This window comes from Flavobacterium rarum (SeqCode), assembly GCF_965234445.1.
Taxonomy (GTDB): domain Bacteria; phylum Bacteroidota; class Bacteroidia; order Flavobacteriales; family Flavobacteriaceae; genus Flavobacterium; species Flavobacterium rarum.
The window spans coordinates 1-57,671 of record NZ_OZ248486.1 but is presented as its reverse complement, the minus strand read 5'-3'; the positions used below and the strand labels follow the sequence as shown (position 1 = coordinate 57,671).

The 57,671-nt window shown below is 32.2% G+C and carries 60 protein-coding genes (1 of these 60 running past the window's edge); 10 read left to right on the top strand and 50 right to left on the bottom strand.

The genetic code is table 11. From position 1 onward, the window contains the following. The 9 genes from AC8GF4_RS07305 to AC8GF4_RS07265 all read left to right on the top strand — a co-directional run. Positions 1-56 carry the final stretch of an SDR family oxidoreductase gene (locus AC8GF4_RS07305; protein WP_506593591.1) on the top strand. The gene continues 688 nt to the left of window position 1, outside the view, so 56 of the gene's 744 nt are visible here — the last part of the coding sequence; its start codon lies beyond the left edge, outside the window; it ends in the stop codon at positions 54-56. A gap of 73 nt (positions 57-129) precedes the next feature. After that, the gene (locus AC8GF4_RS07300; RefSeq protein WP_506593590.1) at positions 130-1,023 is read left to right on the top strand and encodes an alpha/beta fold hydrolase; all 894 of its coding nucleotides are present in this window, start codon (positions 130-132) and stop codon (positions 1,021-1,023) included. A 19-nt stretch (positions 1,024-1,042) separates the two neighbouring features. Beyond that, positions 1,043-2,134, top strand: coding sequence for an alpha/beta hydrolase (locus AC8GF4_RS07295; protein WP_506593589.1), 1,092 nt, complete (start codon positions 1,043-1,045; stop codon positions 2,132-2,134). Positions 2,135-2,157: 23 nt separating this feature from the next. Further along, positions 2,158-2,961, top strand: a complete 804-nt coding sequence (locus AC8GF4_RS07290) for an enoyl-CoA hydratase/isomerase family protein (protein ID WP_506593588.1) — start codon at positions 2,158-2,160, stop codon at positions 2,959-2,961. A gap of 10 nt (positions 2,962-2,971) precedes the next feature. After that, on the top strand, positions 2,972-3,757 hold the full coding sequence (locus AC8GF4_RS07285; RefSeq protein ID WP_506593587.1) for an alpha/beta hydrolase: 786 nt from the start codon (positions 2,972-2,974) through the stop codon (positions 3,755-3,757). 10 nt (positions 3,758-3,767) lie between these two features. Next, positions 3,768-4,181, top strand: coding sequence for an OsmC family protein (locus tag AC8GF4_RS07280; protein WP_506593586.1), 414 nt, complete (start codon positions 3,768-3,770; stop codon positions 4,179-4,181). A 38-nt stretch (positions 4,182-4,219) separates the two neighbouring features. Further along, positions 4,220-4,837 carry a cysteine hydrolase family protein gene (locus tag AC8GF4_RS07275; protein WP_506593585.1) on the top strand — a complete coding sequence of 206 codons (618 nt, stop codon included), beginning with the start codon at positions 4,220-4,222 and terminating at the stop codon, positions 4,835-4,837. A gap of 116 nt (positions 4,838-4,953) precedes the next feature. Next, positions 4,954-6,312, top strand: a complete 1,359-nt coding sequence (locus tag AC8GF4_RS07270) for an aldehyde dehydrogenase (RefSeq protein WP_506593584.1) — start codon at positions 4,954-4,956, stop codon at positions 6,310-6,312. A gap of 424 nt (positions 6,313-6,736) precedes the next feature. After that, positions 6,737-7,642: a phospholipase A gene (locus AC8GF4_RS07265; RefSeq protein WP_506593583.1), complete on the top strand. Its 906-nt coding sequence runs from the start codon at positions 6,737-6,739 to the stop codon at positions 7,640-7,642. Positions 7,643-7,767: 125 nt separating this feature from the next. On the opposite strand, the gene AC8GF4_RS07260 is transcribed toward AC8GF4_RS07265, so the two are convergent. From AC8GF4_RS07260 to AC8GF4_RS07240, 5 genes are all read right to left on the bottom strand, one after another. After that, positions 7,768-8,301, bottom strand: coding sequence for a YceI family protein (locus AC8GF4_RS07260; protein ID WP_506593582.1), 534 nt, complete (start codon positions 8,299-8,301; stop codon positions 7,768-7,770). Positions 8,302-8,335: 34 nt separating this feature from the next. Next, entirely contained in the window at positions 8,336-9,055 is a 720-nt protein-coding gene (locus AC8GF4_RS07255) for a pirin family protein (RefSeq protein WP_506593610.1), read from the bottom strand. Positions 9,056-9,389: 334 nt separating this feature from the next. Beyond that, the gene (locus AC8GF4_RS07250; RefSeq protein ID WP_506593581.1) at positions 9,390-9,968 is read right to left on the bottom strand and encodes a Crp/Fnr family transcriptional regulator; all 579 of its coding nucleotides are present in this window, start codon (positions 9,966-9,968) and stop codon (positions 9,390-9,392) included. A 25-nt stretch (positions 9,969-9,993) separates the two neighbouring features. Beyond that, positions 9,994-10,329 carry a hypothetical protein gene (locus tag AC8GF4_RS07245; protein ID WP_506593580.1) on the bottom strand — a complete coding sequence of 112 codons (336 nt, stop codon included), beginning with the start codon at positions 10,327-10,329 and terminating at the stop codon, positions 9,994-9,996. 107 nt (positions 10,330-10,436) lie between these two features. Next, positions 10,437-12,869, bottom strand: coding sequence for a histidine kinase dimerization/phosphoacceptor domain -containing protein (locus AC8GF4_RS07240; protein ID WP_506593579.1), 2,433 nt, complete (start codon positions 12,867-12,869; stop codon positions 10,437-10,439). A gap of 267 nt (positions 12,870-13,136) precedes the next feature. Between AC8GF4_RS07240 and AC8GF4_RS07235 the strand changes: the two genes are divergently transcribed. Beyond that, positions 13,137-15,086, top strand: a complete 1,950-nt coding sequence (locus AC8GF4_RS07235; protein ID WP_506593578.1) for a sigma 54-interacting transcriptional regulator — start codon at positions 13,137-13,139, stop codon at positions 15,084-15,086. Positions 15,087-15,123: 37 nt separating this feature from the next. On the opposite strand, the gene AC8GF4_RS07230 is transcribed toward AC8GF4_RS07235, so the two are convergent. The 45 genes from AC8GF4_RS07230 to AC8GF4_RS07010 form a co-directional block, all read right to left on the bottom strand. Then, positions 15,124-15,483 (bottom strand): cupin domain-containing protein, encoded by a 360-nt coding sequence (locus tag AC8GF4_RS07230; protein WP_506593577.1) that lies wholly within the window; start codon positions 15,481-15,483, stop codon positions 15,124-15,126. A 94-nt stretch (positions 15,484-15,577) separates the two neighbouring features. Then, complete coding sequence (locus AC8GF4_RS07225) at positions 15,578-16,204, bottom strand: alpha/beta hydrolase (RefSeq protein WP_506593576.1); 627 nt, start codon at positions 16,202-16,204, stop codon at positions 15,578-15,580. Positions 16,205-16,210: 6 nt separating this feature from the next. Beyond that, positions 16,211-17,149: a ring-cleaving dioxygenase gene (locus tag AC8GF4_RS07220; RefSeq protein ID WP_506593575.1), complete on the bottom strand. Its 939-nt coding sequence runs from the start codon at positions 17,147-17,149 to the stop codon at positions 16,211-16,213. A gap of 86 nt (positions 17,150-17,235) precedes the next feature. Continuing rightward, positions 17,236-17,538, bottom strand: a complete 303-nt coding sequence (locus AC8GF4_RS07215) for a hypothetical protein (protein WP_506593574.1) — start codon at positions 17,536-17,538, stop codon at positions 17,236-17,238. A gap of 24 nt (positions 17,539-17,562) precedes the next feature. After that, positions 17,563-18,933 carry an alginate export family protein gene (locus AC8GF4_RS07210; RefSeq protein WP_506593573.1) on the bottom strand — a complete coding sequence of 457 codons (1,371 nt, stop codon included), beginning with the start codon at positions 18,931-18,933 and terminating at the stop codon, positions 17,563-17,565. Between the two features lie 5 nt (positions 18,934-18,938). Beyond that, positions 18,939-19,367 carry a DoxX family protein gene (locus tag AC8GF4_RS07205; RefSeq protein ID WP_506593572.1) on the bottom strand — a complete coding sequence of 143 codons (429 nt, stop codon included), beginning with the start codon at positions 19,365-19,367 and terminating at the stop codon, positions 18,939-18,941. A gap of 4 nt (positions 19,368-19,371) precedes the next feature. Beyond that, the gene (locus AC8GF4_RS07200; RefSeq protein WP_506593571.1) at positions 19,372-21,153 is read right to left on the bottom strand and encodes an amidohydrolase; all 1,782 of its coding nucleotides are present in this window, start codon (positions 21,151-21,153) and stop codon (positions 19,372-19,374) included. A 52-nt stretch (positions 21,154-21,205) separates the two neighbouring features. Then, positions 21,206-21,895, bottom strand: a complete 690-nt coding sequence (locus tag AC8GF4_RS07195; protein ID WP_506593570.1) for a hydrolase — start codon at positions 21,893-21,895, stop codon at positions 21,206-21,208. Between the two features lie 34 nt (positions 21,896-21,929). Next, positions 21,930-22,460 carry a YceI family protein gene (locus tag AC8GF4_RS07190; protein ID WP_506593569.1) on the bottom strand — a complete coding sequence of 177 codons (531 nt, stop codon included), beginning with the start codon at positions 22,458-22,460 and terminating at the stop codon, positions 21,930-21,932. A gap of 366 nt (positions 22,461-22,826) precedes the next feature. After that, positions 22,827-24,848 carry a polyphosphate kinase 1 gene (gene ppk1, locus AC8GF4_RS07185; RefSeq protein WP_506593568.1) on the bottom strand — a complete coding sequence of 674 codons (2,022 nt, stop codon included), beginning with the start codon at positions 24,846-24,848 and terminating at the stop codon, positions 22,827-22,829. Positions 24,849-24,874: 26 nt separating this feature from the next. Beyond that, the gene (locus AC8GF4_RS07180) at positions 24,875-25,744 is read right to left on the bottom strand and encodes a YjiK family protein (RefSeq protein ID WP_506593567.1); all 870 of its coding nucleotides are present in this window, start codon (positions 25,742-25,744) and stop codon (positions 24,875-24,877) included. 11 nt (positions 25,745-25,755) lie between these two features. Further along, positions 25,756-29,424, bottom strand: a complete 3,669-nt coding sequence (locus AC8GF4_RS07175) for a metallophosphoesterase (protein WP_506593566.1) — start codon at positions 29,422-29,424, stop codon at positions 25,756-25,758. 12 nt (positions 29,425-29,436) lie between these two features. Further along, on the bottom strand, positions 29,437-30,063 hold the full coding sequence (locus tag AC8GF4_RS07170) for a Pycsar system effector family protein (RefSeq protein WP_506593565.1): 627 nt from the start codon (positions 30,061-30,063) through the stop codon (positions 29,437-29,439). 4 nt (positions 30,064-30,067) lie between these two features. After that, positions 30,068-33,007 carry an HD domain-containing protein gene (locus AC8GF4_RS07165; protein WP_506593564.1) on the bottom strand — a complete coding sequence of 980 codons (2,940 nt, stop codon included), beginning with the start codon at positions 33,005-33,007 and terminating at the stop codon, positions 30,068-30,070. 244 nt (positions 33,008-33,251) lie between these two features. Continuing rightward, a complete protein-coding gene (locus tag AC8GF4_RS07160; protein WP_506593563.1) occupies positions 33,252-34,043 on the bottom strand; it encodes an alpha/beta hydrolase in 792 nt (263 codons plus the stop codon). Positions 34,044-34,813: 770 nt separating this feature from the next. Beyond that, positions 34,814-35,734, bottom strand: a complete 921-nt coding sequence (locus AC8GF4_RS07155) for a lysophospholipid acyltransferase family protein (RefSeq protein WP_506593562.1) — start codon at positions 35,732-35,734, stop codon at positions 34,814-34,816. A gap of 265 nt (positions 35,735-35,999) precedes the next feature. Further along, positions 36,000-36,788 carry a Crp/Fnr family transcriptional regulator gene (locus tag AC8GF4_RS07150; RefSeq protein ID WP_506593561.1) on the bottom strand — a complete coding sequence of 263 codons (789 nt, stop codon included), beginning with the start codon at positions 36,786-36,788 and terminating at the stop codon, positions 36,000-36,002. Between the two features lie 161 nt (positions 36,789-36,949). After that, positions 36,950-37,342 (bottom strand): RidA family protein, encoded by a 393-nt coding sequence (locus tag AC8GF4_RS07145; RefSeq protein WP_506593609.1) that lies wholly within the window; start codon positions 37,340-37,342, stop codon positions 36,950-36,952. A 170-nt stretch (positions 37,343-37,512) separates the two neighbouring features. Then, positions 37,513-38,079 carry a Crp/Fnr family transcriptional regulator gene (locus tag AC8GF4_RS07140; RefSeq protein WP_506593560.1) on the bottom strand — a complete coding sequence of 189 codons (567 nt, stop codon included), beginning with the start codon at positions 38,077-38,079 and terminating at the stop codon, positions 37,513-37,515. A 74-nt stretch (positions 38,080-38,153) separates the two neighbouring features. Continuing rightward, on the bottom strand, positions 38,154-39,119 hold the full coding sequence (locus AC8GF4_RS07135) for a zinc-dependent alcohol dehydrogenase family protein (protein WP_506593559.1): 966 nt from the start codon (positions 39,117-39,119) through the stop codon (positions 38,154-38,156). A gap of 12 nt (positions 39,120-39,131) precedes the next feature. After that, positions 39,132-39,350 (bottom strand): (4Fe-4S)-binding protein, encoded by a 219-nt coding sequence (locus AC8GF4_RS07130; RefSeq protein WP_506593558.1) that lies wholly within the window; start codon positions 39,348-39,350, stop codon positions 39,132-39,134. A 3-nt stretch (positions 39,351-39,353) separates the two neighbouring features. Next, positions 39,354-39,890, bottom strand: coding sequence for an NADPH-dependent FMN reductase (locus AC8GF4_RS07125; RefSeq protein WP_506593557.1), 537 nt, complete (start codon positions 39,888-39,890; stop codon positions 39,354-39,356). A 19-nt stretch (positions 39,891-39,909) separates the two neighbouring features. Then, complete coding sequence (locus AC8GF4_RS07120) at positions 39,910-40,188, bottom strand: GNAT family N-acetyltransferase (RefSeq protein WP_506593556.1); 279 nt, start codon at positions 40,186-40,188, stop codon at positions 39,910-39,912. Between the two features lie 2 nt (positions 40,189-40,190). Next, positions 40,191-40,595, bottom strand: a complete 405-nt coding sequence (locus AC8GF4_RS07115) for an OsmC family protein (RefSeq protein WP_506593555.1) — start codon at positions 40,593-40,595, stop codon at positions 40,191-40,193. Positions 40,596-40,642: 47 nt separating this feature from the next. Further along, a complete protein-coding gene (locus AC8GF4_RS07110; protein ID WP_506593554.1) occupies positions 40,643-40,999 on the bottom strand; it encodes a DUF4260 domain-containing protein in 357 nt (118 codons plus the stop codon). Between the two features lie 18 nt (positions 41,000-41,017). Beyond that, positions 41,018-41,878: an alpha/beta fold hydrolase gene (locus tag AC8GF4_RS07105; RefSeq protein ID WP_506593553.1), complete on the bottom strand. Its 861-nt coding sequence runs from the start codon at positions 41,876-41,878 to the stop codon at positions 41,018-41,020. A gap of 71 nt (positions 41,879-41,949) precedes the next feature. Continuing rightward, the gene (locus tag AC8GF4_RS07100) at positions 41,950-42,480 is read right to left on the bottom strand and encodes a YceI family protein (protein ID WP_506593552.1); all 531 of its coding nucleotides are present in this window, start codon (positions 42,478-42,480) and stop codon (positions 41,950-41,952) included. Positions 42,481-42,632: 152 nt separating this feature from the next. Continuing rightward, positions 42,633-43,547, bottom strand: a complete 915-nt coding sequence (locus AC8GF4_RS07095) for an alpha/beta fold hydrolase (RefSeq protein WP_506593551.1) — start codon at positions 43,545-43,547, stop codon at positions 42,633-42,635. Positions 43,548-43,560: 13 nt separating this feature from the next. Next, entirely contained in the window at positions 43,561-43,971 is a 411-nt protein-coding gene (locus AC8GF4_RS07090) for an OsmC family peroxiredoxin (RefSeq protein ID WP_506593550.1), read from the bottom strand. A 34-nt stretch (positions 43,972-44,005) separates the two neighbouring features. Further along, entirely contained in the window at positions 44,006-44,962 is a 957-nt protein-coding gene (locus AC8GF4_RS07085; protein ID WP_506593549.1) for a hypothetical protein, read from the bottom strand. Between the two features lie 41 nt (positions 44,963-45,003). Next, positions 45,004-46,203 carry an amino acid ABC transporter substrate-binding protein gene (locus AC8GF4_RS07080; protein ID WP_506593548.1) on the bottom strand — a complete coding sequence of 400 codons (1,200 nt, stop codon included), beginning with the start codon at positions 46,201-46,203 and terminating at the stop codon, positions 45,004-45,006. A gap of 64 nt (positions 46,204-46,267) precedes the next feature. Beyond that, a complete protein-coding gene (locus AC8GF4_RS07075) occupies positions 46,268-46,588 on the bottom strand; it encodes a MoaF-related domain-containing protein (protein WP_506593547.1) in 321 nt (106 codons plus the stop codon). Next, positions 46,578-46,967, bottom strand: a complete 390-nt coding sequence (locus AC8GF4_RS07070; protein ID WP_506593546.1) for a nuclear transport factor 2 family protein — start codon at positions 46,965-46,967, stop codon at positions 46,578-46,580. The genes AC8GF4_RS07075 and AC8GF4_RS07070 overlap by 11 nt, the downstream gene beginning before the upstream one ends. A 23-nt stretch (positions 46,968-46,990) precedes the next feature. After that, positions 46,991-47,866 (bottom strand): pirin family protein, encoded by an 876-nt coding sequence (locus tag AC8GF4_RS07065; RefSeq protein WP_506593545.1) that lies wholly within the window; start codon positions 47,864-47,866, stop codon positions 46,991-46,993. 108 nt (positions 47,867-47,974) lie between these two features. Then, entirely contained in the window at positions 47,975-48,331 is a 357-nt protein-coding gene (locus AC8GF4_RS07060) for a hypothetical protein (RefSeq protein ID WP_506593544.1), read from the bottom strand. Positions 48,332-48,418: 87 nt separating this feature from the next. After that, complete coding sequence (locus AC8GF4_RS07055; protein ID WP_506593543.1) at positions 48,419-49,072, bottom strand: hydrolase; 654 nt, start codon at positions 49,070-49,072, stop codon at positions 48,419-48,421. A 111-nt stretch (positions 49,073-49,183) separates the two neighbouring features. Then, on the bottom strand, positions 49,184-49,765 hold the full coding sequence (locus AC8GF4_RS07050) for a Crp/Fnr family transcriptional regulator (protein WP_506593542.1): 582 nt from the start codon (positions 49,763-49,765) through the stop codon (positions 49,184-49,186). A 383-nt stretch (positions 49,766-50,148) separates the two neighbouring features. Next, positions 50,149-51,111: an Atu2307/SP_0267 family LLM class monooxygenase gene (locus AC8GF4_RS07045; RefSeq protein WP_506593541.1), complete on the bottom strand. Its 963-nt coding sequence runs from the start codon at positions 51,109-51,111 to the stop codon at positions 50,149-50,151. Between the two features lie 51 nt (positions 51,112-51,162). Next, the gene (locus tag AC8GF4_RS07040) at positions 51,163-51,270 is read right to left on the bottom strand and encodes a hypothetical protein (protein WP_506593540.1); all 108 of its coding nucleotides are present in this window, start codon (positions 51,268-51,270) and stop codon (positions 51,163-51,165) included. Between the two features lie 10 nt (positions 51,271-51,280). Beyond that, the gene (locus AC8GF4_RS07035) at positions 51,281-52,813 is read right to left on the bottom strand and encodes a GMC family oxidoreductase (protein ID WP_506593539.1); all 1,533 of its coding nucleotides are present in this window, start codon (positions 52,811-52,813) and stop codon (positions 51,281-51,283) included. A 47-nt stretch (positions 52,814-52,860) separates the two neighbouring features. Further along, complete coding sequence (locus AC8GF4_RS07030; RefSeq protein WP_506593538.1) at positions 52,861-53,721, bottom strand: pirin family protein; 861 nt, start codon at positions 53,719-53,721, stop codon at positions 52,861-52,863. A 65-nt stretch (positions 53,722-53,786) separates the two neighbouring features. After that, positions 53,787-54,653, bottom strand: coding sequence for an SDR family oxidoreductase (locus AC8GF4_RS07025; RefSeq protein WP_506593537.1), 867 nt, complete (start codon positions 54,651-54,653; stop codon positions 53,787-53,789). Positions 54,654-54,748: 95 nt separating this feature from the next. Next, the gene (locus tag AC8GF4_RS07020; RefSeq protein ID WP_506593536.1) at positions 54,749-55,177 is read right to left on the bottom strand and encodes a nuclear transport factor 2 family protein; all 429 of its coding nucleotides are present in this window, start codon (positions 55,175-55,177) and stop codon (positions 54,749-54,751) included. Between the two features lie 257 nt (positions 55,178-55,434). Then, positions 55,435-56,517, bottom strand: coding sequence for a SphA family protein (locus AC8GF4_RS07015; protein WP_506593535.1), 1,083 nt, complete (start codon positions 56,515-56,517; stop codon positions 55,435-55,437). Positions 56,518-56,662: 145 nt separating this feature from the next. Continuing rightward, entirely contained in the window at positions 56,663-57,313 is a 651-nt protein-coding gene (locus AC8GF4_RS07010; RefSeq protein WP_506593534.1) for an NAD(P)-dependent oxidoreductase, read from the bottom strand. Positions 57,314-57,671 lie beyond the last annotated feature (358 nt).

The window sequence follows — 57,671 nt, the reverse complement described above, 5'->3', positions numbered from 1 at the left end:
AATTGTATTTGTCATCACCAGAAAAAGCGCTGGAAATAATGAATTCCAGTAATTAATTTAATTTTTCACAGAAACTAAAAGACTCTTTGTTATCCACAGTTAAAATAAATCACATATAAATAAATTATCATGAAAAAGTTTAATTTGATATTATTCAGTTCTTTAAGTGAGGGATCTTACGGTCAGAGAGCAAATGAATCCAAAACACAATTTGCGGAGGTGGGGGATCATAAAATAGCATATCGATCCATAGGCAAAGGGGAACCAATAATTCTTTGCTCACGTTTCAGGGCTAATCTCGATGATTGGGATCCTGCCTTTTTGGATGCATTGGCAAAAAACTATCAAGTAATAACCTTTAACTATAAAGGACTGGCATCGTCCACAGGTACAACACATGTTGATGTTTTAGGCTTTGCAAAAGATGCAGTGGATTTAGCCGATGCTTTGAAAATCAAAAAATTTATTGTTGGAGGTTGGTCATTGGGAGGCTGGGTAGCTCAAATTGTGACAACGGAATTTTCGGAAAGGATTTCACATTGTATTCTCATTGGAACTAAACCACCAGGAAAAGTCGATTATCCTATTGAGGAGGTATTTATGAATACGGCTTACATACCGGATTACACAATTGAGCACGAGACAATATTGTTTTTTGATCCAAAGTCAAAAATAAGTAGTGAAGCTGCAATAGAAAGTCATGATAGGATGGCTCAAAGAAAAGAGAAAGATCCCAAAGTGAAACCTGAATTATGGGAATGTTATGGGAAATGCCATGATGATTATGAAAATGATCCTTACAATGCTCGACAAAAAATAATGAGCACAACTATTCCTATATTGGTTATTTCCGCTCATCATGAGATTTGCTTTCCTCCAGAAAACTGGTTTGAACTGAATCAAAAACTACCGACCGCACAGCTTATAACTATTCCACAGACCGGTCATGGTCCTCATCATCAATACCCCGAATTGGTAGCCAATTATATTGACAATTTCATTCAAAATATTAAATACAATTAATAAATATAAATCAAATCATATGAAAACAAAAAAAACATTTAAAAAGACCATTGGATTTTTGATTGTGGCGATAGCTATAACTGTGACATCCTGCAATAGATCGTCAAATGCCACTAACATAATAAAAAATGATATTGTGGAAACAAAAGTTCAGGATTATGCTACAGACCCCAATATAGACATGGGAACAAAGAAGTTTCTTAAAATTCTAAATTCAGGAGGAACTCCACTCGAAAAACTATCAAAAGAAGAGGCACGTAATGTTTTAGTTAATGCACAAGCTTCAATAAAAGTGGATATTTCAGGAATTGAAGAAAGTGAAAAAACGATAAATGCAGATGGTCTCACCGTCAAATTAAACATTGTGCGACCAAAAGGCAAGAGTGAAAAACTGCCTGTATTTATTTTTGTACATGGAGGTGGTTGGATTTTAGGGGATTACCCGACGCACAAAAGACTGGTACGTGATTTAGTTGTTGCATCAGGATGCGTTGCCGTTTTTGTAAACTACACTCCATCACCGGAAGCTAAATTTCCGGTAGCAACCAATGAAATTTATACTGCAACGAAATGGGTCGCAGATCATGGAGAAGAGATTAATGTTGATGGAAAAAAACTAGGTATAGTAGGTAATAGCGTGGGTGGGAATATGGCGACAGTAACAGCCATAATGGCAAAAGAAAAAAATGGGCCTAAAATAAAATTTCAAGTATTGTTATGGCCTGTAACCAATGCTGAGTTTGAAACAGCATCTTATAAAAAATATGCTACCGATCGATTTTTAACTACTTCTGTTATGAAATGGATGTTTGATCAATATACGACCGATGCAGTAGCTCGTAAAGAAAGATTTGTATCTCCTTTACAAGGCACTAAAGAGCAATTACAGGGACTTCCACCAGCATTAATACAAGTAGCTGAAAATGATATTCTTCGTGATGAAGGAGAAGCTTATGGTAGAAAATTGGATGAAGCAGGAGTTACAGTATCTACAGTTAGATATAACGGGATGATTCACGATTTTGGATTGTTGAATGCCTTAGCCAATTTGCCAACAACTCGCTCTATGATTGAGCATGCAGGATCTGAATTAAAGAAAAATTTAAAATAAAGATTTAATTTAAAAGACATCTAATGAAAACACTAAGATTAACTTGGTATACAAAATCCTATTTGCAAGTTACCCTTGACAATCCTCCTTTGAATTTATTTGATCAAAACATGATTGACGATTTTCAACAACTAGCAAATGAACTCGATCAGAATGATGCAGTGAAAGTTGTTGTATTTGAAAGTGCAGATCCTGATTTTTTCATTTCTCATTATGATATTTTGGGCGCGACAGAACCAAATGCAGCTTCAACCAAGCAAGGCTACTGGCCTGATATTGCCCTACAATTTGAAAGAGCTCCCTACATAACTGTAGGTAAACTTAGAGGTAGAGCTCGTGCAGCAGGCAGTGAAGTGTTACTTGCAATGGATGTTCGTTTTGGTAGCAGAGAAAAAACACTTATATCACAAATTGAAGTAGGATGCGGATTGATCCCAGGCGCGGGAGGTTTAGAACGATTACCTAAGCTAATTGGCAGAGCAAGAGCTATTGAAGCAATTGTAGGAGCAAGAGATTTTGATGCTGATACAGCTGCAGCTTATGGATGGATAAATCGTTCTATTCCTGATGCTGAATTGGATCAGTTTGTAACTGATTTTGCTCTTCGTGTTCAAAGTTTTGACAAAAAGGCTATTGCTCTTGCTAAAAGTATCATTAATGAAAGAACACAAACTATTGCGCCTTCAGACCTTCAATCTACTCAAGAAAAGTTTTTTGAAGCGTTAAGCTGGCCACAAACTAAAGAAAGGTTAGGTGAATTAATAGCTCAAGGTTTTCAACAGAGAGACTTTGAACTCAATCTTGCTGACCATTTATCAACTTACTAAATAAAAAAACATGAAAACTATTAATTCTAAAACAATTGTGTTTGTAACCGGTGCTTTTGTAAGCCATAATGGCTGGGACAATTGGAAAACTTATTTTGAAAGCAATGGATACACAACTTTCGCACCATCTTGGCCATTTAAGGAAGGAAGTCCAGCGGAACTAAGGAAAAAACATCCAAATGATAAAAGTTTAGCAGAATTGAGATACATAGAAGTGGTAGATAATTATGCCAATTTTATAAAACAATTACCTGAAAAACCAATTTTAGTTGGTCATTCACTTGGAGGATTGACAGTACAGTTGTTGTTGCAGCGTGGTTTAGCTGAAGCAGCAGTAGCTATACATTCCGTACCGCCACAAGGTGTTTTTTCCCTTGAATTTTCTTTTTATAAATCATTATGGAAGCCACTTGGTATTTTTGAGTCAACCAAGAAAACCTATTTAATGAGTTTCCAAGATTGGCAGTATGCCTTTACGAATGGGATGAGTTATGCAGATCAGAAAGAAGCATATGAGCATAGTACCATTCCTGAATCCAGATTAGCCTTAAGAGATCCTTTAAGCTCAGTAGGAAAAATAGATTTTAATAAACCGCACAACCCGCTGTTGTTTATTTCGGGAAGTACAGATCATATTATGCCAGCCGCTCTTAATTACAGAAATTTTAAAAAGTATAAAAATAATGGATCTATAACTAAGTATAAAGAATTTAAGGGACATAATCATTATGTTTTAGGATTACCGAGCTGGAAAGAAGAAGCAGATTACATATTAGATTTTATCAATAACAACTAAATAAATAATTATGAAACGTAAAGCAACAGCCGTTTGGAACGGTACGGGTATGGATGGAAGTGGGCATATCACTACGCAAAGCAATGTTTTAAATGAGACACAGTATTCTTTTAAAAGTCGTTTTGCAGAAGGTATCGGAACCAATCCAGAAGAATTATTAGCAGCATCTCATGCAGGTTGTTTCACTATGAAACTTACATTTTGTCTCCAAGAATTGGGATTTACAGCTGAAAAATTGGAAACAACATCATTTGTATCTCTTGATGATGGAACCATAACAGGATCTCATTTGGTTTTAAAAGCAAAAATTGCTGGGATTACTCAAGAGGTATTTGATTCAGCCGTTAAAGACGCAGAAAAAAATTGCCCTATAAGCAAAGTCTTAAATGCTACTATAACGGTTGAGGCACTTTTGGAAAACTAAATTTATTCTTTAAAATTAATAAGTAAAATTAAAATAAAATGGATGCAAGTACATATTCAAAAACAGCTTTAATACTAGTTGACCCTTTTAATGATTTTCTTTCAGATGGAGGTAAATTTTATCCTTTGACTAAAGAAACAGTAGAAGGTATTCAATTGGTTCAAAACCTTAAAAAGTTAATTGCAGGAGCTAGAGAACGAAAAATTCAAATTATTTATGCTCCACATCGTCATACAGAAAAAGGGGACTATCTAAACTGGCGGTTTCTTAATCCAGCACATCAGGGAAGTAAGAATGTAGTCTTATTTGAAAAAGGAAGTTGGGGTGCCGAGTTTCATCCTGAGCTTCAGCCAGAAGAAGGGGATTTAATTGCTCAAAATCACTGGACTGGGAGTGGTTTTGCTAATACCGATCTTGACTTTCTACTAAAGATGCATGATATAGATCGTATAGTACTTGCAGGTATGAGAGCGAATACTTGTATTGATTCGACTGCAAGATATGGTGTGGAATTAGGGTACCATGTGACTCTAATTAAAGATGGTATCGGCGCATTTAACTGGGAAGAAATTAGGGTTACAGTAGAGACTACTTTTCCAAATTATGGACATGTTATGTTAACTACCCAAGATTTTTTGAATTCTCCTAAATTATAAATAGGTGAGAACTATTTCAATAGGAGGAATACTGAAGTACTCCTCCCGTTGAAATAATAAACCTGATAGATGCGCTTTCTACTTAAAAAACTAGATTATTTTAATGAATAAATATTATGGAAAAATTAGTAAAACATCAACTGAATTATTTTAACAGTAATGCTACTAAACCAATTAGCTTTCGTATTGCTCAGTTAAAAAAACTGGAAGGTCTTATCAAATCCAATGAAGAATTACTGAATGAGGCTCTTCGTAAGGATTATGGCAAGGGGAAATTTGAAACCTTTCTGACAGAATTCTATGTGGTGTATAATGAAATTAAAGTTGCTGTCATGAATTTGGAAGAGTGGAGCAGTATTAAGCCCATCGAGACTAATCTTTTGAATGCGCCAGCAAAATGCTATATCATGCCGGAACCATTAGGGGTAAGCCTAGTGATTGGCCCTTGGAATTATCCTTATCAGCTTACTCTTGGACCGGTTGTAGCTGCACTTGCTGCAGGATGTACAGTGATTCTTAAACCTAGTGAACTTACAATTAATAGTAGTCGTTTAGTCTCAAAGCTGATAAATGAGAATTTTGACAGTGAATATTTTACCGCAGTAGAAGGAGCTATACCTGAAACAACTGCTTTACTGGAGCAAAAGTTTGATGTCATATTTTTTACGGGAAGCGTATCGGTAGGAAAGATAGTCTATCAGGCTGCAGCTAAACATTTAACACCCGTAATACTAGAATTGGGAGGGAAAAGTCCGACCATTTTTATGCAAGACAGTAATTTGGATATCACTGTAAAAAGAATGCTTTGGGCCAAGTTTCTCAATGCAGGACAAACTTGTATCGCACCAGATTATGTTTATGTTCATAAAAGCATTGAAGAAAAATTTCTTAATAAAGTTTCCGAAGTGATGTTATCTATTGATTGTAAACTGGAAAACGACAATTATGTGAATATTGTCAATGAGCGAAATACGTCCCGCATAGCCGCATTGATAGATAAGCAAAAGGTATTTATAGGCGGAAATTATGATATTGAAGAACGCTTCATTGAACCCACTATTTTAACCAATGTTACTTGGGCAGATAAAGTAATGCAGGAAGAGATATTTGGGCCTGTTCTGCCTATTTTAACATTTGATAATTTGGATGAAGTCATTGTAGAAATAAAACAAAGGCCAAAACCGCTAGCTCTTTACTTGTTTACTCAAGACGAAAACATTAAGAATAAAGTAATTAATGAGGTGTCTTTTGGAGGTGGGTCTATAAACGAGGCGGTAATGCATATTACGAATGGCGAACTTCCTTTTGGAGGGGTTGGTGATAGCGGTATAGGCAATTATCACGGTGAAGCGGGTTTTAGAGCATTTTCTCACTACAAAAGCATACTTGATAAAGAAGTTACTCCAGACACAGATGTAAAATATTCTCCATATACTGATGAAAAATTACAAATGTTGAAACAAGTTGTTGCTTAAATTTTTAAAAGCTCTATAAGGTGAAAATTAAGGATGCAGTTTTAAATGGGCCACATCAATAATATGATGTACCAATATGTAAATGTAAGTGATAGAGTTCTTGATATATTTATCCAACGACTGATAGAATTGTAAGATAAGGATTGTTTCCTTTTGATGAGCTAATTAAATTCTATGAACTTGAAGATATTTATCATGCAATGCGTGATTCTGAAAATGGTATAAACTTGAAAGTAGTTTAAGAATACCACAAGATTAATAGTAGAAAGTAGAGAAAGAATCATGCATGAAATTGATACGTAGAACTTTGTGTTTATTGTATGTATAAATGATTATTAGTTTCCATTCGATAATTAACAGATTGGATACTATTAAAATAAAGAGCTCAGAATTTAATTTAAAAGTAAATAAAAAGAAAAAAATAATGAAAAATAATTTCAAAAAAACAATACAAATACTAGTTCTTTTTTTATTTGTAACTACTACTTTAAGGGGGCAATCATCGTCGATTTTCAAGAAAATAGATACGTATCAGACGCTAACACAGATATGGGAATTAGAACCTGACACTAAAATTGAGACCTTTTTGATAACGGCCTATAAGCCAACTTACATTTTGCCATTCCGGTTTTCAAGTCATAGGCGAGAAGTCAATTTTGAAGTGGTACCAGTTGACGATGTTGCAACCGAAGAAGAAATTCAATTGGACAATGTAGAAGCGACAATGCAGTTCAGTTTTAAAACCAAATTAGCCCAAAGAATTTTTGGGAATGGTGCCTTATGGCTCTGTTACACTCAAAAATCCTATTGGCAAGTTTACAACGCAGAATTTTCAAGACCTTTTAGGGAAACGAATTATGAACCGGAAATTATTTTTAACTATCCCGTACAGTTTAATTTTTTAAAGATGAAAATGCTAGGTTTTGGATTTAATCATCAGTCAAATGGAAGAGAAGGTAATAAATTTACCCGAAGTTGGAATCGATTTAATTTGGAGGCAGGTTTTGAGGATAAGCAATGGAGTTTAGTTGTTAGGACATGGTTTGCAGCTGAAATTACGGAAAATCCAGATATAGAAGATTATATGGGTAGAGGGGATATCACTTTTAATTATAGACTAAATAAATATTTATTGACATTAAAGGCACAACATTCTTTACGATTTGGTGACGATAATCATGGTAGCGTTGAAGTGGATTGTGCCTTCCCTATATATGGAAATCTAAAAGGGTATGCTCAATTTTTTCACGGATATGGTGATGCAATGATTGATTACGATCAAATCCATACAATTGCTGGAATTGGAATTGTATTTGCGGGAACATTATAAAAAAAGTATTGATGGACTGTTTTCGATACTTCAGATAAATATTGATTGTTTTTATGATTTAAAAAAAAGCGCTGTACGTATTTGTAAAAATACTTACAGCGCTTTTGCATTGATTAATAAAGTCTTTATTGTTTGATGAATTGCAATTCAAAGTTTAATTTAATTTCTTCACCAACCAGAACTCCTCCGGTTTCTAAAGCTGAGTTCCAATTTAATCCCCAATCTTTTCGGTCAATTTTTCCTGTGATAGAAAGTCCTGCCTTGGTGTTTCCCCATGGGTCTTTTGCTAAGCCTCCAAATTCAGTATTTAACTGAATAGGTTTAGTAATGCCGTGTAGTGTTAAATCTCCAGTTAATTCAAATTCACCATCAAGTATATTTGAAAAACCAGTTGAGGTAAAACTAATTTCAGGAAAAGTAGCAGCGTCAAAGAAATCTGGGCTTAATAAATGAGTGTCTCGATCTTTGTTGCCTGTTGTAATTGAATCTATTTTTGCTTTAAAACTGAATTTTGCATTATCAAAACTATCCGATTCTGTTTCTACTGCCGCATCAAATTGTGTAAAACTTCCAGATACATTTGTAAACATCATGTGTTTTACTTTAAACCCAATTTCTGAATGTGTTGGGTCCAAAGCCCAAGTTGTTTTTGTTGACATTTTATTTGTTTTATTATTGTTGTTAATTAAGATATTACATTGACATTGGCACTTCCATCAATAGGATTTCTGTATTGTCCTCATTGGAAGTGAAGTTTATTTTTTGGGTATCCCAAACCCCGAAACCATCACGAGAATTTAATTTTTGATCAGCTATCATGACCGACCCTTTTATGATGAATACATAAACTCCATTGTTCGGTTTTTTTATTATGTATTCAGTATTAATATTTTGATCAAATGTTCCTAGATGAAACCACGCATCCTGATGAATCCAAACACCTTCATCGTCTGGGCTTGGAGAAAGAATTTGTTGAAATTTGTTTTTTCTTTCTTCAGTTTTTAAGCTGATTTGGTCGTATCGGGGCGTAACATTTTTTTTATTCGGATACACCCAGATTTGTAAAAATTTCACCAGCTGATCATCATTCTTATTGAATTCACTATGAAAAATTCCCGTTCCGGCACTCATCGTTTGAATATCACCTTTTTTGATCACAGTGGTATTTCCCATACTGTCTTTGTGTTCCAAATCGCCTTCTAATGGAATACTGATAATTTCCATATTGTCATGAGGATGTGTGCCAAAACCCTTGCCGGCATCCACACGATCATCATTTAAAACCCGTAATACTCCAAAATGCATTCGCTCCGGATTATAGTAATTGGCAAAACTAAACGTCTGATGACTTTCTAACCAACCGTGATTTGCCAGTCCTCTTGTATCAGCTTTATGCAAAATGGTGTTTTCCATTAGCAGTGATCCTGAGTTTGGAAGATGATTGAAGCCTAATATTTCAAGAGGCTGAATCTCATCAATATCATTTTGTATAATATTTCCAAATGCCGCTGTTGCTGCAAACATTCCAGTTCCAAATATTCCTTTCTTAATAAAGTCTTTTCTATCCATGGCTGCTAGTATTTATTTTACGGTACAAATTTCAGTCGGTTTCAATTTCTATACATTGAACTAGGACAAGAAATGATTTTTTTATATTTTCTAAATAAAAAAATGCTTTACAATAATTCCGATACAAAATTAGATCGGTAGTTATTGTAAAGCATTGAACTAGGACAAGAAATGAAACTTACTGTTTGGCTAGTTTCGTTCGGACTTTGCTTAAAAATTCGGCAGAAATCCCAAGATAAGAAGCGATATAATGCTGGGCTACCCGTTGAGGTATTGTTGGGTAAAGTTTTATAAATTCTAAATATTTTTCCTGTGCCGATTTGGCAATAGTATCGATGAGCCTGTTTTGCATTGCAGAAAGGTTTCTTTGTACCAGTAACCTGAAAATGCGTTCAAATTTGGGGACTTTCTGCAAAAGTATTTCTTTAGTTTCGGGAGTTAGCATCAATAATTGGCAATCTTCGAGCGTTTCTATGAATAATTGGCTTGGTTTTTTTTCATGAAAACTTGCTATATCGCTTATCCACCAATCTTCTACTGCAAATTGCACAATTACTTCAAACCCATTTTCATTGATGTAATATTTACGGATACAGCCTTTTAGGATATAGGCTTCAAAGTTGCAAATCTCACCTTCTTGCAATAAGAATGTCTTTTTTGGAACTTCTTTATACTGCAAAATGGTATTGAAATACTCGATTTCGTCAGGTGTAAATTCATTTTTTTTGCAAATATTGTTATTAATCGATTCAAACATATTGGGGAAAATTAAAAGATTAAATTTAAGCTTTATTTTCAGATAATTTTCTTTTTCTTCGTTGTTCTAAAGCTTGTAAGATTTCGTTCTGCAATAATCCGCTTCCACCACCATAGTGTTGTATAATTTCAATTTCGGGCTGTTGCGCCATAAAAAACTCCTGTATTTTTTTTTCAGATTCTGTATCAATGCCTGAACTTAACAGCACAATATCCAGAAGGTTCTGTTTAAAATATTCTTTAGCAGTTTCTTCATCACCAAAACCTATAGCATGCCAATCTTCGTTTGCATTCACAAGACGCAACAGAATTTCTAGTATAGGCTCATTTTTACCGAGTATTAAAAATTCAAGTTTTTTCATAGCTTTATAATTTAAAATGCAAAATTAGCTCCAAATTCTTTAATGTTACTTAATCTACGACAAGTAAAGCTTTCTTAAATGAATGTTTTAACTGCTGTCACAATTGATTATGATTTTTTTTCTTTTTCTAAAATAATTTTTTCAAAGGATATTTTTAACAAAGTACCATTGTTGTTTTCGATGGAAAAAGTCCCTTCTAAATCATCAGTTAAACCTTTTATTAAACTCATGCCGAATGATTTTTTTTTGTCTTTATACTCAGTAGAGATTCCAATTCCATTGTCTTGAATGGTCAGTAAATATTGTTTTTCATTCGTTGAGACTAATGAAATTGCAATAATTCCGTTTTGATCATTCGGGCAAGCATGTTTGATGGAGTTGGTAACAGCTTCGTTTATAATTAATCCTAATGGAACGGCCTGTACTACATCTAATTCCAATTGTTCTATTTTTATTTTAAAACTAATACGTTGTCTTACATTAAAAGAATCTTTCAAATATTCAACCAATTCTTTCACATATACGGTCATATTTATGGTCGAAACATTTTCGGACATATATAATTTTTGATGAATTAAAGACATAGAATGAATTCTATGCTGGCTGCTTTTTATGGAAGATAAAGCCATATCGTTATCAATATAAGCAGATTGAGAATTAAGTAAACTAATTACCGTTTGAAGGTTGTTTTTTACCCTGTGGTGAATCTCTTTCATCAACCATTCTTTTTCATCAAGTAAATGTTGAAGATGGCTGTTTTTTAGGCTAATTTCTTTTTCTTTAATTTCAAGTTTATCATTATTTTTTTGTTTTACTCTATAGAGATTGTACAGTAGCCCAATAATTATTGTCAATAATAGTAGAGATCCAGCCGACAAATTGATCAAGAGTTTTGATTTTTCTAATTGGTTCTTTTGTAAATTAGTCTGAGTTTGTAAAGTTTTAATGTTTATTTCTTTCTGTACAGTTTCATATTTAAATCGTAATTCTTCAATTTCTTTGCGCTTAGAATAGTTTTCTATTGAGTCATTACTTTTTTTAAATTTTCGATAATGTCCAATCGCGGATAAGTAATTTCCAGAAAGAGAATCAATCTTGAATAGGGAAAGGTCTAAATTTGGGTAGTTAAATTTGATTTTATATTTACGATCAATATTCAATGCTATGTCGGCATAAAATTTTGCTTTATTTCCATTATTCAAATTGGCATAAAACAAAGAAATCTCTGAATAGATTACGGCAAAATTATAAGCTGTTTTTGCATCAATTAACTGTTGCATATACTTAACTGTGATTATGTAATTTTTTTCAGCAAGTTGTTTGTTCCCCAACTTATTATAACATTTTGCTGAAATCTGTGAAATAAGCATTTTTTCAAATAAAGTATTTGGGGGATATTGTAGGGTTTCCGTTTTCAAATAGTCAATTGCTTCTTGGTGTTTTCCAATTTCAACCATGGCATCTAGGCAGGTTACAAAACTTACATACCAACTTTGAGTATTTTTATTTTTTTGGCCAATTTTAATGCTTTTTTTAAATAAGGGTATAGCATCTTCAATATTCCCCATGTAATAGTAGACATTTCCTAAGCGCATATAGAGGTTATCTGCAACGGCCATATCTTGCGTAGTTTCCATAGTTTTTACTGCATCTATTGCATATAACAAGGCTTCTTTTTGATTTTTCAAAACTAAATTTATATACGAAATGGTTGCAGCATTGTAATGGGTATGTTTAAACCCTATTTTTTTTAGAAAATTATACGCCTGAATCGATTCTTTTTTGGCAAGAGCCAAATTTCCATTCCAAAAATGTACCGTAAGGAGTTTCGTTAACGTTTCAACTTCTTTAATTTTATCACCTGTTTCTTTATACAAATGCATTGCCTCATTCAATATTTTTTCTTTATCAGGATTGTTGTCCAATAGAAAAGTTCCTTGGTTTTCTAGTGCATCTGCTAAATTTTTTTTATCATTTAGTTTACGACAGTTTTTTGTAACCATTGAAAAAGTAGTTTGACTTTTGTCAATATTACCAGCTTGAAAATAATATTTGCCCAACAATATATTACTTTGTTGTTTCCATTTTGGTATTCCTAGTATGTTACTTAGTTGAACGGCTTGATTAATGTAGACAAAAGCATTTTGAAGATCTTCTTTCTTGTTACCTGGTTTAAAAAGGTAATGGCTGCCTATATGTAGTAATAAATATACTTTTTCAGTGTTTTTTAATTTGACAAGTGTTTTTACTGCTACATTTATATTATCGCCAATAATCATTTTAACTTTTGGAAAATCGCTACCGTCATTATATCCTTCGTCATAAGACAATGATAACGGAACTTTATTGGCGTTACATGCCAATACCATTGCGCTATCTATATCTATAGTGCCCTGACTAACAGAGTGTAAATAAACACCTGTGATTTTAACTAATAATCGACTTTCTTTAATGTCGTAATTATATTTGGAATGTTTGATTTGTCCATAGCTCTGTAAAGTAAGAACTAAAACAATACAAAAAAGATATAATGCTTTCATTTCTTGATCTATTTTATTTTAGGTTTTAGAATTTACAAAGATAGAAATAAATTAAGTTAAGGTTTTAATAAGTCATCTAAATCCTCTTGATTTGTTATCAATTTCTTTTCTTTTAAAAAAAGATTCTTTGCTTTTTAAGACACAAATTATTAATTAACTTTGTGTTGTAAATGTTCAATTATTTTTTTTGATTGAAGTTCTATATGTTAAGTAATCATAAACTTTTTATAGTTTGATTCTTCAGATGAGCAATAAAAATACAGTTTTATGAAAAAAGAATTTGTTGATGAAAAAATTTCATCAAAGAAGAAAATATTGATTGTTGAAGATCAATTTATTGAAGCACATGACTTACAGTTAATCCTGGAAAAAGCAGGTTATGAGGTTATGGGATTAATGCGTTCTGTAGCTCAAGCATTAGAATTTATAGAAAAACAAACACCTGACCTTGTTTTTGTAGATATTTTTCTCAAAGGAAAAGAGACAGGTATTGATTTAGCCAAAATATTGAAAGAAAAGCATATTGGATTTATCTATCTCTCCGCTAATTCCAGTAAAAGCATATTAGAAGAAGCCAAAAAAACTCAGCCTTATGGATTCATTGTTAAGCCATTTCGAGATCAGGATGTGTTAATAATGCTGGATATAGCCTGTTACAGTCATAAGAATAGTATACAAACGCAAATGTTACAAGAAAAAATTCTTGAGAAAAGCATCAATGAAATTACTTTTTCTTCCTTAAAATGGGAACAGGCATTATTGCAGCTGGGAACAACATTGCAAACTTTTGTTCCATTCGATTATATGGAAGCTAGATTTATCGATGATTTTCCTAATACTATTGGATTGCTTAGAAGGAATTTTGATAATTATGAAATGATAAACATTGATAGATTTTCGAAAATAACAAATTTAAAAAAAGAAGAATTAAATGAGTTAAATTCCAAATCCCTAAAATTGGAAATTGAGCAAATTTATCATGGAGATTCTTTGGTTAAAGTAAGTCAGGATTCAGCTATTACGAGATTGGTGCTGCATACTTTTGGAATCAAATCTTTTATAGTAATTCCGTTGATTATTGATGAGAGTAATTTTAGTTTTTCATTCTATAGCAGGAATTATGATATTTATTTGGAAGAACATTTGTTGTTATTAAAAAAGCTACAAAACATATTGACCAAGTTTGTTAGCGATATGTACATTACCGATAAAAAACTAAATGGCAAGAATAAAGTAGTTTTGAATTTTACTAAAAATATTCCACAAGGATTTGAGTCCATGATAGGGAACAGTAAAAAAATGATAACAGTTTTTGACTCAATAAAAAAAGTCGCACCTTTTGAAACTTCAGTATTAATATTAGGAGAAAGTGGAACGGGTAAAGAAAAAGTAGCACAAAGTATTCATAATCTGTCCAGTCGAAAAGAAAAATCACTTGTAATTATTAACTGCGGAACCATTCCAGAAAATTTAGCAGAATCCCTGCTTTTTGGTCATGAAAAAGGAGCTTTCACAGGAGCGACCGACAAACGTATTGGCAAATTTGAAATGGCTAATGGGGGTACTATTTTTCTAGATGAAATTGGGGAAATGCCGATAGATATCCAGGTGAAGTTATTGCGAGTGTTACAAGAAAAGGAAATCGAGAGGGTAGGAGGACGTTCTACTATTAAAATCGACGTTCGTATTATTGCTGCAACAAATCGAAACCTTGAAGAAGAAGTGGCCGCAGGAAGATTTCGTTTGGATTTGTATTATAGACTTTATGTTTTTCCAATTCTGGTTCCTACATTAAGGGAAAGAGCAGAAGATATTCCCATTTTGGCAACTCATTTTATTAATTTATTTAGCAAAAAAACTGGATTGAAAGCACCAATTCTTCACGATTCAGCACTTCATCAGTTATTATTGTATGAGTGGCCAGGCAACATAAGAGAGTTAGAGCATGTTATAGAACGCAGTATTTTGATGAGCGATGGTAATACAATTAAAGAAATACAACTTCTTTTTTCTAAAAAGAGTGAACAGATTGAAAAACCGCAGGAATTTTCTATAAAAACAATTCAGGACAATGAGCGGGATTATATTATTTACATCCTAAAAAGATGCAAAGGAAAGGTTTCTGGAATGGGTGGAGCTGCTGAAATTTTGAATATTCCAGCATCTACATTAAATTCTAAAATGAAAAAATTAGGAATTAAAAATCATTATTTATAAAATAAACTGAATTTATCTCGTAATCTTATGTATCCTGTTATTCTAAAATAACAAATATAGATGATCGAAGTGCTTTTTTTAAGTTTCGGGTTTTATGCCCTTTTCCAGTAGTATCTTCTACCAATAAGATGTCACCTTGTTCGAATATCCTCTTTTCTCCCAAGGATGTCTCGATCTCGATTGTTCCGTCTTGAAGTATAATGTACTGCCGATTTGGAGCTTTGTGAAAGTCGTAGTCATATTCGGGACTTACTTTCCGGAAGACTATCCCAACAGTTTCTTCTAACTCTGATAAAAAACCAATATCCCCTTTGTCCTTTAACTTGATTTTTATTTCCTCAAAGTGACTTTCTCCTTTTTCATCAGCATAAATTCTTGTTACTTTAAAATATTTCATTTTTTAAATTTTAGCGTTAAAAAAAAGAGATGCTCATGGATGCGATAACTTTATCCACAAGCATCTCAAACCAACCTAAAAACCAATTATACAATCAAATTTTTATTTTTTTGAACCATTCTACTGCCAAATCTAAATCCTGTTGAATAAGATTGTGGCTTGTATAAAGTATAAATTCAGTAACATCAAATCCATTATTTTTTAAGAGTATCGTGTATAGCTTAATTACTTCTGAATTTACTGTTGGATCCTCTTTCCCGGAGCTTAAAAAGACAGGTGTATTTCGATTGTTTACTTCTGTTTTTTTATTTTTAAAAGGCATCATTGGTCGAAATAAAATAGCTCCAGCAAGAAAGTCGGGATATAATAATAATGTTGCTCCAGCAATATTGGCACCATTGGAATAGCCTAAAGCAATAATTTTAGTTATATCAAATTTTTCTTTAAGGGCTAAATCCTTTAAAAAAAACACCATCTCATTGGTTCTGAATTCTAAATCTTTTTCATCGAATATCCCCATCCCTAATCGCTTGAAGAATCGAGGCATTCCGTTTTCATCAGTATTGCCTCTTAAGCTTAGTATGTTTATATCTTTACCAAAACGATCGGCTAATTGAAGTAAATCGGTTTCATTACCACCAGTGCCATGAAGGAGTAGCAGTGTTCTTGCTTCAGGATTTACTGATGGTTTATAAATATAATGCATTGGTTTAAAGTCCATAATGTGTTAGTTTATTTTTACTAAATGTGCTTCAATTTCTTTGCGTTTCGATTCGTACTGAAGGGGTAATTTTAAATTTTTTCCTAAATCCTCCAATGCTTCGTCAACGGTAAAGCCGGGATTATCGGTTGCAATTTCAAATAGCACACCTCCTGGTTCTCTGAAATAAAGTGAATGGAAATACTGACGGTCAATTTGATCCGTAATTCCTAATCCCATTTTACTTATAATTTCATAAAAATACATCAGGCTTTTATCATTTTTCACACGAAATGCTACATGATGTACCGATCCGTTTGCGACATGACCATGTTTTTCTTCTGGTAATTCTACTAAATCAACAATTGAAGCATTTTCAACAGCAGTTGTAGCATAACGATAGCGGTTTACCGATTGGTCTACTAATTTATAGCCAAAAATATCAGTAAGAATACTTGCTGTAGCATCTATTTTGTTTAATGTCAATGTAATGTTGTGAAAGCCTTTGAGTGCAACCGAAGCATTTATTTCATCTGTTTCCCAAGGTTTTCTATTGTCAGCGGTTTTTGATTCTATTAATTCCAATTTCAGTCCGTCTGGGTCTAAAAAGGAAACGTATTTTTCTCCAAATTTTTCTGAGGGTTTGTTGTAAATTACATTGTAATGATCCAAACGTTTTACCCAAAAATCTAGACTTCCTTTTGGAACAGAATAACCAATTTCTGTAGCCATTCCAGATCCTTTTCTTCCTTGCTGAATTCCTTCTCCCCAAGGAAAAAAAGTTAAGATAGTTCCAGCACTTCCTATTTCATCTCCAAAATAAAAATGATACGTTCCAGGATCATCGAAATTTACTGTTTTTTTGATAAAACGTAACCCTAAAATTTTAGAATAAAAGTTGAAGTTTCGTTTTGCATCGCTAGCAATTGCTGTAATGTGATGAATGCCTAAAATTGTATTTTCCATGATATGTTTGTTTTTAAATTATATTACAAATTTATTATGTTGATGATCTGTAAGCATTGAACTAGTTTAAGAAATACATTCACTATTTATTGATTTTCAAAGGCATAACTGATTTCCTGATGCAAGAGACCTACCCCGCCACCATAAGGGTCTAATAGAATAATATTAGGATTTATTTTTTTAAAATAATTTGATAGTTCATGCTCAATATCTCTTTTTATATTACAACCAAAAATTACCATCAAGATATTGTGTTTTGAGAATTGTTGAATAGCTTCTATTTCAGAATTGGCTGCTATCCCATAGTAGCTTTCATTACTATTTATGATTTTTACTATTTCCTTTGTTTTTCTTTCATTAGTGCTTATGTACATTATGTTTTTTTTCATACTCCTTTTGATGGGTAAATTGAATTAAATTTTAAATTGTGTTGTTATACCTCCCAAAAGAATGTCTTTGCCTGAGCCAGAATCCTTAATGAATTTTCCAGATTGAAACCAAGTTCCTTCGAGTTTAAAAGAAATCATGGCTGAGTACTGGTATATCATTTCAGTTCCCAATTGTGTTCCAATAAATTTTTCGGAAGAATTTTTACCAGTATAAATTAACTGTGAATTGGTGGCATAAAGGCCATCATTTTTACTGTATCTCCAAAAGGCATCATAATCGAATGCTACATTAAATTTGGGTGTTACTTCAAAATTAATGGATGGATGTATGTCTAGTAAATTTGTTGGGCCGATTAATGCTGCTAATCCGAAATAGGCACCTCGTGGGAATAATGGATTGAAGGTTTCAATAGTTACATCATCATAGGTTTTGTTTCCCGATATAATTTCTGTTTTGAACCCCAGCATAGGTTTGAATTTTATGTTTTGAAATTGATACGAACAGTAAGAAGAAAGGGTCCAAGCAGTGATGTTTTTATTTTCTAATTTTCCGAATTGATAGACTCCTTCAAAGTCAAAACGCCAGCTGCCTTCGTTTTTCCATATACGGGTTCCAAATGTGTGACGCAATTCTTTTCCAGAACCATCATTAAAGCTAGCTTTACTTTTCCATAGCCCTAAATAATAATCATCTATATTTTTAAAAAAAGGCACACTATTAATTACGGTATAAGTTCCCCAAAATTTGCTGTCTTTATCGAAGTGGTCATCAAAGATCCCTATTTTATTGGCTACTGGATGGGTGTAAAAAAGATCTGATTTTATTGATCTAGCTCCGCATATTAGTTTAATGCCATCAAATGCACTACGGTTATTTGGAATCTCTCTTACGGCAATTAAACGTTGGCTGCCATAGTATAACTCCTGACGACCTAAACGGAGTGTTACTTTCGAATACTTTTTGGATATAAAATTTACATCGAAGAACGCCTGATGAAAATCGAGTGGATTATTTTCTACCGGATTCGGATTAATTCGTCCGTTTGCATTGCTACTTTGTAATTGCAAAAATAGTCTGAAGTAGGAACTTGCATGAAAATCGGCGTGCACAAGATAGCGCGATAGAATATATCCGTCTTTATCATCAGGTGTATCGCCCCAATCTTCATTTTTGATATTGAAATATTGGAACCTTACATCTCCACCAAAAGAAACATACGTATTTCCGCTTTTATTCAGTGGTGTGAATTTTAATTTTTCGTACTCGCTTTTTACTGTGTCTTTTTTCAAATAGGTGAAATCATCCTCATACCGTAATGCTTTGAAAGACGGTTTTTGTTGTCCGGATGATATGCTGAAATTCAGCATTAATATTAGTAAAAGAAACAGTTTCATACCGCTTAATTTTTAGTTGTAAAATAGTGGTCTAAAGAATACTTACCAGCACCTGTGATAGCAATTAAAAGAAAGCTAACGCTATACATAAAAGGGATATCTTTTATCAGTAGCGGGTCGTTGAAATGCACTACGAAATACCCTGTTACAGTTACTGCTAAAATGGGTAGGGTAGCTATTCTTGTAAATAAACCCAAAACAATAAATAGGGGCATGATGATATTTGCACTAGTGGCAAACGCTTGATTAATTGCCTCTGGCAAACCAAGGGGATTTGGCACTATTTCAGCAATGACAACACCAATACCGATTTTTTTTAAACCATGGGCAATGATTAATTCAGAAGCTATAGCCACTCTGAAAAAGAGTAAAGCAGCATCGTTACCTTTTTTTCCTAAATTAGTTTGCATAGAAAGTAATATTGCGTTCTTCATCCTTTCAATTTTTTTGATACCCTCCATAAAAATTAACAGGACTCCATGCTGGTTGTGCTTTTGGGATAGCTGGTGCAAATTTTGAAAACTCACCATTTCCATAGACTACTTTTCCATCAAGTATTGTTAAATTTGCCGTTATGTCTTTGATGTTTTCTGTATCTGTTGTTAAATAATCGTTAGAAAGAATAGCAATATCAGCTAAATATCCTTCTTTAATAGTGCCTCTGTCTTTTTCCTGATGGATTAGAGAAGCGCTGCCTTGGGTATATATTTTTAATGCTTTTATTCTGTCTAACTGATTTTCCTTGGCAGCAAATTCGGTTCCTCCAATAGATTTTCCTGTAACTAACCAGTACAAACCTACCCATGGATTATAACTGGCTACACGAGTACCATCTGTTCCTCCGCCAATAGGCAATCCTGAATCTATCATTTTGCGAATAGGAGGTGTGTTTAGTGCTGCTTTTTTTCCGTAGCGCGAGATAAACGTTTCTGCCTGATAAGCCATTCGGTGTTGAATAGCAATTCCACCACCTAATTCTTTTATTCTCAGCAGATTTTCATCGGATACGGTTTCGGCATGATCAAAAAACCAAATCAGTCCGTTTAGTGGCGTTTCTTTGTTTACTTCTTCAATTACGTTTAAGAATCGGGTAATACTTTCGTTGTAAGTGGCGTGTAAGCGGAAAGGCCAATGGTTTTTTACCAACGTTCCTATAACTGTTTTTAATTGTGTTTCCATTAGAGGAGATAATTCTGGACGTGGTTTGGTGAAATTTTCAAAATCACCACCAGAAGCCACCAAATTTTCACCACCACCTTGTACATAGTATTCGGTTGGTTTATCATCGTGGTCGTGTGCATCAATATCTACCATGCCAATCCATTTTTGGTAGTCTTCTAATTCTTTACCTGGTTTTTGTGCAAATAGATAATACGGTAAGCGAATGGTAAGTTGTTTTGCTTTTGAAAGCGAATCGGTTATGGCATAATCATCGGGAAAGTTTTGAAAACCTCCGCCAGCATCCATTACACTTGTAACTCCAAGTGAGTTCAATTCCGTCATGAATAATTTTGATGAATTTATTTTTTCAGAAGTTGATAGTTCTGGAAGTTTGGCTAAAGTGGAGTACAAAATGAAAGCATTAGGTTCTGCTACTAATAAACCTGTTGGCTGACCAAAGCGGTCTTTTTGTATTAAACCACCGTTTGGATTAGGAGTATCTTCTGTAATGCCTAATTTTTTTATCCCCGCTTTGTTTAGATAGGCTTCGCCATATAGGTGTAAAATGAAAGCAGGAGTATTTCCTGTAGCTTCATTAATTTCTTCTAGTGTTGGATTTCTTTTTTCTGCAAATTGGTATTCAGTCCATCCGCCAACTACACGTACCCATTGTCCTTCTGGAGTTCTTTGTGCCTGTTCTTTGAGCATTTGCAAAGCACGAGTTAATGTTTTTACACCGTCCCAACGCAATTCAGTATTGTAGAAACGTCCGCCACGAATAACGTGAAGGTGTGAATCATATAAACCCGGAATTACGGTTTTTCCTCTAGCATCAATGACAGTTGATTTACTAGTTTTGTACTGTAATACTTGAGCAGTAGATCCAACGGCTATAATTTTATCTCCATTGATTGCTATTGCTTCTGCTTGTGGATTTGCATCATTTAAAGTGATTACTTTAGCATTGGTAATAATAAGCGTTGCTTTTTTTTGAGCTGTTGCCACTACACTTGATATAAAAAAAGAAAACAGAATAAAGTTTTTAGTAAATGTTTTCATTGTTTTTTAATTTAAAATCAGGGGCCGAAGCCCCTGATTATTATTTAATGAATTAGTGTTTGATTACTGCACGAGAGTATTGCACTCCAATACCATAAGCCCCTCCGTATTTAACCACAAGGTCAGTAACTGCTTTGTACGTTTCTCCTCTTGCCCAATCGCGTTGTAATTCTAATAAATATTGTAATGCAGTAATAGGACGAGCCCCAGCCTGAACCATTCTGGTTATTGCCATTTCATGTGCTTCTTTTGAAACGTCACCGCTAGCATCAGTAACAATGTAAACAGTATATCCATCATTGATTGCTGATAAAACTGGTCCAACGATACAAACACTTGTCCATAAACCACCAAATACTAATGTTTTTTTGCCTTTAGCTGTAATCGCTTTATAAGCATTTGCATCTTCCCATGTATTCATGGTAGTACGATCAATATAGTTTGAAGTAGCTTGAGGGTATGCATCTGAAATTTCAGGAAATACGGGTCCGCTGAATGATTTTTCAGCTACTGTGGTTACTACTGTTGGTATATTAAAGATTTTTGATGCACCAGCCAATAAAGCGGTATTGTTTCTCAATTGATCAACGCTGATACTTGTTACCGGGAACGCCATTTGGCTTTCATAATCAACCAATATTAAAGAATGGTTGGTTGGGTTTAATAAGCTTGGACTTGGTTTTTGAGCAAATGCTGCAATTGATCCTAATGCTAAAACTACTGTTAAAATTATTTTTTTCATGTTTTTAATTATTAAAATTTGCTGAATGAATTATTTATTGTTTGATAAACTGTAATTCGATATTCAATCGAACTTCTTCGCTTACCAATACACCACCTGTTTCGAGAGCTGAATTCCAGTTTAGGTTCCAATCTTTACGATTGATTTTACCTGTTAAAATGAATCCTGCTTTAGTATTACCCCAAGGGTCTTTCATTAAGCCGCTAAATTCAGTTTCTAATGTTACAGGCTTAGAAACACCGTGAAGTGTTAAATTCCCTTTTAATTCGAAATCTGCTTCATCAATTTTTTTGAAAGAGGTACTCTCAAAAAGAATTTTCGGAAATTGTTCCGCATCAAAGAAGTCGGAACTCAAAAGGTGAGTATCACGATCTGCATTGTTGGTTGTGATAGAATCAATATCACCACTGAATTCGATTTTTGCATTTTCGAATTCGTCACCTTCTGTTTCAATACTTGCAATGTATTTTTGGAAATTACCTGAAACATTTGTGAACATCATGTGTTTTACTTTAAATCCTATTTCTGAGTGTGTAGGATCGATTAACCATTTTTTTGTTGACATAATTTTTGTTTTTAATGTTATTATTCTTTTTAATGTTATTACTTTTTTATTTATGTACTATGCAAAGTTGCTAGACATTTAATTTGTTGGCATTGAACTAGAACAAGAAAATCTATCTTGGCATAAACTATATATTCAAAAAAGATACCTTTTATTTTAAATAGCTGAATATCAATATTTTATGTGTAAATAAAGCACTTTATTATTTGTTATATTTCGCTTATTTATTAAAACTGATTGCGGTATTTAGCTAAAATTTATTTTTAAGAATTAGTTATAAAAAAATAACCTTCTCAAATATATTGGAGAAGGTTATTTTAAATTTTGAAGTTTCAATTCCTAGTTTTTGATTATCTTTTTAGTTCATTATACTTTATTATTCTCTGCAATCCAATTGTAAATTTCTGTTTGAGAGCGTCTAGATCTATTGCTATTTGTATCAATTGGATCGTTTAAACCTTTATTATTTATCGTTCTTTTTTTTGTATTGTCCTCTAATTGAAACTGAATTATTGTATTTATTTCATCTATATGATTTTTATCTTTTATTGGGAAAGCGACTTCGATTCTTCGGTTTAAGTTTCTGCTTAACATATCGGCGGATGATAAGTAGATTTTTTCTTTACTATTGTTTGAAAATTTATAAATTCTTGCGTGCTCTAAAAACATATCTACAATACGATAAACTTTTATGTTTTCAGTTGTATTTTTAATATCTGCTAATAAAGTGCAAATTCCCCGAACCAAAAGTGTTACCTCTACACCTGATTGACTTGCTTCAATAAGTTTGCATATAATTTCTTTTTCGTCAACTCCGTTTACTTTTAATAAAATTCCCGCTTTTTTCCCTGCTTTCTTGTTTGCGATTTCATTGTTTATCAATTCAATTAATTTGTCTTTCATATTAAAACCTGCAACCAAAAGGGTTTTGATTGTTGCTTCCTTTTCCTTGGTTTTTAAAAATGCAAATACCTTTTTCAAATCGGTTGTATATTTTCTTTCGGAAGTAAAAAAGCCAAAATCAGAATAAATGCTGGCGGTACTTTCATTAAAATTTCCTGTAGATAAATAACTATAAAATTTATTTTTACCGTCTTCATTTTTCATAGTAACTAGAGCAACTTTAGCGTGCACTTTCAAATTAGGCATGCTGTAAATAATTTTGATGCCAGCTTTCTTCATTTCTTTTGACCAAAACAAATTGTTGTCTTCATCAAATCTAGCTTTGACTTCTACAAAGACGGTTACTTTTTTTCCGTTTTTTGCAGCACTTATCAAGGCATTAGCGATTAATGATTGGGATGAGATGCGATATAAAGTGATTTTTATTTCGGTAACATTTTTATGAATAGCTGCTTGATTAAAAAACTGCAAAACATAATGATAGGATTGGTATGGAAAATGAATTAATTGATTTTGATTATTAATAATTTCAAAAATAGAGTTGTTGTTTTCAAAGGGCAAATGCTTTAGTGCTGGATAATTTTGACTTTGAAGTTTTGGTTTTATTGGATTTGGAAACTTGAATAAATCAAAAAGATTGTGATGGCTTCCTCCTTCAATCATTTCGTTATCTTTTAATTTGAATGATTTTTTACATACTAAAACAGTTTCAGCATCCATATTATAATCATACAAAAAGCGTGTTGATGACCCGGATTTTCGTTCTTCAATTTTCGTTTCAATTTTCGCTATTAAATCTCCCGAAGTTTCATCGATAATTTTATAGTTTTCATCTCGATTTAATTTTATTGCATTACAAGAAATGACTTCTTCTGCTGGAAATATAAAGGATAAACATTTTTTGATTATGGTGTCAATAGAAATAATGTAGTTAGTATCTTCTTGACTTTGTAATTGTTTGTAGCGATCTAGTTTGTCTGATGGAATATTTAAATATGCATAATTATAGTTTCCATTTCTCTCTTTTAATTTAACTAATAAATATAATCCTCTGTTTTTTAAAAAATATCTTTTCTTAATTTTGTTAGTTATATAAACTACCTGAATATAAGAAAGTACAATACTCTTAAAATAGTATTCTATTTCGCCTAAATGTTCTTTTATAATATCTTGATGTTCATAATAAACAATCTTATTGTTCACTAATTCAGGTACAATTTTATCTTTCCAAGTTTTTCCTAATTTATTTTGTTGCAGGTTTACCTCAGCTAAAATTTGTTTTAATAAAACTGTATTTTTTTCTGAATTTCCTAGTAATAATTTATTGATTTTTACTCTAAAAAATTCATCTAAATTAGAGGAATGAATGGCTAAAAATTTAATACGCTCATATAGTGGATTGTTGTTATCATTAGCTTCATCTAGAATACAACTGTTGAAGGAAAGCCAAGATATTTCGGATGGAATTGTATAATTTGGTTTCATATTTTATATAAAATGAAAAGTGAATTTTATTTCTTTAAAGATTGCAGGTTTACTTGATATAAATCCCCACCTGTTTTTTTTACTCTTTCGTCCGCAATAAGTAATGTTTCATTGTTTTTGAAACAAACGGCTTCTTTTTGTGAGAAGTGATCCAAATTTAATTCGCTCATTTTTCCATTGGTAATATTATCTGGGGTGTAATTTTCGAAAAGCCAAATTTTAGAGTGTGACAATAACACAAATTTTGAACCATCGGCACTAATTGCAGCACTAGTTATTGCACAGTTATTATAATCGGAGCAAGTAATAATTGTTTTTATTAATTGGGCATGATGGTGTCCTTCTGAATTGGGAATTTTGTATATGTAACTAGTACCATCAAAATCTTTGCTTCTGTTTTTAGTAAACAAATAGAAATAATTATTGTATTCGAAAAATGCTTCAACGTCAAACAGTAATTTTTTCTTTCTAGGCGGAAAATCGGTCTGCTCGGGATAATCAAAAGAAATTTTATAGCTAACATCGGTTGTTTTTTTCTGTAAATTAGATTTATCGATTTTATAAATGGCTAAATCTTTTCTCACATTGTCGTTGTTACCAAAATCTCCTATATACAAGTTTCCATTGATGTCGAAGGTTAAATCCTCCCAATCGATATTTTCCGTATCATTGAGTGTAATTGTTTTTATTATTGTTCCTAAAGTATCAAGAGTGGTCACTTGATTTTCGTTGTCACTATCTTCGATACAGTAAATCAAATTATTTGAGTAGGTTATACCAGATACTTCTTTTAGCTCGTTTGGTAATTCACAGACCTGTTTTATGATACTAGTTTGGTTTTTGCTGTTGCAAGAAAACAATAAAGCTATTGAAATTAGTATTGGTATTTTTTTCATTTTAATACTATTTAGAATTGAAATCCTAGTGAAAAAGCTACTCTTAAACCATCAATGGAATTGAATAGGCCAAGATTTGCAGTTACTAATTCAACACCGTTAATGAAAAAACCTCCACCATAAGAATTGTTCCATTTATTAGAATTGTCATCATTAATCCAAATTCGTCCATAATCAAAACCTCCGTAAATGCCTAATCTTACAGGAATAATACCTGTTTTTAAACTATTGAATGTATATCTTATATCGGTGTTTTGAAATAATGATTGTTGTCCTGTAAAACGTTGGTTTCTAAATCCTCTTAAACCATCATTTCCTCCAATAGAAGCCGCCTGATAAAACTCATAATTATTATTAAAAATGATACGGCTTTTTATTTGGGTGGCTAAAACTAATTTTCCAAAAGAATCTAGTTTGTGAGTTAAACTAATTTCAGGGGTTAGAAATGCGAAATTACGACTAGTGTCTTCTAGATTTGATATAAATCCTGCTTCTACAGCTGTTTGTATACCAACCGTAGGGTAAGCTTTGTTGTCATAGTTCTCGAATTTAAACTTTGAGTTTATTCCAATATATTGATTTTTTTCAAAAATTGTGGAGGGTAATTCAGGGTTATTAAAAATATACCTGCCCTCTGTATCTTGGACAATTATTGATTGATATGAGAGGCCAAATGCTAGGTTACTTCCTCCTTTTGCTTTATAAATAAACGATGGTGCAAAATCAAATTCTTTAACTTTTACTCTGTTGTAATTCATGCCATAAACAGCATCATTGTTTACAGTCTCATTTCCATATCCGAAAAAGTTTTGACTAAAATTGGCACTTTGAAAATTGGATTGTACTAACAGATTTAATTTTCCAATTAGGTTAGCAAATTCTCCTTTGTAATTCAGTTCATAACCATTGGTTGCAAAATAATAGGCTGCTTTTAATTGGTGTCTTGCTGTAAAGGGGTTTCTTTCAAAACCATACAAAGTATATATAGTATTTGCTCCAATTTTTAAACCATCATCTGGGTTTGCTCCAAGGATTGGAATAATTTGATTGGTATTGGCTTTTAATTTTTTGTAATCATAGGTATTTAGATTGTAATCATCGCTTAATTTTACGGATGTATTGTGTACGTTTTCGATAGTATTCTTTTTGCTTTTATAATCATAGATGTATATTTTTTTACCATTTTCAACTTTATATTCATCATTGTTTTGACCACCTATCAGACGTATTTTTATTTTTTTACTGATGCCTGAAACTTCAAAATTATCTTTGCCATCTAGCCCATAAAGCCAGATTTCTTTAGTAAGTTGTGGGTCGTATATTTTGTCCAAGAATAATTCATTGATATTGTTCTTTTTTCGAAATAATGATAATGTTACACTTCCGTTTTCTCTACATTCAATTTTAATTAATTCATCTTTGTTAGTTGCAGTTATAACAGCGTATTTATTGATTAATTTGAAATATCTATCTGAAATCTTTTGTAAATTATCTTTTCTTGCTTTAAGCGTTTCTTTGATAAATGCAACATTTTCATCATTCACTTCTTTTGGGATATTTTGAAACGCATTTTCGATTACTTCATTGGTCAAGTTGTTTTGTATCAAACGTACTTGTTCATCCCAGACCGCTTTGTTTGCAGTTCTTATTAATGCCATATCAATAGGGTAGGGTTCTATATTAAAACCTTTAACGTCTTTTAGGTCATCACTATATTTTCGTAATAATTTTGCAGGAGGTATTAATTTTACAGCAGCTCCTAAAATAAATCCATCAGACATTTTAGAAAAAGCCTGGTCTCTGTCTCTGGGTAATGGTTTGTAAATTGTTTCCCCATTTTCTTTAAATTCTAACCATCTCCATTGGTCTTGGTGTCTGTCCCAATCGTTAATTAGCATATCAAATAATCGTGCTTTGATGTATTCAGCTTCATCTACCGTTTTACTTTCGTCCGAATGTAATTCAAGTATAAGATCTGAGGTACTGAGTACTTTACCCGTAAAATTGGATTCCTTAAGTTCAAAATTACCGTCTGAAGCTTGCTCTTCAAAAAGGTATAATTCATCTCCAAACTCATCATTAAAATCAGCTAATGCCTTTTGTTTTGGGATATAATATAGTTTTGGGTTTAGATGATACACTCCAATTGCATCAGAAAGCATTGGGATAATAAATGGCGAGAAAGGATAGGAGCCAGTAAAAGCATCCATTACTAGAGTTTCTGTAGCAGTGTTTTTAAATTTACCCTCTACATATTGGTCTTTAAAAACAGTGGATTGTATGTATTGGCTAGCATTTTTTTTCATTGCTCTTATTACGTATTGTTTTCCGTTTTCCACTTTTAATCGCAAGGCTTTTGATTGATTTCCACCTCCTTTTCTTACTGGAGTTAAGCCACCAAATAGTGTGTCCAGATTTACTGTTTTTACAGTTACCGGAGTTCCATAAGTTTTTCTATACTTTTTACCCCATAAAAAATTATAATAACTGGATTTATGAGTTGCTTTTACGTCATAGATAGTACTCTTTATTTCGGAAGGGAAAATAGTATCGAAAGCAATATCCTGTTTTTTAGTATCTGCCGACAAGACATTGGATTGATAAACGATTTTGTTATCATTGCTATTGACAAAGCGTACAAATGACGAACCATCATTAAAAATATCTACAATTGCATAGCCATTTATCCCATAGGAAAACTGACCTCCTTTTGTGTTGCGAGTTTCTGATATTTTTGATCCTGAACCACTAATTATTTGGTGTAGGTTGTCTTCGACAATATATTGCAAACTGTGTTCGTGACCTGAAATAAAAATTACTTTATCGTTTTGCTGGGCCGCTGCAACTAAATTTTTCTTTAAATCGTTGTATTTTTCATTTTGCATATCGGCATTGGAAATGCCGCTGGTTTCACGAATTAAGTTTTTAAAACTTCCTAAAATGGGTAATGGCTTTAGATAACTTTTGAAAGAATATTGTCCGCCGTGTGGACCATTGCTAAACATAGGGTGATGAATTGCAACAAGGGTAGTTTTGCCTCTGGCTTTTTTTATTTCACTTCTAAATTCATCTAAAAATTGGTTTCTTGTTTTTATGTCGCAATCATTGTTTATGTTCGGTTCTTTGTCCCAATTAGTTATGTACCATTGAGAGTCGACTATGATAAGAACAATATCTTCGTTAATATTTACCGTCTCTATTGCACAACCATTTTTAGGCAAAAAGGACTTTTTACCTAATTGTTTTTCTACAAATTCTTGCTCTCTTTTTAATCCTTCAACACCGTTGCTATACCAATCGTGATTTCCTGGAATAAAAATAGTTTTTCCTTTGAAGGAATTCGCAATATCTATTTGGTTTTTCAGTTTATTTTCGGCGTCACTCCTCTTGTTATCCTTTTCTTTTGGCATTCCAAGAGGGTAAATATTATCTCCCAAAAAAAGCAGCGTACTATTTTTAGTTGCAATATTTAAGGTGTTTACCAATGAATTTGAATTTTTTATCGTATCCTTAAATACTCCGTTACCTGCATCGCCAATAAGAAAGAAAGTATGTGCTACCTTTTTATCATTTGGATAGGTTTCCTGTTTAGTAATTGAACTATATTGTGGTTTGTAAGTGGCACAAGATTGTATTATGAATGCTACTAAAAAGAGATATTGGAGTGTTTGTGTTTTCATAATTATTCCTTTTTATCGAAATTTAAAAGCAAGTAGAAAAGACAAAACAGAAATAATTATTCCGAACATAAAAATGTTGTAGGTGGTTCGTAATAATCTGTATTTTTTCTCTAAAACTAATCCCAGCTGATACAAATCTTTGATCATAGAGTTATACAGATAGTCTTTGTCTTTCATTAATTCATTCATTGCCCAATTGTAATCCTCATAAGGCATTTTATAAAAATTGCCAAAGAACAAAAGATTTACTTTTTTTTCGTCTACTTCATTTCTAGTGAAACTACCTTTTGTAACGCTGGGTCTAGTAGCCAGAATAGCAAAGGTTATCGAAGTTACACTAGATAAAATTAAAATTAATGTTGGTAAAATTAAATGTGCATTAGTAGGACTATCTAACTTAGGGATAATAGTAGTAAGCGAAACGGAAATGATTATAGCATTCACAGATAATAGAATGTTAGCTTTACTATCAATTAATCCACTTAAATTATTGTGATTATTGAGCGTAGTTCTAAACATTGTATCAATACCTTTATCCGGTTTTTCCGATTTTGATTTTTTCTTTTTCGTATTTTTTTTATCGTCTTCTGTCAGAAATGATTTTTCCAATTTTTCGTCTTGTGGTACATTATCTTCCATAATATTATTGATTTAGTAATTTTATTTCAATTAATTTCAGGTTTTCTTCTTTTAAATTTTGCCACTCTTTTTGCGCAAATTTTGTGTAATATTGATGCTTTTTAAGAAACTCAAGATTAAGACTCAACCAATTGGTGTCACAATATTTTATATCGGTTTCGTTTTCCCATTCAGCTCTTAATTGATCTAATGCATCAGGATAATTTTTATTAGCTAAATGAGCATGATCAGCATCTTTTATGATTTTTTCTAATAGATTTTTAGGTTTGTAATTAAATGTAGTTGCCAAAATTAAGTCACTAATTTTTTGCTGAATGTCATCCGAAATAGTTTTACTCTGCAGAAAATCTAAAGCAATTTTAATACTTCTTTTTTCGTGATTTTCAGTACCTTCTATATAACCTGCATCGTGAAACCAAGCGGCCAAAAGAAGTATGTTTGTTTTTTCTTCATCAATATTTTCGGCAGCGCATATTGTTTCAACACCATAAACAACACTTTTTGTATGCTCTAGATTATGAAAAGAATATTTTGAATTTAATCTTTCTTTAAAAAGTGTTGTGATAAATGCTACAGCTTCTATTAATATGTTATTGTCACTGTGTTTCACTTTTACTCGAAGAGCTTTCAAACCTGATATACCTTGCAAATCTTCTACTTCTAACTTTTCTATTTCGGCTTCTAATACCTCTTTGTGTTGTAGGTATTTGATGTATTTGATGTATTCTTTTTCTTCGACTGAATTGGAATACACAATTGTTATTTTTTCTTTTTGAGTAATGCGTTCCTCAGAATTTTTCACAAATGCTTTATCAATTCTTTTTTTAACGACTTCGTAACGTGCATTATAAGAGCCGTCAACATCAAATCGCTTTTCATCCATTCTAAAACGAATAGAAATAGGAGAAGAAAAAGCTAATATTAGCGAAGTCACATCGAGTGTATAGGGCAAAGTTGTTTTGAGTTTGTGGTGTTCTAATTCCATTTCACAAAGTGTTTCCAACTGCCATAATCGCAGGTTGTGTAAATACATTGCGTTATACACCTTGTTAGGTTCTATTGAAGCTCCAATGTATAAATTGTGTTCTACACCATCTGTTTTAAAACGTTCATAATAATGTGGAAAAATTTCTTGGGCTTGCTTTTGTTTTTGATCTAAAATGATTGAGAGTTTTTTATTGATACTCATTATAGTATCGTCAAAATCTTTTCGGGTTTGATAAAACATTCCAGTTTTTGAGTCTAGTTTGTTAAAATACTCATTTATTAAATTTTCAGTTTTGTTATTAGAAGTTGCATTTTTTAAATTTAAATGAATTTCAGTTTCTATGTAGTGGTGAATGATTTGTTCTAAATTATTTTTAAATGGTTGTTCTAATTCTAGCAGAAAGCTTTGCAATTCATATTTTTTTTGCTCAATTATCCCCATTTTTTTGTCTAAATTTAAGATTTCAATTATGACAATAATTTGATTAATTTGTTCTTTTAGATCATTTATAATGGCTTTATTTCTATTTTCTGAGGATCCCTTAATATCTATTTGTCCGTATAAAGGATAGATATCCTTGAATACAATTTCTTTGAAAGTATAGTCTTTTATCGAGATGTTTGAATGAAAATAATTTTTGGCTTCCTTCTTGAATTTCCAATACACGCTTGGATGAATTGCAGTATATTCATTTTGGATAATTGCCTCCAATTGATTTATCATATCATTATTAGTCTTTTCAATTGTATCTGCTATATATGGTAAAATCAACTCTAACTTATTAGCATTGATCGAGTTTAAAACTCTAACTTTTGATGAAGCAAACTCGACAAGTCCAATTAATTTATCACTTTTTATAACTGGTGCCAACAAAAAACTTTGAATGTCTTGACTCAATAAATGTTCACCCAATGTGAAATTTTCTTTAGTTTTAGCAAAGGCTAAAACATCTGGAATAATGAATGGTTTTTTGTTATTGATTAAACTCTCAAACGAGCAACCACAAAGTGCATTTTTACAATCCGCTCCTGATGTACCTAAGGGTATAAAACTTTTTAATTTACCTTCATTAAAAGGCGGTAAAACAAATAATTCTTCTTCTTCGTCATAAAATGTTAAACCTATTTTTAAATCAGGAATCCTAAATATCGATCTAAATATCGATTCAAAACTATCATTAAGTTTCGATTTCTCTATATCTGGTTTTAATAAGTTTGATTTCAGATTTGAAATGGAACTCTCTACAGTAACGTCTACTAATGATAGTATTGCAAATCCTTTTAAAAACCAAGAATTATAGGGGAATGCTTTTTTCCACAATTCTATATTGTCATAATTATCAATTAATTCTTCGATGGATGTCTGGCTCAAAAAGCGGGTATTTTCTGCGGGGTATATTTCTATAAAGTCTGCATTATATAGTATTCTATAATGTTTAAGTACACCATTTTTATCCGGAATTTCATAGAATAATGGTTTTCCAAAATCAAGATTTTGTTTGTAATATGTATTTAATATTAGCGTACAGTTCATAATGTAAAACTGATGTTCGTCCATATCTGTAATGCTGATATCAAATGCTAATCCGGCATCCTTTAAAATTGTTTTAAATCGTTCAGAATAATTAAATGTAAAATCGTGAAAAGGTATTGATATTGCTTTTATTTCATTATGAGTTAATGCCATTGGGAATAAATCAGATACTAAATTCTTGATTAATTCTTGATTACTCTCAATTATATTAATATTATCAATTCCATCAATAAATTCAGGTTTATCTTTAATTTGATTTAATAAATCTCTGGAGTATTCTGCTTTATAGCCATTATCAGAAGCTGCCACTTCTTCCAATCCTTTTATTAATTTATGAAAAGAAATCAAGGTTTTGAAAGGACTTAAATATTTATACTTCTTTACCATATTATCTTTCTTTAAATTTTTGTTATTTGGCATCATTTATTAAAATTTCGATCTTAATTTTTCTATCTACTAAGTTAGTATATCCATTTTCAAAAAACAGACTGACAATTTATAATGATGACCCAATAGGTGTTATTTTTTAAAATTACACCTATGGGTTACCATTTCTAAAATACGCTACTATTTTAATAGTACTCTCTAAAGTCAATTACGGTTACTATAATGTTCATTTTCTTCAAATTTGAATAAAATCCCTTAAAAGTAATATGAATTTAATAAATTATTTAGAGCTTCCTTTTGCTGCGGTTTCAATTACATCAGCAACTTCTTTCGGATGTGACAGATATATTACGTGACTCGATTTTATTTCAATTAGTTTTGCATTGGCTCTTTTTGCCATAAATCTTGCCCCAACTGCAGGAATTGTTTGGTCATCAGTTCCTAGAATATACCAAGTAGGTCTTGTTTTCCATGCTGCTTTGCTAACTGAAGCTCCAAAAACTGAAGCAGATACAGGAACTTGTGAGTCATACATAAAATCAGCCTTTTCTTTGCTAACATCGGCACAAAAGCCCGAACGGAATTTGGCTTTATTATACCAAACAAATCCGTCAGCAGATGGAGCTTCAATTCCAGAGTTTTGAGCAGGAGGCCCAGCTTGTAGTAACTGCAATAATGTTTCGCCTTGGTCTGGAACAAATGCTGCAATGTAAACCAGTCCTACAACTTTTTCTGAGTTTCCAGCTTCAGTAATGATTGCGCCACCATACGAATGTCCAACAAGCAATATTGGTCCATCTATGCGATCAATTGTGCGTTTAGTTGCTGCAACATCCTCAGCAAATGAAGTGTTTGGATTAGCTACAATACTAACATTAAATCCTTTCTTTTTTAGAAGGTTATAAGTAGCTTCCCAACCAGAGCCATCAGCAAAAGCACCATGAACCAACACGATATTTTTAACTTGTTTTTGAGCAAATACAGTAGTTGTTAACATAAACAGTAGTAAGATTGCCATAAGTACTTTTGTAATTGTACTTTTCTCATTTTTTAAATGTGCTACATTTTTCATTTTTTTTCTTTTTAAATGATTATTTTAATTTATTTAAGTTGCCTCTACTTTAGATGCTAACTTTGGATGATATAACAATTATTGTGCCTTTGTATTATGTGGTTAAAAATCAGTGTTTTGTTTACTTTTAATTTGTTGTAGGTTAGCGAAATGTCGAAGGTTATACAATGTTTTCAACGAAATAAAGTAAATAGTATTTTTAAAGTATAGTAAACTGGATTAATGCAATCTAAAATCAACTCTTAACAAAATAATGCTTAACCACATATTGAAGTAAAAGAGCTTCACTCAATTCGAAATAATGTTTGTCTTTTTTTGAATAGTGTATTATGTTGTTTAAAGTAGACTAATTTTTATGGTTTTTTAAAATTCTGGATTCATATCTATATTTTTGATTGAATTATCTGATCTAAAATCGCATCGGCAATTGTTTCTCATTAATTAAATCATAACAGTTTTCACAGGAGGTTACTCTAATATCTGATTTCAATATGATATTGATTTTACTATTTCATCATCCTCAATAATAAATGATTTAATGTCTTTTTAAATTTTAATTTTTTCGTTGTTGTGATAGTTTTTTATTGCCATAACTAGTTTTAATACAAAATTTCTAAATATATTTTAAAATTTAGTATGAAAATGTGTAAAATATTTCAATGTTTCCATATAATTCATTATATTATAAAACTGTATACTATGACTTAAAAAAAAGAAAAAACCCAATAATAGAAACAATACAAATTATGATAGGTCTTTGCTGACTTTCTTTATATGCTGTTCACTCTTTCATTTATTAATAGGTTCTCTTTTGTATTGTTAATCCATCGTTTTTGATATTCGTTTTTGTACTTATGTTTCCAGCGTTTATGACTCCAGAGATAATTTTGAGGATCTACAATGATTGCATTCTCTAGTTTTTTGGTAAAAATATTCGTAATTAAACCTATTTCATAGGTTTTAGAGAAGTCAAAAAAAGGTGTTACTTCTAATTTATAATGTCCTCTTTTTACTCGAATTATGTTGGCAAAAAGACTTGGCGTTTTGTGATGTGCCGTATTTAGTTCAGTTCCACTCAAAAAAGCAGTTCTTTGATTTAGAAATGAAGTCCAAAAGCTTTTTTGAGGAATATTTGGGTTTTGGTCTGCCACCAAAATTAAAACATGTTTTTGGTCTGTGAAAGATAACATCTCTTTTTTCATATTTTTAGAAGAAACCATTTTCGTACCAAAACGACTTCTTATTTTTAAAATTAAATCATTTGCTGATTTATTTCTTAAAGGTTTGTAAACTGAAACAATGTTTGTATTTTGAAGTACAGATGCAATGTGTGCATTTGCCCATTCCCAATTGAATTGATGCCCTAAATAGATATGACAATTTTGATTTTTGGAGAGTATTTTTTCAAGTTCGGAATAGTCAGCAGTAATATGAGATTGTAATTTTTTTTCTGAAATGGAAAGTAATTTTATTGTTTCAATAAAACTATCACTGAAGTTTTTGTAGAATTTTTTTTCGATACAAATTCTTTCAAAATCTGTTAAATTTGGAAATGAATTTTTAATGTTTTCTGAAACTACAATTCTTCGATATTTGAAAACATGATAAAGTAAATAAGCACTAAAATCAGAAAAAAGATATAAAATTGGTAACGGAATTAGTGAAATAAGGTAAAGTAAGAAGGAAATCATTTAGCGTATATTTTATTTAAAATTATTAAGTCCGTTTTTTAGCCAAGCTTCATATTCTGAAATGCTGGTATAACTTATTGTAGGTGTTTGTGAATTCAAGGAGTTCCCCCTTTAAATCTTAAAAGACATATTAAGGTTGCGTATTGGTTTTATATTTGGGAATCATAAAATTTGTCCATTTATCCCCAATTGTTTCTATATAGGAACCTGTAGTTTTTGAAATTAAATTTTGGTTTTTTGGTAAATCTCATTTGTCATCTACATATCATGAGATTAATACAACATCTTGCTTTAAAATTTTTAAAATTATTCCATCTGACCAAACATTATTTTCCATTTCGCGACAATTTACACAAGCGTTTCCTGTAAAATCGAGCATAATTGGTTTATTTACTTTTTTGGGATAAGCCAAACCTTTTTTATAATTATTAAAAGCGGTAATGACATGTACTCCAATATTTGCACCAGAAGGAAGGCTAATTGATGCTATATTTGTTTTGGGAGTTCCTATTACGAATGGAGATTCTAAATATTTTAAAGGTGGAGGAAATGCCTCAATTAATTTTAGTGGAACTCCCCAAAATCCAGGTATCATAGAAATTGTAAATGACACTATTGTCAATCCAAATAATAGTCTTCCAATAGAAATAAAAGGTAATGGGCTATCGTGTGGCAAAGTTATTTTTCCTATTAAATACAATGATAATACACCGAAAAGGGCTATCCATATTGCTATAAAGACTTCTCTATTTAGTAAATTGAGTTGTAAAACGTCTCCTTGTTCCATGCATAAAACATACTTATTCGCTTGATAATTATATAAGTAGATAATATAATCAGACATCCACCAGTTTTCAGTTGCAAATTGTTCGATGTGCTCTTTTCCGTTTTCATCCAAATAAAAAACTCTGAAAATACCGCTCATAATGATGTATTCGTATTTAGCTTCATCTCCTTGCTGAATTAAATATTGATTCTTTAATACCTTTCTAATAGTGAAAAAATGTTTAATAGATTCAAATTCTTGATCGCTAATTAGGTATAATTTCTTCAATATGTTTTCTTAGTTTTTCCATAATTTGTTTTTCCCTGAAAAAGGTATGTAAGATTTACATTATTTATTAACAGTTTATTGATCAGTATATGAACTTATTGTATTTTAATTAAAATTATTTCGAATTGTGAATATTGATAGCTTTGTAAAAACTCTTTAAATTATTTTACAACTGTTGCTTCCAACTCTATATTTAGTGTTTCGTATAATGCAACAACTTGTAAAAGAGTAACTGTTTGTTTCATTCCGTGCTTTGCAACAAAATCTTGGAATAAGTCAAAACAGTTTTTAATAAACTCGTCAGACGAAGTTGAGTAAACAGTAAGTCTAACAATATTTTTAGGTTCATAGCCAGCTTCAGTAATCACTTTTTCTAAGTTTTGTATTGCTAATGCAAGTTGGGTACGCATATCAGCATTACTTGATGTACCATCGCTGTGCACAGCAGCCTGACCAGAAACATACAATGTACTCTGTACATTTTTTACTTCAACAGCTTGGACATAACTTAGATTATCCTGCCATTTCCACGGACTGAATTCTCTCTTTTCCATTTGTTTTTCTTTTTTAATTTGCGCAGCAACAGGCGCAACAGTTAATAATGTAAGTACAAAAATTTTAGCAACTCTTTTCATAAGGTTATGTTTTTAAATATTTGAAACAAATTTCGAAAAAAGAAGAACTTATTTTTCGTGACAAACCTCACAATTATTTTTAATGTATTTTACTTTTCAGAAAGTCTACTTAATGTCTCTCTAGTTACCCCCAAGTAAGAGGCAATGAGAGTATGAGAAGCACGCTGAAGAAGTATTGGATAACGTTTTAGTAGCTTATCATAACGTTCTTTGGCATTGGTGCTAATTAGTTCCAATATCCTTTGCTGAGAGCTAATATGTCCCTTATTTGCTTTCTCCAGAAAGAAGTAAGTCATTTTGTGAAAGTCCTTACGTAAAGTATTGTAATTATCAAGAGTCAAACATAACACTTGAGTGTCTTCAAGAGCTTGTAAAGACATTGTTGCTTTACTTTGGTTAAAAAATGCGAAAAAGTCTGCTTCCCACCAATCTTCCATTGCAAAAGCAATAACGTGCTGTTTACCCAAATCATCTTCATAGTCAAGTTTTAAAAGCCCAGATACAACCCAAAAGACGTTTTTTACTTCTTTACCTTCGGTAATTAAAAAATCACGCTTTTTAAAATTCATCAATGAAAAATGTGACATTACATATTCAAACTCATCATCAGTTAATGTTACTATTTTTTCTAAATGCGATCTAAATAATTGCTTCATATTTTACAAGTTGTCAAAATGAATACTGTACTGGATCTAATTTGTAAATTTTTACTTATTCTTCTAATTAAGTTTTAGTCTATTTCTATTCCAATTTTACCATAAAAATCTTTATTACCAGCTTTAGTTTCCAGTAAACTGTGCGCTTGACCTATTTCTGATAATGGAAATACTTTATTTAAAATTGGCTTTAATTTGTTATTTTCCACTAATAGAGTTAATTCATCTAGTTTATTTCTATTCTGGCGAGTAAATACAAAATGATAAGTGGCATTTTTCCCCCAAGCTTCAATAAGATTTTGAGGTTTTTCGATGTCAACTAATGTAACTACTTGTCCCGTTTGACTGAGAATTTTACCGCTATCAGACAGCGTATTTCCGCCAATAGTATCAATTATTACATCAACTCCTTTATTGTCTGTCAATTGCTGAATTACACTTATGTAATTTTCATTTTCGTAATCTATCACATAATCAGCTCCTAGTTCAATAAGAAATTGATGATGTACTTTTCGTGCAGTTGTATACACAATCGCCCCCATAGCCTTTGCAATTTGAATAGTTGGTATTCCCACACCACCAGCACCACCGTGAATCAAAATAGACTGGTTTATTTTAAGTTGTGCTCTTGTAACTAGCATTTCCCACGCAGTACCTGCTGCTAAAGGAAGCGTTGCTGCTTCTAAGTGACTAATGTTTTTGGGCTTTAGACCAATGATAGACTCGTGAGCACAATGATACTGTGCATAACTTCCTTGCCCTTTAAAAATCTCTGGCGTATAATATACTTCATCTCCGATTTTGAAATTTTCTACTCCAGAACCAAGCTCTACTATTTGTCCGGATACATCGTGACCTGTAATCACAGGCAATTCCAATTCGTTTTTATAATCTCCGCGACGTACTTGGAAATCCAGAGGGTTTATGGAAGTTGCAAATACCTTAACTAAAACTTCCCTAAAACCAGGTTTAGGTGTTGGTATTTCTACAATTTCGAACTTGTCTACAGACCCAAACTCTTTTAATATTGCTGCTTTCATAATTTAATTTTTTTATTTTTTTATACTTAAAGCTCCTGAAGGGCATTTCGAAACAGCATTTGTTATTTCTTCGCTATTTGCGTTAGTGATTTTTATCCAAGGTTGAGATTGAGGCTGGAATACTAAAGCTAAATTTCTTACGCAATTGGCTGAATGAGTGCATTTACTCGATTGCCAAACTACAGTTATTTCACCATTAGTGTATTCTTTTTTTATGTTTTTTAAGTCCATTTTTTATTGAATTTGATTTTTTATTTCCTCAATTTTTTGTTGCAATTGTTGTAATAAGAATTTACTAATTATACCTTTAGTTTCTACAAAATTTTCATTAAAACTTGGTAAATGAAACGTCTCAGCAATAATACCGCCACTATATTGAAATCTGTTTTTAGCGATTTCCAATACAGTCAATCCTCCACGAGGACCTGGTGAGGTTGCCATTAATAACATGTGTTTTTCTCCAAAAGCTTTTCTGTTCGGAATTCTTGAAATCCAATCAAAAATATTTTTAAAAGCAGCAGAATAGGCTCCATTATGCTCTGCTAATGAAATGATTAAAAAATCTGAAGAATCAATATGAGCTGCAAATATTTTTGCTTCACTTGGAATTCCCATAGATTTTTCCAATTCAACACTATAAATAGGCATTTCAAAATCGTTTAAGTCTAAAATGTTTATTGCAGCCGTTTTAAAAAAAGTTGTAGCATAAGTGACTAACTTCTTATTTATTGACGTAGTGCTGTTACTGCCAGCAAATCCTAATATTTTCATTTATTGCTATATTAATTGTTTATAAAACATCTTTAAACTCTTGAACTTTATCAAAAACTGATTTTGCAAACGGACATAATGGAATAATTTTAATATTTTTTGACCTTGCAAATTCAACCGCTTTTGATACCATTTGTTTACCAGCACCTTTACCTGCCAATGCTGGACTTACCAATGTGTGGTCAATAATTATTCTATCTGTACCTGCCCACACATAAGTCATTTCTGCTAATAACCTTTTATCTTGCTCGATATAAAACATTCCTTTTTTGCTATCGTCTTTTTGTAGTATTTCCATAATTATATTGTTGTATTTATGATTATATTATTTTCTAATATTTTAGAAACAGGACACTTTTTTGCAATAAATAATAATCTTTCTCTTTGAAAATCACTGATATCATCACTAAAATAAATTTCCCTTTCAATTAACGTTTCATTATTTTCTCCGGTACATAAATCTATATTTATTCGAATTTCTTTAAAAGTCCAATTTTTTCTTTTTGAGTATAGTTTTATTGTTGCCAAAGTGCAACCTGCCAATGCAGCAAGTAAAGTAGAATAAGGATCCGGGGCTGAATCATTACCGCCTATATTTATAGGTTCGTCCATTAGAAACTCACCATTTCTCCAAATAATTTTTGATTGAAAATTAGTATTATTGATTTCGCCACTAACACTTGAAATTACTTTTTTTGATTCCACTTTTCTTTAATTTTTAATTATAAATAATTTGTGGTTTTCGATAAAAATTATTGTTTTTTTCCTATCCATCCTAAATGTGTGTTTTTAAAATCATCATTGAATTTTAAACCAAAACCAAAAAATCTATCAAAGGCTGAATGTCCAAATAATATGATTCCTGCAAGCACAAGCAATGAGATATTCAAATAAATTCCAATGAAATAAATAAAAACAGCTATTAGTTTATGGTGAAATATGTTGTAAAACAAAGCACCTATTTTAGAATTTATTAAATACCCAACCATTGATAAATCAGGTAATAAAAAACAAGCCATATATATCCACAACGAATATTCTAAATTATTAAATAATAATATTGATAGTAGAAGTTGACCTAATTCTTCTAATTTTAATATGTTTTTCATTATTTTATTTTTTTAATATTATACAGTTTTCATAAATGTTCTGATCTTACTTATGATTTCAAAACCGTCTTCTTCCAAAGCGAAATGACCGGTATCATAAATATTATAGTCTACATTTTTAACGTCTTTTTTGAAAGCTTTGGCGCCACTTTCAGGAAAATACTCATCGTTTTTACCCCAAACAACTAACAGTTTTGGCTGATTTTCACGCAAATATTGTTGCCATTTTGGATATTGCTTTAAATTGTTTTTATAATCGTACCATAAATCTAAATTAACCTTGTGGGCATTAGGTCTATTCATTCTAAGGAAATCTAAATGCCAAGTATCAGGATTTACCATTTCAGGATTTCGAGTTCCGTGTGTATATTGCCACTTCAATCCTTCCAATGTAAAAGCTGGCAGTAACGTGTTTTCAGTTTTCTCATTACGATTAGCCCAAAAATCTTTTATACTTGCCCAAGCATCTCCGATGCCTTCTTCATAGGCATTTCCGTTTTGAGTAATTATCGCAGTTATTCTTTTAGGATTTGCTACAGCAATTCTAAATCCGATAGGAGCTCCATAATCTTGCATCATTATCGCATAAGAATTAATGTTCTTAAGTTCTAAAAATGCGTTTATTGTTTTCGCAATGTTATCAAAAGTGTATTCATAGTCTTCTTCTGGAGAGGGAAATTCACTATTTCCAAATCCAGGGTAATCAGGCGCAATTAAATAAAACTCATCAGAAAGTTGATCTAATACCTTTCTGTATTGATGAGAAGATGATGGGTAACCGTGTAACAATACTAATGCTTGGTTTTTACTATTTCCTGCTTCGCGATATGCAATATTTACACCATTAACTTCTAATGATTTGTACTTTACTTGTTCCATTTTTTGACTTTATGTTTATAAAAATTAGTTGATTTAAGTATTTTTTAATTAACTATGATCAACCATTTTAATTATTGCTTAATTAATTGAATTTCAATATGCAATTTGATTTCTTCACCAAGTAAAACACCACCGGTTTCTAATGCAGCATTCCAAGTTAAACCAAAATCTTTTCTGTTTATTTTTCCAATTATTGATAAACCCGCTTTAGTGTTACCCCATGGGTCAGTCATTAACCCGCTATATTCTGATTCAAGTTGAATATTTCGCGTAACTCCTTTTATTGTTACATCACCAAAAATCACAAATATATTCTCATTTATTTTTTTTATTGAAGTAGAAACAAAAGCAAGTTTTGGGAAATTATCAGCATCAAAAAACTCATCACTTTTTAAATGATTGTCTCGATCCGTATTATTTGTATCGATTGAAGAAGTTTCTGCTGTAAAATTAATTATTGACGTTTCGAAGTTGTCATCTTCATTTTCAATAGTAGCTTTAAAAGCATTAAACTTGCCAGATACATTTGTAAACATCATGTGCTTAACTTTAAAGCCTATTTCTGAATGAGTTGGGTCTATTGACCAATTAGATTTTGCCATTTTTTTAAATATTTTGTTGTTTTTTTTGATTATAAATTCACATACGTTTAAAAGTGAATAACCAGGGAAACTAAAAGTGAGGAAACGCTGTAACCAACAAAGATTTGCGATTCCTCGTTTAAAGATCAATATTTTTGAAGCATCTATATTTATTAATTTCTCCTTTTAATAAAGCTTAGTAATTCATTATTAAATTTTTCTAGTTCTTCAATAAATAAACCATGACCACTTTTTTCAAATTTCACGATGTAAGAATTCTTTATTCCACTATGCATCTGTTCAGCTAAAGCAAATTCACAAATAACATCTTTTGTACCATGAAAAATCGCTGTCGGTATATTAATTTTAGAAAGTTCACCTCTTAAATCTGTATCCCTCAATGCAATTAAACTTTGGGTAGTTGCATAAGGTGATGCTTCTAAATTTATACCTCCTAACCAGTTAGCAATACCTGTAGGCACAGCAGTTTCAGAAGCTCCAAATATTTTTCCGAAATTTTCTAAAAGTTGTGGTCTGTTGTTTTTGCTTAATTCTATAAGACCATTAACATCTTCTTTAGCAAAACCGTAATTGTAGTCATTGCGCTTGGTCCATACAGGAGCTGCAGCACCAAACAAAGCAAGTTTACTAACTCTTGAAGCATTATATTTTGCCACATATTGTATTGCTATTGCTCCACCCATTGAAAAACCTCCTAATATTGCACCTTTTACATCTAACTTATCTAAAACCGCTTTAATATCTTGTGCATATACATCATAATTATATGCCCCATAAGGTTTGTCAGATTTTCCAAAACCACGCAAAGTAATACCTATTACTCTGAATCCTTTGTCGACTAAAAATTGATATTGATACTCGTACATAGCATCACTTAAAGGCCATCCGTGTATCAAAACAACTGGTACACTTTGAGTTTGACCTAAATCTGTAACATGTAATTTTACATTTTTTTCAACTGTAATGTATTCTTCTCTTGCTAAAGAGGTTACACTATTTTGTGCTGTCATATTGGCTGTAATTAAAGATATTACTAGAGCTACAATTAGGGTTTTTAAAGTTTTCATTTTATTATTTATTTTAAATTAAAGATGCATTTAAGGTAATTTCTAATTTGTAAGCATTGCTTACTGGACATGTTTCTTCTGCCAATTTTGCAATTCTTTGGAATTCTTCTTCTGTAATTCCAGTGATTTTTGCATTCAAAACTAAGTCAGATTTTGTGATAACACCATTGTCTAATGTGATTGTTGCTGTAGTCGTCAGTTCATCAGGGTTGAATCCTGCGGCTGTAAGCTCGGCAGTCAATTTCATAGTAAAACAACCAGCATGAGCTGCTGCCATAAGTTCTTCAGGATTAGTATCTGTTCCATTTTCAAAACGAGATACAAAAGTGTAAGGTGTTTGTCTTAAAACTCCGCTTTGTGAGGTTAAATGACCTTTACCTTCTTTAATTGTGCCGTTCCATACGGCTGTTGCGTTTCTTTTCATGTTATAGTTATTTAAATTAGTTTTAAATCTTTTGTTAGTATTCTAAAACATAAATTTTTTTATGTTCGTAATCCCATACTGTTTTATATTTTGCCAAAAATCGATAAGCCAAGATTAAAATGTTATCTTCAATTACTCCTGTAGCTTTTTTAAACTGAATGCTTTTACTTTTGTCAATTGTATGAATACCCGTGAAATCTGTGGTTAATTGATTATTTACAGCTACATTATTCAAAACAAATAAATCTTCATCGTAACCATCTTTCCCATAGTCTTTAAGATATTTTTTCTTCAAGAGCTTTTCAGCCTCTTTATCTGAAAAATCGAGAAGCCCGTAAGAACCGCCTGTATCAAAGAGTCCTAATATTTCAACATCGTCAACTTTTGCTTTTATCATTGGAATATTGGGGCGATTTCTAGTTTCGAAGTCTATAATTGCTACTATTTTTTCGTTTTTTAAAAAGTCTTTTGAAGATTCTCTTTCCGGAGTACTTTTATAAAAACTAAGTTTTCTTTTAGTGTAATCTAATTTGAAAATATATCCCTTGAAAAAATTATATCCTATATATCCTATACAGTCAGGAGTTATGTTATTTTGTAAAAAATCATAATTAGCGCTAGGAATTTGTTTGAGGTTTTGAAAATGCAAGCCATTAGCTAAACGTACTTCTTCAATACTTTCATTAGTATAATTTTTAAATTTTTGTCCACTCGCCACAAAACCATTACCTTTCTCTTTTTGTGAGAGAAGTGGAACGACATTATTGTTGACATCTAATGCTCCTTGGTGCCCAGTATCAAACAGAAATTTCCCTTTAACGCCGTTGATTTCTCCAGAAATAAACGGAAAAGCATTAACAATCGTCAAGGGAAAAGTAATGCTATCACCCGCCAATTGAAATTGATTGCTAACAATAGATTTTTCGATGTTTTGAGCCAGCGAAATGTTAGAAACTATCAAAAATGTTAGTATAAAATTTAAATTAATCATAGTAATATTTTTTTGTTGACTTATAGATTTAAAATTGCCACTTACTTTTTATTTTTAGCATATGGATAAATTAGAGAGCCAGAAGTGTATTCAGCAGGCGAGACCACGACATGCACTCGGCTATCCTTGAATGTATCAATTTCATTATTGAGGACATTTTGAAATTGTATTTGTACAACACGAGGTTCAACCCACTCACCACCTTTACCAAAGCGTACCGTACCAATTACTGTTTCAAAAGTGTTAGAACGGCAATATTCTGAAAGAATTTCATCATCTAAGCTAGCGGTTTCATTAACAGCTTGTTCCAATACCTGCATTTGGGAATATGCCAAAGGAGCCACGTAAAAACCAAGAGCATCTACATTTTCAGCCAAAGCCTTTTCCTGATACTTGGCTAACATTTCCGAAACACCTGGAAAATTCATTTTTGGAACAGGCATCCAATACTCATAGTTAATGAAACCGTTTAAAAGCGGACCTAGTTCGGTTTTTACTGATGCACTCTGTGGACCAATCATAGCACCGCCCACCATTTTAGGGCTATAATAACTATTGTGAATAGCACGAACAAGTCCAATTGAATCTTTCAAATAAGAGCAAATGAAAAATATATCTGCATTAATAGTTTTTATTCTGTTAATTATTGGCGTGAAATCTTCTGTAGATAGTGGGTAGGTTTCCTCATGAATGATTTGCATCCCATATTTAGCTGCATTCTCCCTTGCTCCAATAACTGGGTTACGAGAAAACTCGGCATCAGCAGAAAGTACGGTTACCGTTAACGGTTTTGGATTTTGCGAAGCTGCAAGCTCAAAAAAACCTTCTGTTAATGCTGAATTAGGTTTAGGCCCCGTAGGTATCATTGCAAAATAATTAGGGTATTTTAGTTGCCCATTTACCCCTAAGCCCATAAGACCAATAAGGAATCGCTTCCGTTTTATAATCACAGGTAAGGAAGCAGCAATAGTATTTGTACCATAACCGCCAATAACCAATTCTACATTAAGATTTTCTATAAGGTCAGTATAAATAGTAGGGACTTTTGCGGCATCGCCAAAATCATCAATACATATAAGTTCTACTCTTCTTCCAAGTAATCCACCTCTGCTATTTACATCTGCTTCCCAAATTTGGTGCGCTAGCCTTGCTGCTTTTGTGTTCTCAGCTACAGGTCCAGTAAGAGAAAGACTGTAACCAATGCGGATGGTGTCATTTGTTTCTTTTAAATTTGTATTCATGATAATGTAAATTAAATTTTGATTTACGTTTTGGTGATATTCTATTAAAGGAACATGTTTACGGTTAATTTCGGGTTGGAGCTATTGTCCCTTTCATTGTATAGAAACTACCATCGGGCAATGTTGCATTACTATAAATAATCCCATTTTCATGGTCTTCTACATGCGTTACCGTAGCATCAGAAATTTCTTTCCATGCAACCATATATACATTAGGACGAATTTCAACGGTAGTAGTTTCCACTCTTTCTGAATACCCCTTTTTAGTTAAAGAACCTCCATCTATAACTGTAAAAACCATCGATTCTTCTGATTCGAAGAAAAGTTCAGTTTTTAGTACACCCACATCCATTATATATCTATTGCCAATTAACTTATTTTTCATTTTTTGATAGATTAAAAGATGTCATTGAATTACCATTTGCAGATTTTGATTCTGGAGTTTCTTCTTGTACTACATCCCAGTGTTCTGCTATTTTTCCGTCTTCAAGCCTGAAAATATCGACTACTATAACTGGTACTGGTCCCCAGCCATGAACAAGACTATGAGTAATCACAATATTATTCTCTTCCACAATTATACCTGGTTCCCAATTAAAATTAGCATCTAAAAAAGGTAAAAGTTTTCTCAGCCCTTCATGACCATTTATCATAGATGGGTTATGTTGTTGATATGATTCATGCCAATAACGTTCGATAGCTGTACTGTCTTTCTGACGAAACAATTCATTCATTGCTTTCAATACGATTTCTTTATTTTTCATCTTATTTTACTTTTTATTTTAATTTATACTTTTCCTTTTTGGTCATTTATTTTACCATATTTACCAGCATAAAAATCGCGGTAAGCATCTGCTATTTCAGCTGTACTATTCATTACAAATGGACCTTCAGCCACTATTGGTTCTGTGTATTGCTCTCCTCCAAATAGAATAATATCAATTACTTCATAAGAATTGTTTACCATCACTATTTCGCCTGCGTTTCTGTCAAATTCAATAAAGTCTCCTGCTTGAAATTCGGAATCATTAAGTTTTGCACCCTTAGTAGGTAAGAAAGCAGCAACCTCTATTTTTTCATCAATGGAAATGGTGAATTTTTTTCCTGCATTAACTTGAAAGTGATATAAAAATTGAACTGAATAATTTGGTATTATAGATTTTAAATCCTCATAACTGCCAGCAATTACTTTTATCCAACCACTATCATTTGGTAATTTTTTTTGCGGAACTTCATCACCTTGAATTGCTAAATACTCTGGCTTTTCTGCTTTATTTTTTGCAGGTAGATTAATCCAAAATTGAAAAGCATGTGTACGATTACTATCTTTTTGAGAATCTATATTTAATGTCTCATCATGGATAATTCCATTTCCAGCTTTCATCCATTGAACTCCTCCGGAATACACTTTTGCATAATTTCCTGCACTATCAAAGTGCTCATCTTCTCCTTCTATAATATAGCTTAATGTCGCTATTCCTCGATGGGGATGCGCTCCAGTTCCGCTATTCATAGAAGTCGAATGAACTTTTGGAGTTATATGGTCTAAAAAAACAAACGGACCAACTGCATCAGCATATCTATTTGCTAAGATTCGGTAAATTGTTAAGTCACCAATATCTGCTCTTTGACCTTGTGTTGAAAAACTAGTTTTCTTTTTCATATATGTAAAAGTTATTTATTAGAGGTCATATATAGAATCGCTTTTATTTATTGGTGTTTGCTTGCGCAAACGGCTTGTTAATGGCGATTTCATATTTAAAATTTTAATTTATTCAAGAAATACATACAAGGATTTAATTTTACCATTTTCAAAAACGGCAATGTCCATACCCGTTGAAACAATTGACTCACTATTTTCGCCCATTCCCCAAATTAGCCTCCCAATATTGTTATTGATGGTAACTGGCTTAAGTTTGAAAAAATTAAAAGATTTTGGTATATTGATTTGAATATTACTTACACTTTCATTAATAGCATTTTGACCGCTTATTTGATGTCCTACATGATATAAATTACTGTCAGCTGTATAGATGTTTTGAATTGCTTTTATTCTTTGATTAGCATCTCTTTCGTTCCATACACTAACTAAATTTTCTTCCATAAGACGAGTTAAATCCTTTTCCATAATTTATTTAATTAAGTTAAATGAAAGCAACATTTTAATGAATATCAAAATGTTGCTTACATTAAAAATTCAATTTCAGACAATAGACTAATGTGATGGAGGAGGTGTAGCTAAAAGTTGTAATTCCCACGCTAAAGCAATACCACTTGCACCACCATGTTCTAAAATAACTTCAGATAATTTAGTTGCTGTTTCCATACGAGCCCAATCGCGTTGCCATTCTGCAGAAACTGCCATCCAATTGATTGGAACTATACCAACCTGTATCATACGTCGCATCGCCATATCATGCGCTTCTTTACTTACACTTCCGCATGCATCTGATACAACAAATACTTCGTAACCTTCGCCTAGTGCTTGTATTGCAGGCATAGCTACGCATACCTCTGTCCATAAGCCAGCTAAAATTAATTGCTTACGACCACTTTCTTTAACGATGTCTGTTACTTTTGGATCTTCCCACGTATTAATAAAAGTTCTATTAATAGGTTTTTGCTCAGGAAATACATCTTGAATGCTTTTAAAAAGATATCCTCCACGTTCTTCCATTACTGTAGTAAGAATAGTTGGAACATTAAAGGCTTTTGCTGCTTTTGCAAGACCTACAGTATTATTAAGAATCATTGTAGGTTCATGACTATTCAAGTTAGCCATTTGATAAGGTTGGTGGTCGATAAGTACCACAATACTGTCTGCTGGACGAAGTAATCCTTCTAGTCCAATTTTAGGAGATTTTTCCATTGCTTTTTGATTTAAAATTATAAGTCAAAATTATGTGCTATGGACTGGTTAAAACGTAGCTAAATGGCAAAAAAAAACATAGACATTTGTCTATGTTTTCTATGATTTAACTTACTTACTAAGGTGTTGTTTGCGTATTCGACTAAGAGTATCTTTGGTTATTCCAAGATAGGAAGCAATAAGATGCTGTGGAAAACGCTGTAAAAATTGTGGATGATTAGTTATAAAATCTAAATATCGTTTTTCTGCACAAAAGCTGATTGTTGAAGTTATTCTCTTTTGATTTGCTATATTATTCCTTTCATCCATTTTTAACATCATTTCATTAAAGGCAGGTGATTCAGAATTAAGTTGTAACATACTTTCTTTCGTTATTAGTAGTACTTCACAATCTTCCCAAGCATCTATATAATATTTACTTGTTGTAAGCATTATAAAACTTTCTCGATCTCCAGCCCACCAATTTTCAATATATAGATTTACAATATTTTCCTTACCGTTTTCATCTACATAATATTTTCGCATTGCACCTTTTATTATAAAAGCAAAATATTTACAGACATCACCTTCGGCTAAAAAATATTGTTTTTTTCGTATTTTTTTATAAACCAAATGACTACTTATATTCTTAAAATCGCTTTCAGATATAGGAGTAGTGATGTATCTATTTATATAATTGAATAGTGATTCCACAGATTTAAATTAAATATTTACAAATTTATTAATTTAATTTAAATAGTTTTGTATCATTTTGATATATTTTGTGTTTGGAATTTAATGTTTTTTTATATAATTAATACCTTTTTGGTTCTATTTTTCTTAACGTAAATACTGTTACTATTGAAAATCCATATGTTAGCACTATGTACAAAATTTATAAAACAAATATTTAAATAACTTTTAAAAAGACTTAATTTTAATTTTTCACTTCCGATTTTACGTTTAAATCAAAATAATACAATCTTGTATAGTTAATTGGATATGCAAAACATTTCATATCGCTAATTTTATTATTTATTTGAGCACATTATCTTCTTTAATAAAAGATAGTTTAAGAGTTAATATATGGAATTACCTTATTCCCAATTAACTCGATAGATAGATGCTAATAATTGATGGTGTGTTAAACCTGCATTGTCCATTTGAAAAGTAAAACGGTCAATTCCACCTAATGCTTCGCTATGTCTTACTAATTTTTCAGCTACTTGTTCGGGACTACCCACAATGAGTGAACCTTTTGGTGCCACTAATGCATCAAAACCAGCTTTTGTTACTGGAGGCCATCCTCGTTCTTTTCCAGCTTTTGTCCAAAGTTCAGCATAACCTGGATAATAGTTGGCGATAGCTTCTTCATTACTCATTGCTACGTAGCCAGGTGAATGCAAACCCACTTTTAGTTGTTCTGGTGCAAAACCTGCACGACTTCCTGCTTCTCTGTATAGGTCAATTAATGGGCGAAATCGGGCTGTTTGTCCACCAATAATCGCCACCATTAAAGGCAGTCCTAAAGTACCTGCTCTTATAAACGATTCGGGAGTGCCACCTACACCAAGCCATATAGGAATTTTTTCCTGAACCGCTCGTGGATATACAGGTTGGTTTTCCATAGATGGTCTAAATTTACCCGTCCACGTTACAAATTCATTATCTCTGATTTGAAGCAGTAAATCTAATTTTTCTTTAAATAAGGCATCATAATCCTTCAGGTCAAACCCAAACAATGGATAAGCTTCTATCGCAGAACCACGACCCACAACCAATTCTGCCCGACCTTTAGAAATAAGGTCAAGTGTTGCAAAACTTTGATATACGCGAACAGGGTCATCAGTACTTAAAACTTTAACAGCACTACCAAGAGTAATTCGTTTTGTTCTTGCAGCAGCAGCCGCAAGTATTACAGCTGGAGCAGAATCTAAAAATTCTTTTTTGTGGTGTTCACCGATGCCATAAACATCTAATCCTGCCTTATCAGCCATAACAATTCTGTCTAGTAACTGCTCCATAGCATCAATTCCAGTTAGGGTAGTACTGCCGTACATAGCAGATGCAAAACTATCTATACCAATTTCCATATTAATTTTATTAAAAAATTATATTCTACAACCACCATTGGCAATGATTTGTTGTCCATTAATCCAAGCACCATCTGAACTAACAAGGAATGCTACTACTGATGCAATATCCTTTGGGTTGACCATTCTGCTTAGATTATTTTTTACTTAAAGATTTTAAAATTGTATTGGCTATTTTTTCTGCAACAGCAATCACAGTTATATTTGTAGCTACCGAAATGATGTCAGGAAAAATAGAAGCATCGACAACACGAAGAGATTCTATATTGTGCACATTCCCTTCAAAATCGACCACTGCTTCTTTAGAATCAATAGCACCCATTGGAGCACTAGTAGTAGGATGGGAGTAAGTAGCTACATTTTTTTTAATGGCTTCGATTAAATCTTCATCGGTTACGACATTTTCACCAGGAGCAATTTCGGAATGTACAAAATTTGAGAATGGTGCTGTTGTAGCAATCTTTCGGGCTAATTTAGCCCCTTCTAACATTCTAGAAATGTCAAAATCATCTTCTAGATAATTTGAATCTACCTTCGGGTTTACATTAGGATCAGTTGTTTCAATCCAAACTTTTCCTTTTGATTTAGGCGTTGTAACGGCTACTGCTAATACAAAACCCATTTGTGTTGGACTCCATTCGTCTGGAAAAAGGTGAGTTGCAGTAATATGAATATCTAATTCTTTTTCTTTCGATATGGAAGATGACGTCCATAATTTTGCCGCTATAGGAGGCGATTTTGTTTCAACCATTTCTTTATGCATCGCATAAGCAGCATAATGAAAAGGATGATCTTTTAAATTTTTACCAACAGGAAGATTTGCTATTACCGGGATTGCTAATTTATTTAAATCATTTTCATTACCAATACCAGAGCGAAGCAAAATCGCCGCACTACCATAGGTACCGCCAGAAAGAATTATTTCTTCTGCAAAAAATTCTTCGCCAGTTGCTAATGCTACACCAATAGCTTTTTTATTTTTAAAAACTACTTTATCAACAACAGCATTAGACACAATGGTAAGATTTTTTCTTTCTCTAACAGCATTGGTTAAATATGCCATTCCTGTATTTACACGTACACCATTAACAACATTCATTCTATAAGGGCCTACACCATTAGCATTGGCACTATCAAAATCCTCGATTAAGTTGTATCCAATAGTAACTGTTGCGTCAACAAATGCTCTTTGAACAAAAGTTAAATCAGTTCTTAATAGTTGTCGGACTGGTAGAGGTCCATCAAATCCGTGTAATTCTTTATCTCCAGAATCACTAGATTCTAGTTTTTTATAATAAGGAAGCATTTCTTCAAACGACCAACCTGGAATATTCCAATTTTTAAAATCTTCTGGACGTGCTCGTAGTGCAACTGCGCCATTAATAGCTGAACTTCCACCTAAAACTTTTCCTCGTGGCAAATCAATTTTATTTCCGTAAGTTGTTGGTTCAGATTGAAATCCCCAGTTATGTTCTGCGTCCCCTCCTGGATTACTCGCACTTGAAATTGCAGACGGATAGCCCCATGCAGGATATGCGTTTCCGCCCTCAATGAGTAAAACATTATTGTCGCTTTTTTCAGTTAGACGTGCAGCCAGTACAGCTCCTGCAGAACCACCACCTACAATTATAAAGTCATATTTTTCGTTTAATTTCTTATTACTTTTCATATTTTTTTACTTTAAATAATTATTTTAAATTTTGTAGCAATAGCATTTTAAATTTCAATTTTTCCATACTTTCCTGCATGAAAATCTCTATTAGCAATTTCAATTTCTTCAACCGAATTCATTACAAAAGGACCTACAGCAACTATTGTTTCTGTATATTTTTCACCACCAAACAATATGATATCAATACTTTTTTCAGAATTATTTTTGAATTCAATTTCACCAGCATTATTATCAAATTCAACAAAATCTCCATTGTTAAATTCAGTGTTATTGAGCACTACATCTTGAGTAGGTAAAAATGCAGCAACCTGTGTTTTATCTTCAAATTTAATTGAAAAGGATTGCTTTGCGTACAAATGAATATGATACAAAAACTGTTCAGAATAATTTGGAATTATCGAATTTAATTCTTCATAACTTCCAACCACAACTTTTATCCAACCAACATTATCAAATAAGAATTTTCGGGGGACATCATTTGTTTGAATTGCAATGTACTGCGGTTTTTCCGCTTTGTTTTTTGCTGGTAGATTTATCCAAAACTGAAATCCATAAATGTATTTACTATCAGTTTGGCTGTCATAATTAATAATTTCATCGTGAATTATTCCATTACCAGCTTTCATCCATTGGACTCCTCCCGAATATATTTTACCAGTGTTTCCTGCACTATCAAAATGTTCTACCTCACCTTGTACTATATATGTTAATGTTGCAATCCCTCTATGAGGATGCGCACCCATTCCATTAATATCAATAGTTTTTTTTATGATAGGAGCTACGTAATCCAAAAAAACAAAAGGACCAACTGCATCAACATATTTATTGGGGAATATCCGTTGAATATTTAAAGGACTTATACCCACTCTTTTTCCTTGGGTTGCAACACTTATTTGTTTTCTCATAGTTTAAAATTTTATAATGGAACTATCTATTTACCACAAATACAAGATGAGTTGTTCAAAACTAATTAGATCAAAAGGTCTTCCATGCCATAAGCCATCAGAATTTTTGAATATTCTGCACCTAAGGCTTCATTGGCAGTCTTGGTTATATCACCAATTGCAGCTGGGTCAACAACTGTTCTTAACGGTCTTTCACCTTTTGGCAAACTAATTAAATTTACCACAGCATTTGCAACTTCTTGTGGATTCGGCTTTACAGTTTCGAATATTAGATTCATTGAATTAAACATTTTTTCAGAATATTTATCCATAAATTTATAATCGTCCATGATTGATAAATCAGAACCAGATTGAATTTTTTGTGTCATTTCAGTAGGGAAACCTCCAGGCTGAATGATTGCAATATCAACACCCAATGGTCTTAATTCGTAATGTGAAGCTTCGCTCAAACCTTCTATAGCAAACTTTGAAGCACTGTAAATTGAGAAAAATGGACATGAAAATCTTCCAAACCCACTTGATATATTGACAATTAAACCTTCAGATTTTTTTCTCATATAAGGTAATACCAATTTCATTAATCTCCATGGTGCGATAACATTTACTTCAAAAACATTCTGTAAGTCTTCAGCTGTAGCACTCTCAGCAACTCCGAACATAGTAATTCCAGCATTGTTGACCAATACATCTATAGTTCCTTCATTTTCTATTATGGTTTGAACTGCATTTTTTATACTTGTTTCATCTGTCAAAACCACCTCTAAAACGGTTATGTTTTCTATTAATGAAAGAGCCTTAGCTTTATCTGAGTTTTTGCCATTTACATCCCTCATAGTTGCATAAACTTTATGACCAAGTGCGGCTAAACTGTTTGCGGTAAGCCATCCAAACCCACTATTTGTTCCTGTAATCAAAACAACCTTGTTACTCATTACTTTTTGTTATTAGCATTATTTTTATAGTTATTTTTAATTTCAAATTATTATTTACAAACAAATTAAGAATAGAAATTTATTAAGATGTTTTATTATGACTCAAAACTTCCTCCACTCATTGCTTTTTGGAAAGCCTGCGGATTCCAATACTCTTTATAATTTACAATTAAGTCGTTTTCAAAAGTTACAAAAGTAGCATAGCTCATTTCGTAAGGATTTCCGTTTCCGATTACTACACCTGATACACTCCATTCTGCAATTACCATATTAGGATCATTAGTACTATATACTTTTAAGGTTGGCAAAGATTTTACATCAATAAAGCTTGGGTAATCTTTTAGGTAGTTGTAAAATGCTTCTTTACCTTCAAATCTATTCTGCATACCTTCTGGAGAAAAGGGAAATTCGGCAACTACATTTTCAGCCCAAAATTCTGACAATCCTTTCATGTCTTTGGCTAGAAATTTATCTAAGCTGTTACGAAATAATTCTGCTGTTGTGATTTTTTGTGAATTTTCCATTTTTTTTTGATGTTTAATTAGTTAATAATTTATTACAAAATTAGATAAGCCATAAAGACCAAAACGATGATAAATGACAAAAAAAACCGTTGATATATATCAACGGTTTTCTTGTTTATGGAATTGCTTCGGGAGGTCAAGTATCATCAAGTTAAAGAATTTTTATCCTTTGATTTTTAATTCTAAAAACGGTAGGGGTCAGATTGAGATTTCTTCATTAGAAATTATTTCTGTTGGCGAATGATAATATATTTTATTTAATTAAGCGGAATAGCAATTCTTAATGTCGGTCGGTAGCCCTCAACCCGATTTTTAGATGCTGTTTCAAAAAAGGCTTTTAATTCTATTAAGGCACCTCCTTTGGTAAAATATGCCAAACCAGCCCCATAGCCTAAAACCCTTTCTTTTGTGTCGTTAATACCCATTTCTTGTTGGTAATAGTCACTATCGCCATCATAGCTATCCTCATTGAGCTGTGCCAAAAAATAACTTGCAGCCTCGACGCGAAAATTGGGAAAAATGGCGTAATCTATAGAGTAATTACCATTATAAAAAGCCCCAGCTTTAGCTTTTTGTCCGACTATACGGGTATTATAATTGAATTGATTTCTCGCACTTATGCTGACACGATCATTCAAAATTAAGGTAAAGGCGTGGTTCGTGCTAAACGTATAAGCCTGAGCAGAGGGATTAATGTTGTATTTTTCGTTATAGGAACCAATTGGAAGAGTAAAATTTACATCTAAACGATGTGAAAATGGCTTGCCAAATAATTTCTTTTCTGACCATTGAATCGCTGTACCTTGTGTTATATCACCTAGTACATTTGGGTTCACCGTAGGTGAAGGCCCACCCGAATTAGAGGCATTGATTTGGACTACTGGAATAATTACTGTAAAGCCCAAAATACCTCCAAAAACTTTGATCGGTGTCTGATAGATAATCTGATTTATCTGCACTATGGAGTTTACTTTCAAATCCGAGTGTATATCTTGACCCTGACCATTGACGACTTTATTGGTCTGGAATATCTGTACAAATCCCTGATAGACAAATCCTGGTTTACCTCCCATACCGTCAAATACATTTACCGCTCCTAGGTTCGTTGGAGGCAAGGTTGGATCTTGAGCTGAAGCCCTATTAGAGTAAATCATTTGCAAGAATAGAATAGACCAAAGGTGTATTTTATTATAAAAGATATTCTGTAAAGACACTAATAAAAAGCGTATCGTTTCAAAATAATTATAGACTTTTTTATTCATAGATTTTATAGAATTTACATTTGTTTTTATGTTTAAAATTATTGAACTTGTCATTCCTAGAAATGAGGTATAAATCATAATAATCCATTGTTTTTGTTAATGTGATTTTTGGGTTTTAAATAAGCCCTATTTATTAACGGTTATTTACATTGGATTGAACATTACCTACTAATAGTCACAGTAAGGTTTGATCATAATTTCGTGAAGTTCGATGATGATTTACTTAATAACCAATAGTAAATGGCTTCCCTACAAATTGCTGATTTTTGATTTCATCAACCAATGCAACCGCATAATCTTCGAATGAAATGTTGCTTGCTCCGTTTTCATCAACAACCAGAGCGGTAGTTCCTAACCTGAATTTTCCAGTGCGTTCACCTGCTTGAAGCATTGCAGCTGGGTTAAAGTAAGTCCAGTTTTCAAGCCCCGAATTTTCATAAAGTCCTTGTACTTCATTATGTGCAAAAATAGAAGGTTTAATTTCTTCAGGAATATGTTTCATAAACTCGGCATCATCTAACATTTTAATGTCCACTGAATTCTCATTATTAGTAGCTCCTCCGACAGCAATAATTCTTGTTTGCGGTTGTTTTTTCAAGACATCTATAAGGTTTTGATGCGCTTGTTTAAACTGTTCTGCTGTTAGACCAGCATAAAGAGATGTTGCTGAAACAACTACATCTATACCTGCAAATAATGATGGTAATTCTATTTCATTTAGTACGTCACCTTTGACTGTTGTCAAATTAGGATGTTTTAGTTCTAGAGCTTCTGGTTTTCGCTGTACAGCTGTTACTTCGTGACCCTTATCTAGTGCTTCTTTTAAAATTCGTTGACCAATGTTACCAGTACCACCAATTAATAAAATTTTCATGATTTACGTTTTTAAAGTTATTTAAGAATTCAAAATTGCATCATAAGTAAGCTTTAAAATGTAGATAAATGACAAAAAAAACTGTTGATATTTATCAACAGTTTTCTATTATTGGAAAACATTAAATTTATTTACTCATCTTACGCAAAAAAGTCCTCGAATTTTCACGTTTTAACATTTGCATTGTTAACAACTTACAATCCATAAAACCCCATCTCTTAAAATATAATTACGCAGCCTTTCTTGGTTTTTTCAATATTTCCAATTCTGCATGTGCGGCTTTTTGAGCAGCTAAATATATTTGAGCTTTCATCGCAAAATGATTTGTTTGTGTTCTTTGTTTAAGCCATTCTAGTTT

What these genes read in the sequence shown, in the direction of transcription:
- AC8GF4_RS07080 (WP_506593548.1), bottom strand. Translation starts at nt 46,203, where the DNA reads ATGAATACAAATTTAAAAGAAACAAATGACACCATCCGCATTGGTTAC.
- AC8GF4_RS07040 (WP_506593540.1), bottom strand. Translation starts at nt 51,270, where the DNA reads ATGGTCAACCCAAAGGATATTGCATCAGTAGTAGCATTCCTTGTTAGT.
- AC8GF4_RS07230 (WP_506593577.1), bottom strand. Translation starts at nt 15,483, where the DNA reads ATGAAATATTTTAAAGTAACAAGAATTTATGCTGATGAAAAAGGAGAA.
- AC8GF4_RS07075 (WP_506593547.1), bottom strand. Translation starts at nt 46,588, where the DNA reads ATGAAAAATAAGTTAATTGGCAATAGATATATAATGGATGTGGGTGTA.
- AC8GF4_RS07165 (WP_506593564.1), bottom strand. Translation starts at nt 33,007, where the DNA reads ATGATGCCAAATAACAAAAATTTAAAGAAAGATAATATGGTAAAGAAG.
- AC8GF4_RS07160 (WP_506593563.1), bottom strand. Translation starts at nt 34,043, where the DNA reads ATGAAAAATGTAGCACATTTAAAAAATGAGAAAAGTACAATTACAAAA.
- AC8GF4_RS07180 (WP_506593567.1), bottom strand. Translation starts at nt 25,744, where the DNA reads ATGAAAAAAATACCAATACTAATTTCAATAGCTTTATTGTTTTCTTGC.
- AC8GF4_RS07280 (WP_506593586.1), top strand. Translation starts at nt 3,768, where the DNA reads ATGAAACGTAAAGCAACAGCCGTTTGGAACGGTACGGGTATGGATGGA.
- AC8GF4_RS07055 (WP_506593543.1), bottom strand. Translation starts at nt 49,072, where the DNA reads ATGGAAAAATCTCCTAAAATTGGACTAGAAGGATTACTTCGTCCAGCA.
- AC8GF4_RS07205 (WP_506593572.1), bottom strand. Translation starts at nt 19,367, where the DNA reads ATGAAGAACGCAATATTACTTTCTATGCAAACTAATTTAGGAAAAAAA.
- AC8GF4_RS07170 (WP_506593565.1), bottom strand. Translation starts at nt 30,063, where the DNA reads ATGGAAGATAATGTACCACAAGACGAAAAATTGGAAAAATCATTTCTG.
- AC8GF4_RS07105 (WP_506593553.1), bottom strand. Translation starts at nt 41,878, where the DNA reads ATGGAACAAGTAAAGTACAAATCATTAGAAGTTAATGGTGTAAATATT.
- AC8GF4_RS07190 (WP_506593569.1), bottom strand. Translation starts at nt 22,460, where the DNA reads ATGTCAACAAAAAAATGGTTAATCGATCCTACACACTCAGAAATAGGA.
- AC8GF4_RS07135 (WP_506593559.1), bottom strand. Translation starts at nt 39,119, where the DNA reads ATGAAAGCAGCAATATTAAAAGAGTTTGGGTCTGTAGACAAGTTCGAA.
- AC8GF4_RS07045 (WP_506593541.1), bottom strand. Translation starts at nt 51,111, where the DNA reads ATGTACGGCAGTACTACCCTAACTGGAATTGATGCTATGGAGCAGTTA.
- AC8GF4_RS07200 (WP_506593571.1), bottom strand. Translation starts at nt 21,153, where the DNA reads ATGAAAACATTTACTAAAAACTTTATTCTGTTTTCTTTTTTTATATCA.
- AC8GF4_RS07125 (WP_506593557.1), bottom strand. Translation starts at nt 39,890, where the DNA reads ATGAAAATATTAGGATTTGCTGGCAGTAACAGCACTACGTCAATAAAT.
- AC8GF4_RS07070 (WP_506593546.1), bottom strand. Translation starts at nt 46,967, where the DNA reads ATGAAAAATAAAGAAATCGTATTGAAAGCAATGAATGAATTGTTTCGT.
- AC8GF4_RS07095 (WP_506593551.1), bottom strand. Translation starts at nt 43,547, where the DNA reads ATGAAAACTTTAAAAACCCTAATTGTAGCTCTAGTAATATCTTTAATT.
- AC8GF4_RS07145 (WP_506593609.1), bottom strand. Translation starts at nt 37,342, where the DNA reads ATGGAAAAGAGAGAATTCAGTCCGTGGAAATGGCAGGATAATCTAAGT.
- AC8GF4_RS07175 (WP_506593566.1), bottom strand. Translation starts at nt 29,424, where the DNA reads ATGAAAACACAAACACTCCAATATCTCTTTTTAGTAGCATTCATAATA.
- AC8GF4_RS07085 (WP_506593549.1), bottom strand. Translation starts at nt 44,962, where the DNA reads ATGATTAATTTAAATTTTATACTAACATTTTTGATAGTTTCTAACATT.
- AC8GF4_RS07030 (WP_506593538.1), bottom strand. Translation starts at nt 53,721, where the DNA reads ATGAGAAAACAAATAAGTGTTGCAACCCAAGGAAAAAGAGTGGGTATA.
- AC8GF4_RS07300 (WP_506593590.1), top strand. Translation starts at nt 130, where the DNA reads ATGAAAAAGTTTAATTTGATATTATTCAGTTCTTTAAGTGAGGGATCT.
- AC8GF4_RS07235 (WP_506593578.1), top strand. Translation starts at nt 13,137, where the DNA reads ATGAAAAAAGAATTTGTTGATGAAAAAATTTCATCAAAGAAGAAAATA.
- AC8GF4_RS07025 (WP_506593537.1), bottom strand. Translation starts at nt 54,653, where the DNA reads ATGAGTAACAAGGTTGTTTTGATTACAGGAACAAATAGTGGGTTTGGA.
- AC8GF4_RS07265 (WP_506593583.1), top strand. Translation starts at nt 6,737, where the DNA reads ATGAAAAATAATTTCAAAAAAACAATACAAATACTAGTTCTTTTTTTA.
- AC8GF4_RS07240 (WP_506593579.1), bottom strand. Translation starts at nt 12,869, where the DNA reads ATGAAAGCATTATATCTTTTTTGTATTGTTTTAGTTCTTACTTTACAG.
- AC8GF4_RS07195 (WP_506593570.1), bottom strand. Translation starts at nt 21,895, where the DNA reads ATGAAAAAAATAATTTTAACAGTAGTTTTAGCATTAGGATCAATTGCA.
- AC8GF4_RS07060 (WP_506593544.1), bottom strand. Translation starts at nt 48,331, where the DNA reads ATGGAAAAGGATTTAACTCGTCTTATGGAAGAAAATTTAGTTAGTGTA.
- AC8GF4_RS07015 (WP_506593535.1), bottom strand. Translation starts at nt 56,517, where the DNA reads ATGATTTATACCTCATTTCTAGGAATGACAAGTTCAATAATTTTAAAC.
- AC8GF4_RS07220 (WP_506593575.1), bottom strand. Translation starts at nt 17,149, where the DNA reads ATGGAAAATACAATTTTAGGCATTCATCACATTACAGCAATTGCTAGC.
- AC8GF4_RS07090 (WP_506593550.1), bottom strand. Translation starts at nt 43,971, where the DNA reads ATGAAAAGAAACGCAACAGCCGTATGGAACGGCACAATTAAAGAAGGT.
- AC8GF4_RS07100 (WP_506593552.1), bottom strand. Translation starts at nt 42,480, where the DNA reads ATGGCAAAATCTAATTGGTCAATAGACCCAACTCATTCAGAAATAGGC.
- AC8GF4_RS07215 (WP_506593574.1), bottom strand. Translation starts at nt 17,538, where the DNA reads ATGAAAAAAAACATAATGTACATAAGCACTAATGAAAGAAAAACAAAG.
- AC8GF4_RS07120 (WP_506593556.1), bottom strand. Translation starts at nt 40,188, where the DNA reads ATGGAAATACTACAAAAAGACGATAGCAAAAAAGGAATGTTTTATATC.
- AC8GF4_RS07295 (WP_506593589.1), top strand. Translation starts at nt 1,043, where the DNA reads ATGAAAACAAAAAAAACATTTAAAAAGACCATTGGATTTTTGATTGTG.
- AC8GF4_RS07260 (WP_506593582.1), bottom strand. Translation starts at nt 8,301, where the DNA reads ATGTCAACAAAAACAACTTGGGCTTTGGACCCAACACATTCAGAAATT.
- AC8GF4_RS07285 (WP_506593587.1), top strand. Translation starts at nt 2,972, where the DNA reads ATGAAAACTATTAATTCTAAAACAATTGTGTTTGTAACCGGTGCTTTT.
- AC8GF4_RS07290 (WP_506593588.1), top strand. Translation starts at nt 2,158, where the DNA reads ATGAAAACACTAAGATTAACTTGGTATACAAAATCCTATTTGCAAGTT.
- AC8GF4_RS07110 (WP_506593554.1), bottom strand. Translation starts at nt 40,999, where the DNA reads ATGAAAAACATATTAAAATTAGAAGAATTAGGTCAACTTCTACTATCA.
- AC8GF4_RS07210 (WP_506593573.1), bottom strand. Translation starts at nt 18,933, where the DNA reads ATGAAACTGTTTCTTTTACTAATATTAATGCTGAATTTCAGCATATCA.
- AC8GF4_RS07225 (WP_506593576.1), bottom strand. Translation starts at nt 16,204, where the DNA reads ATGGACTTTAAACCAATGCATTATATTTATAAACCATCAGTAAATCCT.
- AC8GF4_RS07275 (WP_506593585.1), top strand. Translation starts at nt 4,220, where the DNA reads ATGGATGCAAGTACATATTCAAAAACAGCTTTAATACTAGTTGACCCT.
- AC8GF4_RS07020 (WP_506593536.1), bottom strand. Translation starts at nt 55,177, where the DNA reads ATGGAAAATTCACAAAAAATCACAACAGCAGAATTATTTCGTAACAGC.
- AC8GF4_RS07155 (WP_506593562.1), bottom strand. Translation starts at nt 35,734, where the DNA reads ATGATTTCCTTCTTACTTTACCTTATTTCACTAATTCCGTTACCAATT.
- AC8GF4_RS07035 (WP_506593539.1), bottom strand. Translation starts at nt 52,813, where the DNA reads ATGAAAAGTAATAAGAAATTAAACGAAAAATATGACTTTATAATTGTA.
- AC8GF4_RS07140 (WP_506593560.1), bottom strand. Translation starts at nt 38,079, where the DNA reads ATGAAGCAATTATTTAGATCGCATTTAGAAAAAATAGTAACATTAACT.
- ppk1 (WP_506593568.1), bottom strand. Translation starts at nt 24,848, where the DNA reads ATGAAACCAAATTATACAATTCCATCCGAAATATCTTGGCTTTCCTTC.
- AC8GF4_RS07250 (WP_506593581.1), bottom strand. Translation starts at nt 9,968, where the DNA reads ATGTTTGAATCGATTAATAACAATATTTGCAAAAAAAATGAATTTACA.
- AC8GF4_RS07245 (WP_506593580.1), bottom strand. Translation starts at nt 10,329, where the DNA reads ATGAAAAAACTTGAATTTTTAATACTCGGTAAAAATGAGCCTATACTA.
- AC8GF4_RS07065 (WP_506593545.1), bottom strand. Translation starts at nt 47,866, where the DNA reads ATGAAAAAGAAAACTAGTTTTTCAACACAAGGTCAAAGAGCAGATATT.
- AC8GF4_RS07270 (WP_506593584.1), top strand. Translation starts at nt 4,954, where the DNA reads ATGGAAAAATTAGTAAAACATCAACTGAATTATTTTAACAGTAATGCT.
- AC8GF4_RS07130 (WP_506593558.1), bottom strand. Translation starts at nt 39,350, where the DNA reads ATGGACTTAAAAAACATAAAAAAAGAATACACTAATGGTGAAATAACT.
- AC8GF4_RS07010 (WP_506593534.1), bottom strand. Translation starts at nt 57,313, where the DNA reads ATGAAAATTTTATTAATTGGTGGTACTGGTAACATTGGTCAACGAATT.
- AC8GF4_RS07255 (WP_506593610.1), bottom strand. Translation starts at nt 9,055, where the DNA reads ATGGAAAACACCATTTTGCATAAAGCTGATACAAGAGGACTGGCAAAT.